General features: G+C 58.2%; 49 protein-coding genes. 39 read left to right on the top strand and 10 right to left on the bottom strand.

From position 1 onward, the window contains the following. Positions 1-5,007, bottom strand: a 5,007-nt coding sequence (locus CKW18_RS31105) for a retention module-containing protein (protein ID WP_256587022.1), incomplete at its 3' end; no start/stop codon positions are given. A gap of 358 nt (positions 5,008-5,365) precedes the next feature. On the opposite strand from CKW18_RS31105, the gene CKW18_RS19920 reads away from it, so the two are divergent. The 31 genes from CKW18_RS19920 to CKW18_RS30635 all read left to right on the top strand — a co-directional run bounded on the left by CKW18_RS19920 (position 5,366) and on the right by CKW18_RS30635 (position 39,965). Continuing rightward, positions 5,366-6,718 (top strand): TolC family outer membrane protein, encoded by a 1,353-nt coding sequence (locus CKW18_RS19920; protein WP_095190368.1) that lies wholly within the window; start codon positions 5,366-5,368, stop codon positions 6,716-6,718. A 34-nt stretch (positions 6,719-6,752) separates the two neighbouring features. Next, positions 6,753-8,909 (top strand): type I secretion system permease/ATPase, encoded by a 2,157-nt coding sequence (locus CKW18_RS19925; RefSeq protein WP_095190369.1) that lies wholly within the window; start codon positions 6,753-6,755, stop codon positions 8,907-8,909. Continuing rightward, a complete protein-coding gene (locus CKW18_RS19930; RefSeq protein WP_095190370.1) occupies positions 8,899-10,266 on the top strand; it encodes an HlyD family type I secretion periplasmic adaptor subunit in 1,368 nt (455 codons plus the stop codon). The genes CKW18_RS19925 and CKW18_RS19930 overlap by 11 nt, the downstream gene beginning before the upstream one ends. A 374-nt stretch (positions 10,267-10,640) precedes the next feature. Then, complete coding sequence (locus tag CKW18_RS19935; RefSeq protein ID WP_095190371.1) at positions 10,641-11,537, top strand: TauD/TfdA family dioxygenase; 897 nt, start codon at positions 10,641-10,643, stop codon at positions 11,535-11,537. Between the two features lie 18 nt (positions 11,538-11,555). Next, positions 11,556-12,581 (top strand): ABC transporter substrate-binding protein, encoded by a 1,026-nt coding sequence (locus CKW18_RS19940; RefSeq protein ID WP_095190372.1) that lies wholly within the window; start codon positions 11,556-11,558, stop codon positions 12,579-12,581. Positions 12,582-12,586: 5 nt separating this feature from the next. Next, the gene (locus tag CKW18_RS19945; RefSeq protein ID WP_095190373.1) at positions 12,587-13,447 is read left to right on the top strand and encodes an ABC transporter ATP-binding protein; all 861 of its coding nucleotides are present in this window, start codon (positions 12,587-12,589) and stop codon (positions 13,445-13,447) included. Between the two features lie 20 nt (positions 13,448-13,467). Beyond that, positions 13,468-14,334, top strand: a complete 867-nt coding sequence (locus tag CKW18_RS19950; RefSeq protein WP_095190374.1) for an ABC transporter permease — start codon at positions 13,468-13,470, stop codon at positions 14,332-14,334. Between the two features lie 173 nt (positions 14,335-14,507). Beyond that, positions 14,508-15,425 carry a LysR family transcriptional regulator gene (locus tag CKW18_RS19955; protein ID WP_095190375.1) on the top strand — a complete coding sequence of 306 codons (918 nt, stop codon included), beginning with the start codon at positions 14,508-14,510 and terminating at the stop codon, positions 15,423-15,425. Positions 15,426-15,644: 219 nt separating this feature from the next. Then, positions 15,645-17,183 carry an MFS transporter gene (locus CKW18_RS19960; protein WP_095190376.1) on the top strand — a complete coding sequence of 513 codons (1,539 nt, stop codon included), beginning with the start codon at positions 15,645-15,647 and terminating at the stop codon, positions 17,181-17,183. A gap of 27 nt (positions 17,184-17,210) precedes the next feature. Continuing rightward, entirely contained in the window at positions 17,211-18,281 is a 1,071-nt protein-coding gene (locus CKW18_RS19965) for an HlyD family secretion protein (RefSeq protein WP_095190377.1), read from the top strand. Further along, a complete protein-coding gene (locus tag CKW18_RS19970; RefSeq protein WP_170947289.1) occupies positions 18,278-19,831 on the top strand; it encodes an efflux transporter outer membrane subunit in 1,554 nt (517 codons plus the stop codon). Before CKW18_RS19965 ends, CKW18_RS19970 begins: the two co-directional genes overlap by 4 nt. Positions 19,832-19,991: 160 nt before the next feature. Next, positions 19,992-20,453: an aminoacyl-tRNA deacylase gene (locus CKW18_RS19975; RefSeq protein WP_095190378.1), complete on the top strand. Its 462-nt coding sequence runs from the start codon at positions 19,992-19,994 to the stop codon at positions 20,451-20,453. A gap of 126 nt (positions 20,454-20,579) precedes the next feature. Further along, positions 20,580-20,825: a DUF2789 domain-containing protein gene (locus CKW18_RS19980; RefSeq protein ID WP_095190379.1), complete on the top strand. Its 246-nt coding sequence runs from the start codon at positions 20,580-20,582 to the stop codon at positions 20,823-20,825. Between the two features lie 90 nt (positions 20,826-20,915). After that, the gene (locus CKW18_RS19985) at positions 20,916-21,161 is read left to right on the top strand and encodes a type II toxin-antitoxin system Phd/YefM family antitoxin (protein ID WP_095190380.1); all 246 of its coding nucleotides are present in this window, start codon (positions 20,916-20,918) and stop codon (positions 21,159-21,161) included. After that, complete coding sequence (locus CKW18_RS19990) at positions 21,151-21,432, top strand: type II toxin-antitoxin system RelE/ParE family toxin (protein WP_095190381.1); 282 nt, start codon at positions 21,151-21,153, stop codon at positions 21,430-21,432. Before CKW18_RS19985 ends, CKW18_RS19990 begins: the two co-directional genes overlap by 11 nt. 143 nt (positions 21,433-21,575) lie before the next feature. Beyond that, positions 21,576-22,004: a MarR family winged helix-turn-helix transcriptional regulator gene (locus CKW18_RS19995; RefSeq protein ID WP_095190382.1), complete on the top strand. Its 429-nt coding sequence runs from the start codon at positions 21,576-21,578 to the stop codon at positions 22,002-22,004. After that, positions 22,001-24,064, top strand: coding sequence for an FUSC family protein (locus CKW18_RS20000; protein WP_095190383.1), 2,064 nt, complete (start codon positions 22,001-22,003; stop codon positions 24,062-24,064). The genes CKW18_RS19995 and CKW18_RS20000 overlap by 4 nt, the downstream gene beginning before the upstream one ends. After that, positions 24,061-24,270: a DUF1656 domain-containing protein gene (locus CKW18_RS20005; protein WP_027611129.1), complete on the top strand. Its 210-nt coding sequence runs from the start codon at positions 24,061-24,063 to the stop codon at positions 24,268-24,270. The genes CKW18_RS20000 and CKW18_RS20005 overlap by 4 nt, the downstream gene beginning before the upstream one ends. Next, complete coding sequence (locus CKW18_RS20010) at positions 24,267-25,154, top strand: HlyD family secretion protein (protein WP_095190384.1); 888 nt, start codon at positions 24,267-24,269, stop codon at positions 25,152-25,154. Before CKW18_RS20005 ends, CKW18_RS20010 begins: the two co-directional genes overlap by 4 nt. Next, positions 25,151-26,593: an efflux transporter outer membrane subunit gene (locus tag CKW18_RS20015; RefSeq protein ID WP_095190385.1), complete on the top strand. Its 1,443-nt coding sequence runs from the start codon at positions 25,151-25,153 to the stop codon at positions 26,591-26,593. Before CKW18_RS20010 ends, CKW18_RS20015 begins: the two co-directional genes overlap by 4 nt. Before the next feature lie 93 nt (positions 26,594-26,686). Next, entirely contained in the window at positions 26,687-27,322 is a 636-nt protein-coding gene (locus CKW18_RS20020) for an NADH:ubiquinone oxidoreductase subunit N (RefSeq protein WP_095190386.1), read from the top strand. 292 nt (positions 27,323-27,614) lie between these two features. Then, positions 27,615-29,120 carry a YdgA family protein gene (locus CKW18_RS20025; protein ID WP_095190387.1) on the top strand — a complete coding sequence of 502 codons (1,506 nt, stop codon included), beginning with the start codon at positions 27,615-27,617 and terminating at the stop codon, positions 29,118-29,120. A 254-nt stretch (positions 29,121-29,374) separates the two neighbouring features. After that, positions 29,375-31,855 (top strand): poly-beta-1,6 N-acetyl-D-glucosamine export porin PgaA, encoded by a 2,481-nt coding sequence (gene pgaA, locus CKW18_RS20030; protein WP_095190388.1) that lies wholly within the window; start codon positions 29,375-29,377, stop codon positions 31,853-31,855. 12 nt (positions 31,856-31,867) lie between these two features. After that, entirely contained in the window at positions 31,868-33,865 is a 1,998-nt protein-coding gene (gene pgaB, locus CKW18_RS20035) for a poly-beta-1,6-N-acetyl-D-glucosamine N-deacetylase PgaB (RefSeq protein ID WP_095190389.1), read from the top strand. A 1-nt stretch (position 33,866) separates the two neighbouring features. Then, a complete protein-coding gene (gene pgaC / locus CKW18_RS20040; RefSeq protein ID WP_095190390.1) occupies positions 33,867-35,222 on the top strand; it encodes a poly-beta-1,6-N-acetyl-D-glucosamine synthase in 1,356 nt (451 codons plus the stop codon). Beyond that, entirely contained in the window at positions 35,219-35,746 is a 528-nt protein-coding gene (gene pgaD / locus CKW18_RS20045) for a poly-beta-1,6-N-acetyl-D-glucosamine biosynthesis protein PgaD (protein ID WP_095190391.1), read from the top strand. The genes pgaC and pgaD overlap by 4 nt, the downstream gene beginning before the upstream one ends. A 404-nt stretch (positions 35,747-36,150) precedes the next feature. Continuing rightward, positions 36,151-36,711, top strand: coding sequence for a YbhB/YbcL family Raf kinase inhibitor-like protein (locus CKW18_RS20050; RefSeq protein ID WP_095190392.1), 561 nt, complete (start codon positions 36,151-36,153; stop codon positions 36,709-36,711). An 86-nt stretch (positions 36,712-36,797) separates the two neighbouring features. Further along, positions 36,798-38,477 carry a VWA domain-containing protein gene (locus tag CKW18_RS20055; RefSeq protein ID WP_095190393.1) on the top strand — a complete coding sequence of 560 codons (1,680 nt, stop codon included), beginning with the start codon at positions 36,798-36,800 and terminating at the stop codon, positions 38,475-38,477. A gap of 29 nt (positions 38,478-38,506) precedes the next feature. Continuing rightward, positions 38,507-39,088: an RNA polymerase sigma factor gene (locus CKW18_RS20060; protein ID WP_238156163.1), complete on the top strand. Its 582-nt coding sequence runs from the start codon at positions 38,507-38,509 to the stop codon at positions 39,086-39,088. Next, on the top strand, positions 39,085-39,675 hold the full coding sequence (locus CKW18_RS20065; RefSeq protein WP_095190395.1) for a hypothetical protein: 591 nt from the start codon (positions 39,085-39,087) through the stop codon (positions 39,673-39,675). The genes CKW18_RS20060 and CKW18_RS20065 overlap by 4 nt, the downstream gene beginning before the upstream one ends. 20 nt (positions 39,676-39,695) lie before the next feature. After that, entirely contained in the window at positions 39,696-39,965 is a 270-nt protein-coding gene (locus CKW18_RS30635; RefSeq protein ID WP_095190396.1) for a hypothetical protein, read from the top strand. Between the two features lie 251 nt (positions 39,966-40,216). Here CKW18_RS30635 and CKW18_RS20075 read toward each other — a convergent pair whose 3' ends face one another. After that, positions 40,217-41,218, bottom strand: coding sequence for a restriction endonuclease (locus CKW18_RS20075; RefSeq protein ID WP_095190397.1), 1,002 nt, complete (start codon positions 41,216-41,218; stop codon positions 40,217-40,219). 914 nt (positions 41,219-42,132) lie between these two features. On the opposite strand from CKW18_RS20075, the gene CKW18_RS20080 reads away from it, so the two are divergent. Genes CKW18_RS20080 through CKW18_RS20090 form a run of 3 tightly spaced genes read left to right on the top strand, consistent with a single transcriptional unit; the run spans position 42,133 to position 44,691 of the window. Continuing rightward, positions 42,133-42,768 (top strand): hypothetical protein, encoded by a 636-nt coding sequence (locus tag CKW18_RS20080; RefSeq protein ID WP_256587026.1) that lies wholly within the window; start codon positions 42,133-42,135, stop codon positions 42,766-42,768. Further along, positions 42,768-43,634: an ImmA/IrrE family metallo-endopeptidase gene (locus tag CKW18_RS20085; RefSeq protein ID WP_095190399.1), complete on the top strand. Its 867-nt coding sequence runs from the start codon at positions 42,768-42,770 to the stop codon at positions 43,632-43,634. The genes CKW18_RS20080 and CKW18_RS20085 overlap by 1 nt, the downstream gene beginning before the upstream one ends. Next, on the top strand, positions 43,627-44,691 hold the full coding sequence (locus CKW18_RS20090) for a beta family protein (RefSeq protein WP_095190400.1): 1,065 nt from the start codon (positions 43,627-43,629) through the stop codon (positions 44,689-44,691). Before CKW18_RS20085 ends, CKW18_RS20090 begins: the two co-directional genes overlap by 8 nt. Here the strand turns inward: CKW18_RS20090 and CKW18_RS20095 are convergent. After that, complete coding sequence (locus CKW18_RS20095) at positions 44,684-45,241, bottom strand: sce7726 family protein (protein ID WP_141233124.1); 558 nt, start codon at positions 45,239-45,241, stop codon at positions 44,684-44,686. The two genes, CKW18_RS20090 and CKW18_RS20095, sit on opposite strands and share 8 nt — an antisense overlap. A 323-nt stretch (positions 45,242-45,564) precedes the next feature. Next, complete coding sequence (locus CKW18_RS20100) at positions 45,565-45,813, bottom strand: helix-turn-helix domain-containing protein (protein WP_095190401.1); 249 nt, start codon at positions 45,811-45,813, stop codon at positions 45,565-45,567. Between the two features lie 100 nt (positions 45,814-45,913). Between CKW18_RS20100 and CKW18_RS20105 the strand changes: the two genes are divergently transcribed. The 4 genes from CKW18_RS20105 to CKW18_RS20120 all read left to right on the top strand — a co-directional run bounded on the left by CKW18_RS20105 (position 45,914) and on the right by CKW18_RS20120 (position 47,841). Continuing rightward, positions 45,914-46,453, top strand: coding sequence for a hypothetical protein (locus CKW18_RS20105; RefSeq protein WP_095190402.1), 540 nt, complete (start codon positions 45,914-45,916; stop codon positions 46,451-46,453). A 40-nt stretch (positions 46,454-46,493) separates the two neighbouring features. Beyond that, positions 46,494-46,742, top strand: coding sequence for a hypothetical protein (locus CKW18_RS20110; RefSeq protein WP_095190403.1), 249 nt, complete (start codon positions 46,494-46,496; stop codon positions 46,740-46,742). Continuing rightward, positions 46,732-47,040, top strand: a complete 309-nt coding sequence (locus tag CKW18_RS20115) for a hypothetical protein (protein WP_095190404.1) — start codon at positions 46,732-46,734, stop codon at positions 47,038-47,040. Before CKW18_RS20110 ends, CKW18_RS20115 begins: the two co-directional genes overlap by 11 nt. A 609-nt stretch (positions 47,041-47,649) precedes the next feature. Next, positions 47,650-47,841, top strand: coding sequence for a hypothetical protein (locus CKW18_RS20120; RefSeq protein WP_095190405.1), 192 nt, complete (start codon positions 47,650-47,652; stop codon positions 47,839-47,841). An 86-nt stretch (positions 47,842-47,927) separates the two neighbouring features. Here the strand turns inward: CKW18_RS20120 and CKW18_RS20125 are convergent, their stop codons facing one another. The 3 genes from CKW18_RS20125 to CKW18_RS20135 all read right to left on the bottom strand — a co-directional run bounded on the left by CKW18_RS20125 (position 47,928) and on the right by CKW18_RS20135 (position 49,331). Further along, positions 47,928-48,200, bottom strand: a complete 273-nt coding sequence (locus CKW18_RS20125) for a hypothetical protein (RefSeq protein WP_095190406.1) — start codon at positions 48,198-48,200, stop codon at positions 47,928-47,930. A gap of 214 nt (positions 48,201-48,414) precedes the next feature. After that, a complete protein-coding gene (locus CKW18_RS20130) occupies positions 48,415-49,035 on the bottom strand; it encodes a helix-turn-helix domain-containing protein (RefSeq protein ID WP_095190407.1) in 621 nt (206 codons plus the stop codon). Then, a complete protein-coding gene (locus CKW18_RS20135; RefSeq protein WP_095190408.1) occupies positions 49,032-49,331 on the bottom strand; it encodes an AlpA family transcriptional regulator in 300 nt (99 codons plus the stop codon). Before CKW18_RS20135 ends, CKW18_RS20130 begins: the two co-directional genes overlap by 4 nt. Before the next feature lie 109 nt (positions 49,332-49,440). On the opposite strand from CKW18_RS20135, the gene CKW18_RS20140 reads away from it, so the two are divergent. After that, on the top strand, positions 49,441-50,013 hold the full coding sequence (locus CKW18_RS20140; protein ID WP_095190409.1) for a hypothetical protein: 573 nt from the start codon (positions 49,441-49,443) through the stop codon (positions 50,011-50,013). A 352-nt stretch (positions 50,014-50,365) separates the two neighbouring features. Here CKW18_RS20140 and CKW18_RS30130 read toward each other — a convergent pair whose 3' ends face one another. From CKW18_RS30130 to CKW18_RS20150, 3 genes are all read right to left on the bottom strand, one after another. Continuing rightward, positions 50,366-50,803: a hypothetical protein gene (locus CKW18_RS30130; protein WP_141233125.1), complete on the bottom strand. Its 438-nt coding sequence runs from the start codon at positions 50,801-50,803 to the stop codon at positions 50,366-50,368. 47 nt (positions 50,804-50,850) lie between these two features. Next, positions 50,851-51,585 carry a hypothetical protein gene (locus tag CKW18_RS20145; protein WP_141233126.1) on the bottom strand — a complete coding sequence of 245 codons (735 nt, stop codon included), beginning with the start codon at positions 51,583-51,585 and terminating at the stop codon, positions 50,851-50,853. A 146-nt stretch (positions 51,586-51,731) separates the two neighbouring features. Further along, the coding region (locus tag CKW18_RS20150; protein WP_141233127.1) for an integrase core domain-containing protein at positions 51,732-51,904 on the bottom strand (173 nt) is incomplete at its 5' end.

Consider the following 51,904-nt stretch of genomic DNA (forward strand, 5'->3'; position numbering starts at 1 on the left):
GGTGACTTCAGTCACTGCCGGGACCGTGCTCGGCACCAGGTTTTCGAAATTGCCGCCCGTGGCAGTCGAAATGGTTGCTTCGACTTTGCCCGCGTCTTTATAGACGTCATCGGCAGGTGCCGGAACCGTCACGGTGCCAGTGGTTTTACCCGCTTCGATGGTGATGACCGCGCCGTTGCTCAGGGTCACGGTCACCGGCGAACCGGCAGCGTTGGTCAACGTCGCGGTGTAAACAATCGAACCGCCCTCGGCGACCGAATTGGTGGCGCTGAGCGACAGATTGGTGGTGTCGACGGTATCGGTGACGTTAGTTGAAACAGGCGTCTTGTCCGCCACCAGATTTTCGTAATTGCCGCCGCTCACGTCGGTGATCGAGTTGCTCAACGGCGCGTGACCGGTCAGCGCATCGTTCGGTGCGGTGAAGGTCACGGTGCCCGTGGTTTTACCCACTTCGATGGTGATGCTTTGGCCGTTGGCCAAGGTCACCACAACAGGCGAACCGGTCACTGGCGCGCCAACAGTGGCGGTATAGGTGACGGTGCCACCTTCAGCCACGGACGTGTCGGCAGTCAGTTTCACCGTCGAGGTGTCGATGGTGTCAGTGACTTCAGTCACTGCCGGGACCGTGCTCGGCACCAGGTTTTCGAAATTGCCGCCCGTGGCAGTCGAAATGGTTGCTTCGACTTTGCCCGCGTCTTTATAGACGTCATCGGCAGGTGCCGGAACCGTCACGGTGCCAGTGGTTTTACCCGCTTCGATGGTGATGACCGCGCCGTTGCTCAGGGTCACGGTCACCGGCGAACCGGCAGCGTTGGTCAACGTCGCGGTGTAAACAATCGAACCGCCCTCGGCGACCGAATTGGTGGCGCTGAGCGACAGATTGGTGGTGTCGACGGTATCGGTGACGTTAGTTGAAACAGGCGTCTTGTCCGCCACCAGATTTTCGTAATTGCCGCCGCTCACGTCGGTGATCGAGTTGCTCAACGGCGCGTGACCGGTCAGCGCATCGTTCGGTGCGGTGAAGGTCACGGTGCCCGTGGTTTTACCCACTTCGATGGTGATGCTTTGGCCGTTGGCCAAGGTCACCACAACAGGCGAACCGGTCACTGGCGCGCCAACAGTGGCGGTATAGGTGACGGTGCCACCTTCAGCCACGGACGTGTCGGCAGTCAGTTTCACCGTCGAGGTGTCGATGGTGTCAGTGACATCGGTCACCGCTGGGACGGTGCTCGGAACGAGGTTCTCGAAGTTGCCGCCGGTAGCGTCCTTGATGGTCACTTCGACTTTGCCGGCGTCCTTGTAGACGTCATCGGCAGGTGCCGGAACCGTCACGGTGCCGGTGGTTTTGCCTGCTTCGATGGTGATCACCGAGCCGTTGCTCAGGTTCACGGTGACCGGCGAGCCCGCTGCGTTGGTCAGGGTCGCGGTGTAAGTGATCTGGCCACCCTCGGCCACGGAACCGGTCGCGCTGAGCGACAGGTTGGTGGTGTCGGTGGTGTCGGTCACGGTGGTGCTGACCGGGGTTTTGTCCGCTACGAGATTTTCGTAGTTGCCACCCGTCACGTTGGTGATCGAGTTGGTGACCGGAGCCTGGCCGACCAATGCATCGTTTGGCGCGGTAAAGGTCACGGTGCCGGTGGTTTTACCCACTTCGATGGTGATGTTCTGGCCGTTGGCCAACGTCACGACTACTGGCGAACCGGTCACCGGCGCGCCGACGGTAGCGGTGTAAGTGACGGTGCCACCCTCAGCCACGGAAGTGTCAGCCGTCAGTTTCACCGTCGAGGTGTCGATGGTGTCAGTGACATCGGTCACCGCTGGGACGGTGCTCGGAACGAGGTTCTCGAAGTTGCCGCCGGTAGCGTCCTTGATGGTCACTTCGACTTTGCCGGCGTCCTTGTAGACGTCATCGGCAGGTGCCGGAACCGTCACGGTGCCGGTGGTTTTGCCTGCTTCGATGGTGATCACCGAGCCGTTGCTCAGGTTCACGGTGACCGGCGAGCCCGCTGCGTTGGTCAGCGTGGCGGTGTAGGTAATCTGGCCACCCTCGGCCACGGAACCGGTCGCGCTGAGCGACAGGTTGGTGGTGTCGGTGGTATCAGTCACGGTGGTGCTGACGGGCGTCTTGTCGGCAACGAGGTTCTCGTAGTTGCCGCCGCTGACGTTGGTGATCGAGTTGGTCACAGGGGCCTGGCCAACCAGCGCATCGTTCGGCGCAGTGGTGGTCACGGTGCCGGTGGTTTGCCCCACTTCGATGGTGATGCTCTGGCCGTTGGCCAAGGACACCACAACGGGCGAGCCGGTCACCGGAGCGCCAACGGTGGCGGTGTAGGTGACAGTGCCGCCTTCGGCGACCGAAGTATCAGCCGTCAGTTTGACGGTCGAAGTATCAATGGTGTCGGTGACGTCGGTAACCGCCGGAACAGTGCTCGGCACCAGGTTCTCGAAGTTGCCGCCAGTAGCGTCCTTGATGGTCACTTCGACTTTGCCGGCGTCTTTATAGACGTCATCGGCAGGCGCCGGAACGGTTACTGTGCCGGTGGTTTTGCCGGCTTCGATGGTGATCACCGAGCCGTTGCTCAGGGTCACGGTCACCGGCGAACCGGCAGCATTGGTCAGCGTCGCGGTGTAAACGATCGAACCGCCTTCAGCCACGGACCCCGTGGCACTCAGGGACAGATTGGTGGTGTCGACGGTATCGGTGACGGTAGTCGAAACCGGGGTCTTGTCGGCCACGAGATCTTCGTAGTTGCCGCCAGTCACGCCAGTGATCGAGTTGGTCAGCGGTGCGTTACCGGTCAAAGCATCGTTCGGTGCGGTGAAGGTCACGCTGCCGGTGGTTTTACCCACTTCGATGGTGATGTTCTGACCATTGGCCAGCGTTACCACAACCGGCGAGCCAGTCACTGGCGCGCCAACGGTGGCGGTGTAGGTGACGGTGCCGCCTTCAGCCACCGAGGTATCGGCGCTCAGTTTGACGGTCGAAGTGTCGATGGTGTCGGTCACTTCGGTCACGGCTGGCGTGGTGCTCGGAACGAGGTTCTCGAAGTTGCCGCCGGTGGCGTCCTTGATGGAGACTTCAACTTTGCCGGCGTCTTTATAGACGTCATCGGCAGGCGCCGGAACGGTCACGGTGCCCGTGGTCTTGCCCGCGTCGATGGTGATCACCGAGCCGTTGCTCAGGGTCACGGTCACCGGGGTTTGTGCGGCGTTGGTCAGGGTTGCGGTGTAAACAATCGAGCCACCTTCGGCCACCGAGCCAGTGGCACTCAGCGACAGATTGGTGGTGTCGACCGAGTCGGTAATGGTGGTGGTCGCTGGCGTCGGGTTTGGCACCAGGTTTTCGAAATTACCGCCGGTAGCGTCAGTGATCGTGGTGCTGACGGTGCTGCCGTTGTTATAGACGTCGTTGGCCGCCGTCGGCACGTTGACGGTGCCAGTGGTCTGGCCGGCTTCAATAGTGATGGTCGAACCGTTCGACAGGGTGACGGTCACCGGGGTTTGCGCCGGGTTGGTCAGGGTCGCGGTGTAAGTGATCTGCCCGCCTTCGACAACAGTGCCGGTGGCGGTGAGGCTCACGCTGGTGGTGTCGATCGAATCGGTAACGGTAGTGGTCGCTGGCGTGGTGTTCGGCACCAGGTTTTCGAAGTTGCCACCGGTAGCGCCAGTGATCTTGGTGCTGACGGTGCCGCCATTGTTGTAGACGTCGTTTGGCGCGGTCGGCACGTTGACGGTGCCGCTGGTCTGGCCGGCTTCAATGGTGATGGTCGAACCGTTCGACAGGGTGACGGTGACCGGCGTCTGCGCCGGGTTGGTCAGAGTCGCGGTGTAGGTGATCTGACCACCCTCGACGACGGTGCCGGTGGCGGTCAGGGTCAGGCCGGTGTTATCGATCGAATCGGTGATGGTGGTCACCGCCGGTGTCGGGTTCGGCACCAGGTTTTCGAAGTTGCCGCCGGTGGCACCGGTGATGGTGGTGGTGACGGTGCTGCCGTTGTTATAGACGTCGTTGGCCGGGGTTGGCACGTTGACGGTGCCGGTGGTCTGGCCCGCGCCGATGGTGATGGTCGAGCCGTTCGACAGGGTGACGGTGACCGGCGTTTGCGCCGGGTTGGTCAGGGTCGCGGTGTAAGTGATCTGACCGCCTTCGGTCACGCTCGGCCCCGCCGTCAGAGTGACGGTGGTGGTGTCGATGGTGTCCGTGACCTGAGTTGTCGCCGGGGTGGTTGGCGGGGTCACGGTGATGCCGTTGCCGCCGGTGGTGCCGGTGACGGTCACGTCAATCTGGGTCGGGTCGTTATAAACGGTGTCGTTGGGGGCCATCGGCACGTTGACGGTGCCGGTGGTCGAACCGGCCGGAATCACGATCACCGCGCCGTTGGACAGGGTGATGGTCAGGTCAGTCAGTGGCGCCTGGGTCAGGGTCGCGGTGTACACCAGCACGCCGCCTGCTTCGGTGATGGTCGGCGTGGCGCTGAGGCTCAAGGTCGACTCACGCAGGGCGTTGCTGGTCGTATCGGTGTTCTGGCCACCAGTGATGTTCTGTGCGGCTTGCGCACCGGAGTTGATCCCGGCAGTCGGGAAGCCAATGGTCGGATCAACGCGGCCAGCCGTGGCATCGAGCATCACGAAGCTGTGACCGCCGCCCGCCGCGCCGCCAGTACCTGCGGCGGTTGCGCCGGCAGCGGTGGCTTCAAGTGCGGTGGTCGGGTCGACGCCCGCAGCGATGGCTTGCTGCAGTTCTGCTACCGACGGCGCAGCCTGCGCGGTGGCTTCGGCCAGGTCAGTGCTGGAGTCGGGCGCGTTGGCGCTCCACTGGGTTTCGCGGCCCAGGTCCAGGGTGCGGCCATCAGCCAGTTCAAGCGACACGGCGCCGGACAGACCGGTGTCGATCTGGTCGCCGACAAACAGGCGATCGCCCTCAACGAGTACGCGGCGTACGCCCTCTGGGGACACCACGAATACCTGACCGACAATGCTTTTGACGATGGCAACAACACTGCTCATTGAAGACTCTCCGGGGTGTCACGTTCAATTGACTTCCATAAACCTGACGGCATGGATGCCAATTCAGTCTGGACGTACTTTAAAAATTTGCGAAACAAGTTTGACGCGTCTTTTCGTCAATAATTTGGCTAGATGCTTTCGCGATTAACTTTATGCCAAACTATTGACCTTCTGGGTGCCATCCTAAACAATCGCCCCACTAATGTCACATTGATATTTCCGCGGCGACCTGTCCTTTAGCGTGTGATCCGGTTCCTGTTTTGAACTTTCCGACATACGGTCATTCCGGTTGCCATCATCCGCCGCAGCACCACTCTTTGCTGTGATTCAAGACAAGTAGTTCTGGGAAATCGTTACCATGCGTTCGCATTTGTTCAAGGCTCTACCCTTCGCACTCGCCGCCTCTTTTGCCCAAGCACAATCCTTACCAGAAGCCATGCAACAGGCACTGGATGTCCATCCGGAAATCCAGGCAGGGGTCAACAGTCGTCTGGCTGCGGATTATCAATTAAAGGCAGCTAAAGGTGGATACCTGCCCAAGGTCGATCTGCTGGGCGGTTATGGTCGTGAAGGCACCGACAGCGTGACCACCCGGGCCAATGGCGGCGGCAATCACTGGGAAACCCTTAACCGCAGCGAGTCAAGTTTACGTCTGTCGCAAATGGTCTTTGACGGTTTTGCGACGTCCAGCGAAGTCGGGCGTCAACAAGCCACCGTCAACTCCCGCGCCTACTCGCTGCTGGGGACTTCCGAGCGCACCGCGCTGACCGTCGCCCAGGTTTATCTGGATGTGCTGACCCGCCGTGAATTCGTGCGTCTGGCTGAAGAAAACCTCAAGAGCCACCAGCGCATCTACGACCAGATCCAGCTGCGCACCCAGCGCGGCGTGGGCAGCGGTGCCGACCTCGATCAGGCCGAAGCGCGGATGGCCCAGGCCCGCAACAACCTGATCACCGAGCAGACCAATCTGGCTGACTCCGAAACCAACTTCCTCAGCGCTGTCGGCCAGATGCCCGATCAGCTGGAGCGTCCGGCTCCTTTCATGGCGATGATGCCGGCCAACCTTAATGAAGCGCGTCAGCAAATGCTGGAAAACAGCCCGATCCTGCGTTCGGCCGAATCCGACATCGCCGCCGCCGAGAAACAGTACCAAACCGCCAAGTCGACCTTTTACCCACGCTTTGATGCCGAACTGGGCCGCACTGCCGACAACGATCTCGACGGTCAGAATGGTCACAACAACGAATGGCAGGCCATGCTGCGCATGCGCTTCAACCTGTATTCGGGCGGCAGCAACAAGGCGGATCTGGAATCCAAGTCGTACCTGTCGAACCAGGCGCTGGACATCCGCAACAACGCCCTGCGTCAGTTGAATGAAGAGCTGGGCCTGGCCTGGAACGCCCTGAACAACGCTAACGCGCAAGTGCCGATTGCTCAGCAGTACGTCGATCACAGCACCTCGGTGCGCACCGCTTACCAGCGTCAGTTCAGCCTTGGCGAACGTACCCTGCTCGACTTGCTCGACAGCGAAAACGAGTTGTTCACCGCTTCGCGGCGTCTGGCTGAAATCAAAAACATTCAGTTATTTACTCAGTATCGAATCAAGGCGACCATGGGCGAGTTGCTCAGAAGCCAGGGAGTGGTTGCACCGTTGGCATCCGTTGTGCAGAACGACGTGAAGCCCAAGGTCCAGTTGCCTGGGATGAATTGAGTTATCCCTTTTCAATTGCCAAAGAGTGTCGAGCGTGGAATCAGAAGTCAGTCGAGTTCATCTCAGTCATGATCCACGCGCGTTGCACGACGATCCGTTGCTGGACGGTCTGCTCGCCCTTTGCATGCTGCACCAGAAGCCCGCCAGCGCGGCGATGCTGACCACCGGCCTGCCGCTGCCCAAACAACGTCTGAGTGTCGAGTTGCTGCCCCGCGCGGCGGCTCGCGCCGGCCTGCAAGGTCGGGTGCTGCAGCGCAAGCTGGAAGAAATTCCGGCAATCGCCATGCCGGCTTTGTTGCTGCTCAAGGACGGCCGCAGTGCCATCCTGCTTGGCTGGCAAGGTGAAAACGAAGCACGGGTGCTGCTCAGCGAAAGCGACGGCGGCGAATCCGTGGTCGGCCGCGAGCTGCTGGCCGACGACTACACCGGCAAAGTCTTTTTCGCCCAACCCCAACACAAATTCGACGTCAACCACGGCACGCTGATCCCGCGCGCGCGTTCGTGGTTCCGCGACACCCTCAAGCGCTCGCGCTGGCTGTACGCCGATGCCATCGCCGCCAGTTTCCTGATCAACATCATCGCCATGGCCGCGCCGCTGTTCGTGATGAACGTCTACGACCGCGTGGTGCCGAACCAGGCCGAAGCGACCCTGTGGGTGCTCGCCTTGGGCATCACCGGCGCCTACATCTTCGACCTGATCCTCAAGAGCCTGCGCAGTCTGTGCCTGGATCTGGCCGGGAAGAAAACCGACCTGATCATCTCCGCGACGCTGTTTGAGCGCATCGTCGGCATGGCCATGAAATACCGCCCGGCGCGTGTCGGCAGTTTCGCGCAGAACATCCACGAGTTTCAGAGCCTGCGCGACTTCCTCGCCTCGCTGACCCTGACCAGCCTGATCGACCTGCCGTTCACCATTCTGATCTTCATCGTCATCGCCATTCTCGGCGGGCATCTGGTGTGGATTCCGGTGCTGGCGTTTCCGATTGCCCTGCTGATCGGTTACGCGCTGCAGAAACCGCTGGTGGCAACCATGGAACGGACCATGGCCCTCGGCGCCGAGCGCCAGTCGAGCCTGATCGAAACCCTCGCCGGCCTCGACGCGGTCAAGGTCAACAACGCCGAAAGCGAACGTCAATACCAGTGGGAACAGACCATCGGCACCCTCAGCCGCCTCGAACTGCGGGTGAAAATGCTCTCCGGTCTGGCGATGAACATCACCCTGCTGATCCAGCAACTGGCCGGGGTGATCATGATCGTCTTCGGCGTGTACCAGATCATCGATGGCCACTTGAGCATGGGCGGTCTGATTGCCTGCTACATGCTCAGTGGCCGCGCGCTGAGCCCGCTGGCCTCGCTGTCCGGTCTGCTGACCCGTTATCAGCAGGCGCGGGTGACCATGACCTCGGTCGACCAGATGATGGAGCTGCCGCAAGAGCGCAATTTCGAAGAGCGTCCGCTGAGCCGCAAGGTTCTGCAAGGCGCCATCGAATGCCGTCAACTGAATTTCACCTACCCGGAGCAACAGAACCCGGCGCTGAAGAACATCAACCTGGTGATTCGTCCCGGCGAGAAAATCGGCATCATTGGCCGCAGCGGCTCGGGCAAGAGCTCGCTCGCCAAACTGCTGGTTGGCCTCTATCAGCCGGACGACGGCGCGTTGCTGGTGGACGGCGTTGATATCCGCCAGATCGACGTCAGCGAGTTGCGCCACAACATCGGCTACGTGCCGCAGGACATCCAGCTCTTGGCCGGCACCCTGCGTGACAACCTGGTTTCCGGCGCGCGTTATGTCGAAGACGAGCTGGTGCTGCAAGCCGCCGAACTGGCCGGTGTCCACGAATTCGCCCGCCTGCACCCGCAAGGCTACGAACTGCAAGTGGGCGAGCGCGGGCAGAATCTCTCCGGCGGCCAACGCCAGAACGTCGCCCTGGCCCGGGCATTGTTGCTCAACCCGCCGATTCTGTTGATGGATGAGCCGACCAGCGCCATGGACAACACCGGTGAAGAACGCCTCAAGCAACGCCTCGCGGCGGTGATTGAAAACAAGACCGTGGTGCTGGTGACGCACCGGGCATCCCTGCTGTCGTTAGTGGATCGTCTGCTAGTGATTGATCGCGGGCAGATTCTCGCCGACGGCCCGAAAGCCGCCGTGATGGAAGCGTTGAAGAAGGGGCAGATCAGTGTTGCTTAAGTCGGGTTTCAAGGATTCGATCCGTCGCTACTTCAAAGGCTCTGCTTCACTGCAGGGCCAGCCGCTGCCGGAGGTCAACAAGGCGCTGATCGAGGACGCCCCGCGCGTCGTGCGCCTGACGATCTGGGCGATCATCGGCTTCTTCGTGTTTCTGATGCTCTGGGCCAACTTCGCCGTGATCGACGAAGTGACCAAGGGTGATGGCAAGGCAATACCCTCGTCGAAGATCCAGAAAATCCAGAACCTTGAGGGCGGGATCGTCGCCGAACTGTTCGTCAAGGAAGGTCAGATCGTCGAAGCCGGCGCACCGCTGATTCGTCTCGACGACACGCGATTTGCCTCCAACGTCGGCGAAACCGAAGCTGATCGGCAGTCGATGCTGCTGCGGGTCGAGCGTCTGAGCGCCGAGGTCGATGACCGTCCGCTGAATTTCCCGGAAGACGTGGTCAAAGCGGTACCGGGTCAGGCCAAGAGCGAAGAATCCCTGTACATCAGCCGCCGCCAGCAGTTGCATGACGAGATCGGTGGTTTGCAGGAACAGTTGATCCAGCGTCAGCAGGAGTTGCGCGAATTCACCTCGAAACAGGCGCAATACCGCCAGCAACTCGGGCTGCAACGCCAGGAAATCAACATGTCCGAGCCGCTGGTGGCGCAGGGCGCAGTCTCTCCGGTGGAAGTCTTGCGGCTCAAGCGTGCCGAAGTGGAAACCCGCGGCCAGCTTGATGCGACGACCTTGGCGATCCCGCGCGCCGAATCGGCGATCAAGGAAGTACAGCGCAAGATCGACGAGACCCGCGGCAAATTCCGCAGCGAAGCCCTGACCCAGCTCAACGAAGCCCGCACCGACCTGAACAAGGCCCAAGCCACCGGCAAGGCCCTGGAAGACCGGGTCAGCCGCACGCTGGTCACCTCGCCAGTACGCGGTATCGTCAACAAACTGCTGGTCAACACCATCGGTGGCGTGATCCAGCCGGGCAGCGACATGGTCGAAATCGTGCCGCTGGATGACACCTTGCTGGTCGAAGCCAAGATCCGCCCGCAGGACATCGCGTTCCTGCATCCGGGGCAGGAAGCGATCGTGAAATTCACCGCGTATGACTACACCATCTACGGCGGGCTGAAGGCTCAGCTTGAGCAGATCGGCGCCGACACCATCACCGACGAAGACAAGAAAACCACCTACTACATCATCAAGGTGCGCACCGAGCGCAGCCACCTGGGCACCGATGAGAAGCCGTTGCTGATCATTCCGGGGATGGTCGCGTCGGTGGACATCATCACCGGCAAGAAGTCGGTGTTGAGTTATCTGCTCAAGCCGATCATTCGCGCGCGGGCCGAGGCGTTGCACGAGCGCTAGATCTTCAGCGCGGCTGATGGCCTCTTCGCGAGCAAGCCCGCTCCCACATTTGATCTTCATTGGACACGAATTTCGTGTTCGACAGGGATCCACTGTGGGAGCGGGCTTGCTCGCGAAGGCGTCGGCAAAATAACCGCAACTCCGTCAGTAAGTGACACAAATCGTCACTCACCAACCAGTCCATTCCTCACCAACCGCCATATCGTTATTCATTAACGGTATTTAATTTCCAGTTCTTATAGCTTTAAAGTCAATCTCCTGCGTACCTGCCGACCAATCGGCGCGCCGCACGACCTGAACCAACACGCAATCCAGCGTGAGTTTCTGATCGACGCGCGCGCCCTTGAGCGCGCCGTGCGTGGGAGATTGAAAAGATGTCCGCAGCCACTGCCACCCCAAGCGCCGCGATCGCCGCGCCGCAAACCTTCGAGATTCGCCCGTTCAGCGGTGCCGTCGGCGCCGAGATCATTGGTCTGGACCTAACCCGCCCGGTCAACGACCAGGACTTCGCGCGCATCCACCGCGCGCATCTGGATCACCACGTCGTGGTGTTCCGCGACCAGCGCATCACCCCGCAACAGCAGATCGATTTCAGCCGCCGCTTCGGCGTGTTGCAGATCCACGTGCTCAAGCAGTTCCTGCTGGCCAATCACCCGGAAATCCTCATCGTTTCCAACATCGTCGAAAACGGCCAGAACATCGGCCTGGGCGATGCCGGCAAATTCTGGCACTCCGACCTTTCCTATAAAGAGCTGCCGAGCCTCGGCTCGATGTTGCATGCGCAGGAACTGCCGTCCGAGGGCGGCGACACCCTGTTCGCCGACATGCACAAAGCCTGGGACAACCTGCCTGAAGCGCTGCGTAAAGCGGTCGAAGGTCGCTCCGCCGCGCATTCCTACACCGCGCGTTACAGCGAAACCAAATTCGAAGGCAACTGGCGCCCGACCCTGACCCCCGAGCAACTGGCTCAGGTCGCCGAAGTGGTGCACCCGATCGTGCGTACCCATCCGGAAAACGGCCGCAAGGCCTTGTTCGTCAGTGAAGGCTTCACCACGCGCATCGTCGGCCTGCCGGAAGACGAGAGCCAACAGCTGCTCACCGAGCTCCATACCCATAGCGTGCTGCCGCAAAACATCTACCGCCACCAATGGCAGCCCCACGACATGGTGTTCTGGGACAACCGTTCGCTGATCCATCTCGCCGCCGGTTGCCCCGCGCACCTGCGCCGCAAGCTGTTTCGCACGACCATTCAGGGCGACACGCCTTTCTGATTTGCCGGAGATTCGATCATGTCCAAACGTCTTTCTTTTGCACCGCTGGCCGCCGCTATTGGCCTGGGTTTCAGCCTGCTCGCCGGCAGTCTGGTGGCGCCGGCAGTGGCCCACGCCGAAGGTGAAATCCGCATTGCCGAACAGTTCGGCATTGTCTATTTATTGCTCAACGTGGTGCGCGATCAGGGCCTGATCGAGAAGTACGGCAAGCAGGAAGGCCTCGACATCAAGGTCGACTGGACGCAGTTGTCCGGTGGCGCAGCGGTCAACGATGCGCTGTTGTCCGGCTCCATCGACATTGCTGGAGCCGGCGTCGGGCCGTTGCTGACCATCTGGGATCGTACCCACGGCAAACAGAACGTCAAAGCCGTGGCCTCGTTGGGCAACTTTCCTTACTACTTGGTGAGCAACAATCCGAAGGTCAAAACCATTGCTGACTTCACCGAGAAGGATCGCATCGCGGTGCCGGCGGTGGGTGTTTCCGTGCAGTCGCGTTTCCTGCAATACGCGGCCGCCAAGCAATGGGGCGACAAGGAGTTCAATCGCCTCGACAAGTACACCATCGCCGTTCCACACCCGGACGCGACCGCTGCGCTGATCGCTGGCGGCACCGAGTTGACCGGGCATTTCTCCAATCCACCGTTCCAGGATCAGGCGCTGGAAAATCCGAACGTGCATGTCGTGCTTAACACCTACGACCTGCTCGGGCCGAACTCGCCGACCGTGCTGTTCGCCACCGAGAAATTCCGTAACGAAAACCCGAAGACCTACAAAGCCTTCGTCGAAGCACTGACCGAAGCCGCGCAATTCGCCCAGAACGATAAGGGTGCGGCAGCCGACACTTACATCCGCGTGACCAAAGCCAAGATCGACCGCGCCGCCTTGCTGAAAATCATCGACAACCCGCAATTCGAATTCAGCGTCACGCCAAAAAATACCTACCCACTGGCGGAATTCCTCTACCGCGTTGGCGCCATCAAGAACAAGCCTGAATCGTGGAAGGACTACTTCTTCCAGGATGCCAAGCCGTTGCAAGGGAGCTGACAGAGATGAACGCCCCTTTGCAAGGCCACGCGGCCAGCAACCTGGTCGCCAGCACGCAAGCGCTGCTGGCGGTGGATCAAGTCAGCCTCGAATACCGCACGCCGCAACGGGTGGTACGTGCCACCCACCAAGTCAGTTTCGAAGTCGATCAGCAGGATCGCTTTGTACTGCTCGGCCCGTCCGGTTGCGGTAAATCGACCTTGTTAAAAGCCGTCGCCGGCTTCATTGCACCTTGCGAAGGCGAGATCCGCCTGCAAGGCCGGCGCGTCGATGCGCCGGGGCCAGACCGGATCGTGGTGTTTCAGGAATTCGATCAACTGCCGCCGTGGAAAACCGTCAAACAAAATGTGATGTTTCCACTGCTCGCTTCGCGCACGCTGAAGAAAAAGGAAGCTGAAGAACGTGCGCTGCAGTATCTGGAAAAGGTCGGGCTGGCAGCGTTTGCCGATGCCTATCCGCACACGCTTTCCGGCGGCATGAAAGCGCGGGTGGCGATTGCCCGGGCGCTGGCGATGCAGCCGAAAATCCTCCTGATGGACGAGCCGTTCGCCGCGCTGGACGCGTTGACCCGGCGCAAGATGCAGGAGGAATTGCTGCTGCTCTGGGAGGAGGTGCGCTTCACCCTGTTGTTCGTTACGCATTCGATTGAAGAGGCGCTGGTGGTCGGCAATCGCATCTTGTTGCTGTCGCCGCATCCGGGGCGGGTGAGGGCGGAGGTGCACAGCCATCAATACAACCTGCAAAGCCTTGGCGGAGTGGCGTTTCAGGAATCGGCGCGGCGCATTCATCGGCTGTTGTTCGATGAAGGTCAGTCGCCGGAAACCGAGCGCGACCACGACTTCAACGACATTCGCATCGCTTATTGAGCGGCCTGGAGAATTGCCCGATGAGCCATTCATCATCTGTACGACAAGAATTCGAAACCGTGCTGGAGCCGCTGACCAGCGTGCCGGTCGAGCGAGAATTACCCCTCGGCCAACGGCTGTGGCAACAGGGCTGGCTGCGCAAAAGCCTGATCCTGATTTTGCTCGCGGTGCTGTGGGAAATCGTTGCCCGGGTGCAGAACAACGATCTGCTGCTACCGAGTTTTGTCCAGACCAGTCATGCGCTGTACGACGGGCTGCTCAGTGGCGAGTTGCTGGGCAAGGTGTGGATATCGCTGGTGGTGCTGCTCAAGGGTTACCTGATCGGCATCGTCCTGGCTTTCGCCCTGACTACGCTGGCGGTATCGACCCAGTTTGGTCGCGATCTGTTAAGCACGCTGACGTCGATGTTCAACCCGCTGCCGGCAATCGCCCTGTTGCCGCTGGCCTTGCTGTGGTTCGGGCTGGGGCAGAACAGCCTGATTTTCGTGCTGGTGCATTCGGTGCTGTGGGCGCTGGCGCTGAACACCTATGCCGGTTTTCTCGGTGTGTCGGAAACCCTGCGCATGGCCGGGCGCAACTATGGGCTCAAGGGCATGCGTTTTGTGCTGTTCATCCTGATTCCTGCGGCGTTGCCGTCGATTCTTGCCGGTTTGAAGATTGGCTGGGCGTTTGCCTGGCGCACGTTGATCGCGGCTGAGTTGGTGTTCGGCGCGACCAGTGGCAAGGGTGGTTTGGGGTGGTACATCTTTCAAAATCGCAATGAGCTGTATACCGACAAGGTGTTTGCCGGATTGGCGATGGTGATTCTGATTGGCTTGCTGGTGGAGAATCTGGTGTTTGACACGCTGGAGCGGGTGACGGTGAAGCGCTGGGGTATGCAGCGCTGATTTGTGGCGCTCCGACCGGCCCCTTCGCGAGCAGGCTCGCTCCCACATTTGAAATGCATTCCCATGTGGGAGCGAGCCTGCTCGCGAAAGCGTCGGTCCGGCCACCGCCTCATTAGCTGAATGTTTGCTAGCATTGCGCACAGATCAATCCAGATCAGCCAAGAGTGCTCGGCATGCAACTTCCGGACATGAACCTTCTGGTCGCCCTCGACGCCTTGCTCGATGAGGGCAGCGTGGTTGGCGCGGCGCGGCGGATGAACCTCAGCCCAGCGGCCATGAGCCGGACCCTGACGCGGATCCGCGAAGCCATCGGTGATCCGATTCTGGTGCGCGCCGGTCGGGGGCTGGTGCCGACCCCCAAGGCATTGGAATTGCGCGAACAGGTGCGCGATGTGGTCGAACAGGCTGCGCTTTTGTTCCGCTCGGCGGACACCGTGGAGTTGAGCAGTTTGCGCCGCCGCTTCAGCATCCGCGCCAACGATTTTTTCATCGGTGTGTACGGCGGCAAACTGTTCGACACTCTTGACCAGCAGGCGCCGCACTGTGAACTGCGTTTCGTCCCGGAAGGCGATGGCGACGATGAAGCGCTACGCGAAGGGCGGATCGACCTGAGCGTCAGCAACACCCGCCCGGTGACCCCGGAAGTCAAAGTCCAGAACCTGTTTTCCACGCATTTTGTTGGTCTGGTGCGCGAGGATCATCCACTGCTCGACGGCGAAATCACCGCTGAGCGCTACGCCGGGTTCTCCCATATCAGCATGTCGCGCCGTGGCATCGCCCGCGGGCCCATCGACACGGCGTTGAACGCCTTGGGTCTGGAGCGGCGGGTGGCGGTGATTGCGCCGAGTTTCCATGCGGCGATGTTTGCCTTGCCGGATTCCGACCTGATCCTGCCGGTGCCCAAGGAAGCGCTGCTGAGTGTGCGGCGACTGGGCTTGAAACTGCGTTCGTTCGATCTGCCGATTCCGCTGCCGACGTTGATGCTGACTCAGGCCTGGCATCCGCGTTTCGACAAGGATCCGGCGCACCGCTGGCTGCGTGAAACCCTCAAGACTTGCTGCGATGAGACCTGGCTCGCCGCGCAACCCTGAAGCTACACCGAATCCTTGTGGGAGGGGGCTTGCTCCCGAAGGTGTTGTGTCAGGCAATGCACAGGTTGAATGACCCACCGCTTTCGCGAGCAAGCCCGCTCCCACAGGAGATCCTCATTGCTGCTTCAGGCGCACTTATAACCTGCCAATAAGTCAATTTTCGTCAGCACTAAGCCCGACTAATATGCTCCGGTATTTTTCCCTCCGGAGTTTGCATTCATGACCTCCCTGACGGTCCCGGCGCCAACGGTCGCGACCAGCCCGGCGACGGCGGCCACGCCACCGGTGTTCGGGGCACGGATCATCATCGGTCTGGTCGGCGTGCTGATCGCGGTGCTGGTCTCGGGCCTGAACGAGATGGTGACCAAGGTCGCCCTGGCCGACATCCGCGGCGCGCTGAACATCGGTTACGACGAAGGCACCTGGCTGGTGGCCAGCTACACCGCCACCTCGGTCGCAGCCATGGCGTTCGCGCCGTGGTGCTCGGTAACCTTCTCGCTGCGCCGCTTCACCCTCTGCGCGATCAGTCTGTTCACCTTGCTCGGTGTGCTTAGTCCATTCGCCCCGAACTACGAAAGCCTGCTGCTGATGCGTACCCTGCAAGGTCTGGCTGGCGGCGCGTTGCCGCCGATGCTGATGACCGTCGCCCTGCGATTTCTGCCGCCGAATTTCAAGCTTTATGGACTGGCCGGTTACGCGCTGACAGCCACCTTCGGCCCGGGCCTCGGTACGCCGCTGGCCGGTTTGTGGACCGAATACATCGGCTGGCAATGGACGTTCTGGCAAATCATCGGGCCGTGCCTGATTGCCATGCTCATGGTGGCTTACGGCATCCCGCAGGATCCGCTGCGCCTTGAGCGCCTCAAGGCGTTCAACTGGAAAGGCCTGCTGCTGGGTTTTCCGGCAATCTGCATGCTGGTGATCGGCCTGTTGCAGGGCAATCGGCTGGACTGGTTCGAGTCGAATCTGATCTGCGCGCTGCTCGGCTCCGGATCGTTGCTGCTGGTGGCGTTTCTGATCAACGAGTGGTCGCAGCCGATTCCGTTCTTCAAGTTGCAGATGCTCGGTATCCGCAACCTGGCGTTCGCGCTGATGACCCTGGCCGGCGTGTTGGTGGTGCTGCAAGCGGTGGTGTTGATTCCGTCGAGCTATCTGGCGCAAGTGCAGGGTTATCGCCCGCTGCAGACCGCGCCGATCATGCTCATCGCAGCGTTGCCGCAGTTGATTGCGCTGCCGTTGGTGGCGGCGCTGTGCAACCTGCGCTGGGTCGATTGCCGCTGGGTGCTCGGGATTGGCTTGAGCATGCTGGTGCTGTCCTGCCTCGGTGGCTCGCTGCTGACTTCGGAGTGGATTCGCGACAATTTCTACGTCCTGCAATGGCTGCAGATTTTCGGTCAGCCGATGTCGGTGCTGCCGCTGTTGATGCTCTCCACCGGCAGCATCCAGCCAATGGACGGGCCGTTTGCCTCGGCCTGGTTCAACACTGTGAAAGGTCTGGCGGCGGTGGTCGCCACCGGAATGCTCGAGGCGCTGACCACGGCGCGTCTGCATTTTCACTCGACCATGCTGGTCGACAGCCTCGGCAATTCGCCGTTGGCCGACCGCAGCGATCCGGGCCTTGCCCATCGTCTGCACGAACAGGCCGTGGTGCTGACGTCTTCTGATCTCTATGTGTGCATGGCTGGCGTTGCGGTAGCGCTGATCCTGCTGATTTTCTGGCTGCCGACGCGGATTTTCCCGCCGCGCGCACCGACCTGATTGCGGTACTGAACAATGAAGGTTTTTATGACGACTCAAGCAAAGCAAAAACTCGCGGTGGCTATCGCTGCAGCGTTGGCTGTAGGCGTGCTGTTGTATCTGGCAGTGCCCGGCCTGTTTGGCAAACGTACTCAGCAGAGCACCAACGACGCGTTCGTCTCCGCCGATTTCACCTTGGTGGTGCCGCGCGTGGCCGGGTTCATCAAGGAAGTGCTGGTGGAAGACAACCAGCGGGTGAAGGCCGGGCAGTTGCTGGCGCTGATCGATGATCGCGATTTGCGTGCTGCCGCCGAAGCGGCTGATGCGCAAACCCTCGTCGCCCGTGCGCAGTTGCAGAACGCGAAAGCCACGCTGGAACGCCAGACCTCGGTGATCGCTCAGGCACAGGCGTCGGTGGTATCGGCCAAGGCTGAAATGGCCTTCGCCCAGCAGGAATTGAATCGCTACAACCACCTCGCTGGCGTCGGCGCCGGCACCGTGCAGAACGCGCAACAGGCCCGTACCCGTATCGATCAGGCCTCCGCGCGGCTGGACACCGCAAGCGCAAAACTGGCCGCCGAGCGCAAGCAGGTCGAAGTCCTCACCGCGCAGCGTGATGCCGCCGAAGGCACGTTGAAGCACGCACAAGCGGCGCTGGAAATCGCCAGTTTCGAACTCTCCTACACGCGTATCACCGCGCCGCAGGACGGCATGGTCGGCGAGCGCGCCGTGCGCGTCGGCGCCTATGTGACACCGGGCAGCAAGCTGCTGGCGGTGGTGCCGTTGCAGCAGGCTTATGTGGTGGCCAACTTTCAGGAGACGCAACTGACGGATGTGCAGCCCGGGCAGCAAGTGCAAGTACGTGTCGACAGTCTCGGTGGAGAAGCCCTGAACGGTAGCGTCGAAAGCATCGCGCCGGCCACTGGCGTGACCTTTGCGGCAGTGAAACCGGATAACGCCACCGGTAACTTCACCAAGGTGGTGCAGCGGATTCCGGTGAAGATTGTGCTGGCACCGGGGCAGCCACTGGCCGAGCGACTGCGGGTGGGGATGTCGGTGGAGGCGAGTATCGATACGCGTAGCTCGGCGACGTCGGTGCGTGAGGTGACTCAGCGATGAGCTTCTTTGAACGAACTGACGCCTTCGCGAGCAGGCTCGCTCCCACAGGAGAAACGCATTCCCAAATGTGGGAGCGAGCCTGCTCGCGAAGAGGCCGCTGGCAGCAACTCGCTTTGGGTGCCCTACTCACGGTAAGTCTCAGCGCCTGCACAGTGGGGCCTGACTTCCAGAAACCCGAAACCACACACATCGCCGATTGGGCAAAACCCGCCAAATCCGCCCCCAGCCGAGCCGTCAGCGAACCGCTGAACGAACGCTGGTGGGAGGTCTTTAACGATCCGCAGCTCTCGGCCCTCACTCAGCGTGCGATGAAGAGCAACCTCGACCTGCAACTGGCCAGCAGCCGCCTGCAACAAAGCCGCGCGGCGCGTCAGGTGATCAGTGCTGATCGTTACCCGAACACCGCTGCTACCGGCAGCTATGCACGCAAACGCAACAGCGGCGAAGGCCTCAACGATCCTGCCGGAAACAACGGTGACTCCGCGTTCAATCTGTGGGACGCCGGTTTTTCTGCCGCGTGGGAGCTGGATTTCTGGGGCCGCGTGCGCCGCGCAACCGAAGCGGCTGACGCGAACCTTGAAGTCGCCGAAAACGACCGTCGCAGTGTCTTGCTGGCCGTCCTTGCCGACACCGCACAAAACTACATCCAGTTGCGCGGCGTGCAGAACACCCGCGCCGTTACCGAGCAAAACCTCGACGTCGCTCGCCACAGCCTGAATCTCTCGCAACTGCGGTTGAACGATGGTGTGGCCACCGACCTGGACGTTGCCGAAGCCGCTGCGCAAGTTGCGGCCATCGAATCGCGATTGCCGGCGCTGGAACAACGCCAATCGCAACTGATCAACGCGATCAGCCTGTTGATGGGCGAGCCACCGCAAGCCCTGGCCAAGGCGTTATCCACAGACGCAGGGGTGCCGCAGTCGCCGCTCAAAGTCGCCATCGGCCTGCCGTCACAACTGGCCGAACGCCGTCCGGACATCCGTCAGGCCGAGGCGCGACTGCACGCCGCCACCGCCAACATCGGCGTGGCCAAGGGTGACTTCTACCCGCGTATTACCCTGTCCGGCAACCTGAGTTCGCAAGCCATGCAACTCAGTGATTTCGGCTCGTGGGGCTCGCGCGCCTTTGGTATCGGCCCGCAGTTCAGCTTGCCGCTGTTCGACGGCGGACGCTTGCGCGGCATGTTGCAACTGCGCGAAGCCCAGCAACAGGAAGCCGCGATCAGCTACCAGCAAACTGTGCTGCGCGCCTGGCACGAAATTGACGATCAACTGACCGCCTACAACGCCAGCCAACGTCGCGCAGGCAGCCTCGCCGAAGCCGTGCGCCAGAACCAGATCGCCCTGCGCACCGCGCAACAGCAATATGTCGAAGGCGTGGTCGATTTCGTCAACGTCCTCACCGTGCAAGGCGCCTTGCTGGCGACGCAGGAACAGTGGGTGGAAAGCTCCACCGGGGTTTCACTGGCGACAGTCGGGTTGTACCGGGCGCTGGGCGGGGGATGGCAATCGGTGTATCCGGCAGAAGTCGTGACCAATAATCCGGCTTGATTGCGGCCCCCGCTGTCGTGGACTCATATGAGTCTCACGCAAGGCTGAATGTTGATCAATGTGCGGATGTGTCCAGCGGGCGGATTTCCCTGCGCCAGCGGTGTGCCGAACTAGAATCAAAGACACGGCAACAACGTTCAGCGCAACACCGAGGTGCATCATGCGAATGGCCAAAAAAGTGCAAAGCAGCCTGACCCGGGCGCATTGCGAATATGACATCGTCGCTCACCGACACTCTTCCAGCAGCCTTGAAACCGCGCGGGTTTCGGGGGTTCCCGCCGAACGGGTGGCGAAATCGGTGATCCTCGACGATCACCATGGGCATTACTTGATGGCCGTGCTACCTGCCAGTCATCATCTGGACTTGAGCAAGGTGCGCAGCAGTGGCGAATGGCAACTGACCCGCGAAAGTAATCTGGCGCACATCTTCGACGACTGCGAACGCGGCGCGGTACCGCCACTGGGGGATTCCTACGGGCTGGACATGGTCATCGACCCGCTGCTGACCCGGCAGAAGGATATTTATCTGGAGGCGGGCAACCACAATTACCTGCTGCACATGAGCATGCCCGAGTTTCTGAAAATGGTGCCGCATGCCGAGGTGCGGGAGTTGATTCATTAATTTTGCGGCGCTGCCACTGAGGCCATCGCGAGCAGGCTCGCTCCCACAGGGGATCGCATCAATCTGTGGGAGCGAGCCTGCTCGCGAATAATTTTCCAGACACCACTCTTTCCAAGGAATCGCGCGATGGAAAATCCTACTCACAGCCTTCCCTCCCTGTTCAAACAACTCGGCCTGGACAACGACGCCACCAGCATCGACCAATTCATCGCCACCCACTCTCCGCTCAAACCCGAACTGCATCTGGCCGATGCGTTTTTCTGGACGAAGAGCCAAGCGGATTTTTTGCGCGATGAGATTCTCGATGATGCCGATTGGGCGGAGGTTGTGGATCAGTTGGATGTGTTGTTGCGTAAAGGGCGGGCGGGGTAGCCAACAGGCACCCGCTTGGCGCCTGACTGTTTACGGTTGTCGATACGCTAAAAATGGACCAGTATTACGACCTCAATTGAGGTCTTTATTATGCAAAGTGTTCTGGCCGATATGGCCGTCAGTGTTTCCGAGTTAAAGAAAAACCCTTCAGCAGTGCTTAGCGGCGCACATGGCGGAGCTGTTGCTGTTTTGAACCATAATCGCGTCATGGGCTACATGGTGCCTGCCGATGTTTACGAAGCGATGATGGAGCGGCTTGATGATTTGGAGCTGGCTGAAATTGTTCGTTCGCGCAGCCATGAAACGCCCGTTTCGGTAAGCCTGGATGACCTATAAGCTGGAATTTCTGCCATCTGCTCATAAAGAGTGGAACAAGCTGGGTCACACGCTCCGGGATCAATTCAAGAAAAAGCTCGCGGAAAGATTGGCGCTACCGAGAGTGTCAGCGGATGCACTCCATGGCATGCCGGACTGTTACAAAATCAAACTCAAGGCCTCTGGTTACAGATTGGTCTATCAAGTAATCGATGTGCGAGTCGTCGTTTCTGTAGTCGCGGTAGGAAAACGCGAGCGCAGCAGCGTGTACGCGAATGCAAAAAAGCGCTGAGTACACCCCGGCGTGTTCCTTCCTTTCGGCGAACAGCCAATTTGTTTCAAAACTTGACTGAATTTCCCCACCAATGCGATATTGATAGTTAGCAAACTAACAGTGTGCATTTTCCCGTGTCCGATTCCCTCGACGCTCTCCAGATGAACATCAGCAGTGCCATGGTGGTGGCCGCCAGGCATTGGCGGAAGATCTGCCAGACCACACTGGTCAATTACGGAATTTCCGAAGCCTGCGCCGTGCCGCTGTTGATGATCGGCCGCTTGGGCGAGGGCGTGCGCCAGGTGCAGGTGGCGCAGGCGGCCGGGATGGAGAGTCCGTCGCTGGTGCGGCTACTCGATCAGTTGTGCCATTCGGGCTACGTCTGCCGCACTGAAGATGCGCAGGATCGTCGCGCCAAATGCCTGAGCCTGACCGATACCGGCCGGGAACTGGTGCAAGCGGTGGAAATCGAACTGGTGCGCTTGCGTCACGAAGTGCTCGAAGGGATAGATCAGAGTGATCTGGAGGCTACGCTTCGCGTACTCCGGGCTTTTGAGGCGGCCAATCCGCCGTTGGTGGTCAATTCTTGAACGGTTTTTTCACTGGCATTCCGCCGGCCCGGGACTGGTTCTACGGGGTCCGCACTTTTGCCGCGTCGATGCTCGCGCTGTACATCGCCATGCTCATGCAGATGCCGCGTCCCTATTGGGCGATGGCCACGGTGTACATCGTCTCCAGCCCGTTTCTCGGGCCGACCAGCTCCAAAGCCTTGTACCGCGCCATTGGCACCTTTCTCGGTGCGGCGGCGGCGGTGTTTTTTGTGCCGATGTTTGTCCAGAGCCCGTATGTGCTGGTGGTGGTTATCGCCTTGTGGACGGGGATTTTGCTGTTCCTGTCCCTGCACCTGCGTACCGCCAACAGCTATGCGTTGATGCTCGCCGGCTACACGCTGCCGCTGATTGCCTTGCCCGTGGTGGATAACCCGCTGGCCGTGTGGGACGTCGCGGAAGCGCGCACCGAAGAGATTTTCCTCGGCATCGCCGTCGCCGCCGTGGTCGGTGCGATGTTCTGGCCGCGACGCCTGGCGCCGGTGTTCAACGACGCCGTGGGCAAATGGTTCGCCGACGCTTCGAGCTACAGCCTGAAATTCCTCAGCCGCGACGTGCAGCCCGAAGAAGTGACCGCGCTGCGCATGGCCATGGTCGCGAGTTTCAACAGCCTCGAATTGATGATTGGCCAGTTGCCGCACGAAGGCTCGCGGCCGCAAACCGTGCGCAATACCAAGGAGCTGCGCGGACGGATGATCCACCTGCTGCCGGTGATCGATGCGCTGGAGGATTCGCTCTACGCCCTCGAACGACGCACGCCGGAACTGGTGGAAAAGTTCGCGCCGCTGCTGGCTGCGACACGTGAATGGCTGGGCCACAAAGACGCCGATCTCGATCGCTGGCAAGCCCTGAAAGATCAGCTCGAAGCCCTGCAACCGAGCGCTGAAGCGTTGGAGGATCGCAAGCAATTGCTGTTCTCCAATGCCTTGTACCGTCTCGGCGAGTTCATCGATCTGTGGCAAGACTGCCGCAGTCTGCAGGATGCGATTCTGTGCGAACGCCAGGACAGCTGGCGCGCGGTCTACCGCCACTGGCGTCTCGGTCGCCTGACGCCGTTTATCGACCGTGGGCTGATGCTGTATTCGGTGGCCTCAACCATTCTGGCGATCATCGTCGCCTCGGTGCTGTGGATTCTGCTCGGCTGGCCGGACGGCGGCAGTGCGGTGATTCTGGCGGCGGTGGCGTGCAGCTTCTTCGCCTCGATGGACGACCCGGCGCCGCAGATCTACCGGTTCTTTTTCTGGACAGGTATGTCGGTGCTGTTCGCCAGCCTCTATCTGTTTCTGATTCTGCCGAACCTGCACGACTTCCCGATGCTGGTTCTGGCGTTTGCCATCCCGTTTATCTGCGTCGGCACACTGACGGTGCAGCCGCGCTTCTACCTCGGCATGCTCCTGACGCTGGTCAACACCTCATCGTTCATCAGCATTCAGGGTGCCTACGACGCGGACTTTTTCGCCTTCGTGAACTCCAACCTGGCGGGGCCGATGGGGCTGTTGTTCGCGTTCATCTGGACGCTGGTGGCGCGCCCGTTCGGTGCCGAACTGGCGGCCAAGCGCCTGACCCGGTTCAGTTGGAAAGACATCGTCGACATGACCGAACCGGCCAACCTCGCCGAACACCGCAAGCTGGGCGTGCAGTTGCTTGATCGTCTGATGCAGCATTTGCCGCGATTGGCCCTGACCGGCCAGGACACCGGCATCGCCATGCGTGAAGTGCGGGTGGGCCTGAACTTGCTCGATTTGCTGGCTTATACCCCACGCGTGACCGGCGTGCCGAAGACGCTGCTGCAGCAAGTGGTCGTTGAAGTCGGCGAATATTTCCGCGCTTGCCTCAAGTCCGGTGAACGCCTGCCGGCGTCGAGCGGTTTGTTGATGACCATGGACCGCACCCGCCGTGCGCTCAATGGCCATGGCGATGAAGAAACCCGTCTACACCTGTTGCACGCCTTGAGCGGCTTGCGTCTGGCGTTGCTGCCCGGCGTCGAATTCGTCTCCAGCGCCGAGCCCGAAGAACCGCTGCCCGATGGAGCGCCCCTATGATCGGTGATCTGGACATCAGCGGCATTTTCCTGCCGACCCTGCTGGTGTTGATGGGCATCACTTATGTGCTGTTTTTGCTGGTGCATGGCGTGCTGACACGTCTGCACTTTTACCGTCTGGTCTGGCACCGGGCATTGTTCAACGTGGCCCTCTACGCCGTGCTGCTGTACGGCGTGGACTCACTCAGTCGATACCTGATGACATGAAAAAACCGTTTTTGACCATCGGTCGCGTGGTACTGACCCTGCTGATCGTGACTTTTGCCGTTGTCCTCGTCTGGCGCATGGTGATGTATTACATGTTCGCGCCGTGGACCCGTGACGGCCACATTCGTGCTGACATCATCCAGATCGCCCCGGACGTGTCCGGGCTGATCCAGCAGGTCGAGGTGAAGGACAACCAGTTGATCAAGCGTGGTCAGGTGCTGTTCAGCATCGACCAGGACCGTTTCAAACTGGCCCTGCGTCAAGCCAAAGCGGCGGTTGCGGATCGTGAAGAAACCCTCGCCCAGGCGCAGCGCGAAGCCAAGCGTAACCGTGGCCTGGGCAATCTGGTGCCGGCTGAGCAGTTGGAAGAAAGCCAATCGAAAGTCGCCCGTGCGCAATCGGCGCTGGCCGAAGCCATGGTCACGGTGGACAGCGCCCAGCTCAACCTCGACCGCTCGGTCATCCGCAGCCCGGTGGACGGCTACGTCAACGACCGCGCGCCGCGTCCTCAGGAATTCGTCACTGCCGGGCGCCCGGTGTTGTCGGTGGTCGACAGCAACTCGTTCCACATCGATGGTTATTTCGAAGAAACCAAACTCGACGGCATTCATGTCGGCCAGTCGGTGGATATCCGCGTGATCGGCGACCGCGCCAAGTTGCGCGGGCATGTCGAAAGCATCGTCGCCGGCATCGAAGACCGCGACCGCAGCAGCGGCAGCAATCTGCTGCCGAACGTCAACCCGGCATTCAGTTGGGTACGGCTGGCGCAGCGGATTCCGGTGCGCATCGCTTTCGATGATGTACCGGCAGACTTCCGCATGATTGCCGGCCGCACCGCCACGGTGTCGATCATTGATGAGCAAAAGCAGGAGCCTGCGCAATGAACAAGGCCCTGGTGATCGCCGGGCTGGGCGCGCTGCTCTCGGCCTGTCAGATGGTCGGGCCGGACTATCACGTGCCCGATGATGCGGCGATCCAGCGCAAGGACTTTCAGGGCGAACTGGCCGTGGCCGGCAAACCGGTGGTGTCGGCGCCGGTGCCGGCGGACTGGTGGCGGTTGTACAAGGATCCGCGACTGGATCAACTGGTGCAGCAGGCCATGGCCTCCAACACGGATCTGCGTGTAGCCGCCGCGAACCTGTCGCGCGCTCGCGCGCAAGTCGACGAAGCCGAAGCGGCGGGCGGCTGGAGCGCAGGCGTGAAGATGGGCGCGCAGCGTTTGCAGGAATCCGGTCAGGCGTTCTTGCTGCCGGAAAAAGTCCCGGTCGACAACGTCGGCGATATTGGCATCAGTGCTTCTTATCAGTTCGATTTGTGGGGCACCTTGCAGCGCGGCATCGAAGGCGCGAAGGCCAATGCCGACGCCACCCAAGCGGCGGCTGACACCGCACGCATCACTTTGGTGGCCGACGTGGTTCGCGCCTACACCCAGGTGTGCGCGGCCAATGAAGAGCGGGAAATCGCCGAGCATTCCCTCGATCTGCAATCGCAAAGCACCACGCTGATCCAGCGCCTGCGCGATGCTGGACGTGGTGATGAAACCCAGGTCACCCGCTCGCAAACCCAATTCAAATCCCTGCGCGCCGAGCTGCCGCGTTATGAAGCGGCGCGCCAGGCTGGGCTGTTCCGTTTGTCGATGTTGCTGGCCAAACCGGTCGATCAGTTGCCGGCCGGCACCGCGACCTGTGCCGAGTTGCCGAAAATCGCCCAATTGGTGCCGGTGGGTGACGGCGCTGCGCTGCTCAAGCGCCGTCCCGATATCCGTCAGGCCGAGCGCCGACTGGCTGCTTCGACCGCCGGAATCGGCGTTGCCACCGGCGAGTTGTACCCGGACATCAGCATCGGCGCGACCATCGGCACCGTCGGGCTCATCGATGACTTGGGTGACCCATCGACCAACCGTTGGGGGTTCGGTCCGTCGCTGAGCTGGAAAGTGCCGACCAACGGCGCCCGCGCGCGAATTCGCGAAGCCGAAGCATCGACCCAAGGCGCATTGGCGCATTTCGACGGCGTGGTGCTCAACGCCATCCGCGAAACCCAGACCGGTCTGGCCCAGTACAGCGCGTTGCTGCAGCGCCGTGACGCGCTGGCCGATGCCGAGCAGTCAGCGAAACTGGCCGCCGACCAGACGCACCGCTTCTTCCAGGCCGGCCGCGAGTCGTTCCTCGCCGACTTGCAGGCGACCCGCACTTACACCGATGTCACCGCGCAACTGGCCGCCGCCAACACGCAAGTCGCCATGAGCCAGATCGATTTGTTCCTCGCCCTCGGCGGCGGTTGGGAAAGCGGACGAACGCAAGCCTCAAGCCCGAGCAAACCCTGAGGCCATAGCTATGCTTTGAAGTGTTGAAGGGGCGCCCCGTGCAAAGCGCCCCTTCAGCGCACATTGCTAGCGCTGGTCTAGGGGAAACCAATAATGAAAAACCCTTACGCTCTCGGCTTCTGGTGCGCCCTCGTAGCCCTGGTGCTGCTCTCGGCCACCTATTTCTACGGCATCATGCTGGCCCACCAGATCGACAAGGCCATGGTGTTCCTCGACAGCGCCGTCGCGCTGATCGCGGTCATGGCAATCGTGGTGGTGGCCTGGGCGTCGCTGCAGGTTCAGCGGGTGAAGAAGCGACAACTCGAACAAGGCAAAACCCTGGTGCTGATCTGGGACACCAAAGTCGCCCTGCGCAAGGTCGAAACCGTGTTCGACCGGTATTTCTGGGGCAGCTACTGGCAACCCGGCCGCACCTTCGCCGAAGTCATGGGCGAACTCACCGGCACGCCGCTGGAAAAAAGCCTCGAAGCGCTGAAGAAGCAATGCCTGGAACTCGACAAGCAAATCGACAGCGAGAGCTGGCAATGGCTGAACAATGCCCGTGAATTGTCCGACGTCGCCACAGCCATGGCCCGTGAGCGTTATCAACTGGATTTCTGCGACCCGCGCGCCGATGGGCCGGGCGGGGCGGTGATCGATCGGGATTTTGAAGTGCTGGTGTATACCTGGACGGCGCGGCTGAAGAGCTTTGATCATCAACTCGATGAGATCGAGGTTCAGTATTCCTGATTTTTGGCTGAATCATCTGGCCCCTTCGCGAGCAGGCTCGCTCCCACAGGTACAGTGTTGTCCTTGTGGGAGCGAGCCTGCTCGCGAAGGCGGACTGAAAAACACCGAAACTCTTCCCGCCTGTCGACTGTCCACACTCCCCATAGACACTCTTTCACCTTTAAACATTGGGCCGTCTCCCGCGCCCGGTGCTAATCTCCACCGCTAATTCAAGCGGAGTCGAGCCGTAACCCGGTCACGGGTTCAGGGAAGACGACCAACTATTCAGCCACGGAAATCGATCAGGTCATTCATGAATAAATCAGCAGGCGTGCTTCTCGGAATTGTCGTTGCCATCGGCGCGATCAGTGCAGGCGGGGCCTGGTACACCGGGACCAAGATCGAGGGCGTACTGAACAACGCCGTCAGCAATGCCAATAAAGAGCTGCAAACCGCGATGGCCGGTTCCAACGGCACCGCGTCGCTGGAGCTGGTGTCGCTGGAGCGTCACACCTTCACCAGCACCGCGCACTATCGCCTCAAAGGTGAAGGCGAGATGTTCGGCGATGCACCGGTCGAGCTGCTGTTTGTCGACCATATCGAGCATGGCCCGCTGCCGTTCTCGCGTCTGGTGTCGCTGAAATGGCTACCGGTCATGGCCACCAGCAACTACGAGCTGGAAAAGAGCCCGGCCACCGAAAAATGGTTCGCCGCCACCAAGGGTGCCGCGCCGCTCAAAGGCGTGACCAACATCGGTTACGACGAATCCACCACCAGCACCCTCGACCTGTTGCCGTTCGAAACCGCGCTGGATGAGCAGTCGAGCCTGAAATTCTCCGGCCTGACCCTGAACATCTCCGCCAGCGCCCAGGCGCAAAAGGTCAAGGCTGACGGCTACATGGACAGCCTGAAACTGGTGACCGTGGCTGAAGATCAGGCGCCGGTACAGATCGAACTCAACGGTCTGACCGTGGCCAGCAACCTCGCCAAGAGCAGCTACGGCTACTACACCGGCAGCAACACCTTGGAACTGACCACAAGCAAAACCACCTTCGGCACCAAGCAATCGGTGCTCGGCGTGAAGAACTTCGAAATGAAGAACCTCACCGAAGAGAACGGCAGCAATGCGTCCGGCCGTGCTGACTATCAGGTGGGTGAAGTCACCCTCAACGACAAGAAAATCGGTTCGGCCAGCATGGCCATGAGCCTGAAGAACCTCGACATTCCGTCGACGATGTCGCTGATGCAGATTTACCAGACCAAATTGCAGCCGTACGAAAAAGCCGCCGCCGAAGCCACCGCCGCCGGCTTGCCGGCACCGGAACTGAACCTCACCGAAGCCGAATCGGCCCAGGTCAAAGCCGATCTGCAAAAACTGCTGGCCGCAGGCCCGCAAGTGGCGCTGGAAAATCTCTCGCTGAAAACCGCCAACGGTGAAAGCCGCGCCAATCTGGTGGTCGACCTGACCAAACCGCAATCGATGGATCTGCCGCCGGATCAACTGGGCAAACAGCTGATCGCGTTGCTCGACCTCAACATCACCGTGTCCAAGCCGATGCTGATTGATCTGCTCAGCGTGCAGGCGCAGCTCGATGGTCAGACCGATGCCAAAGCCATCGTCGATGGGGCTACCGGCGCGGCCGACATGTTCTCCGGCATGGCTGTTGGCTCGCAGTTGGCGACCGTGGAAGGCACCAACGTCGTGACCAAGCTGCATTACGCCGCCAATCAGGTGGAATTCAACGGCCAGAAGATGACCGTCGAGCAGTTCGTCGGCTTCCTGATGAGCAAGTTCGCGGGCGTCACGCAAGTGCAGTAATACTGCGCTCTTAATAGAAACGCCCGGCCTCTGCACCCGCAGACGCCGGGCGTTTTGCTGTCTGGCGTTCGGCTTTTCGGCATCCCGGCTCAGCCGGTACCACGATTCTGAACAATTATTGTGTTCTCGATACTGGCCCACGCTTGCATGCAAGACTGCCTGACTAAGCTTGGCTGAGCGTTCCTGGCTCGGCCCCGTTACGAATGGGCAAGGAGGGCATTGCGACCCGGCTGGCCATGTAAGGATGCTGACGAATGCCGCGTATTGATGTTCCCGTATTGCATCGTGGTTTACGCCCTTTGTTTCGAGTCGCACTGTGCAGCCAACTGCTTTGGCCAGCCTTGGCGTTTGCCGACACACCCTACGATCAGATGGTGCGGGATGCCCGTGCCGGGCAAACCACGCCTGCGCTGACTGTGCTGCGCCAGGTGCCGCCGGCTCAGGCGACCACCGGGCAGATCAGCGATCACCTGCAAATCGCCAGTTGGGCCGGGCTCGACGCCGAAGTGGTGCAGGTCTATGAAACCCAGGGCCGTGACCGCGTGCTGCCGATTCAGGCCCTGACCGCCACCGCTCGCGCGTATCGCAACCTCAAGCGTTGGGATCAGGCGACCCAGGTCTACAACAAGGCCCTGGCGCTGGAACCGGACAACGCTGACCTGCAACTGGGCCTGGCCCTGACTCAGGCTGACGCCGGCAAGCCCGACGAAGCAGTCACTCGGGCCAAAGCGCTGGTGGCGGCCAAACCCGATGATCCTTCCCGTCGTCTGGCCCTTGGCTACGCGCTCAACCGTGCCGGCAAGCAATATGACGCCCTGTTCGAATACGATCAGGCGTTCATCCGCGCCGGGAGCAAACCGGAAGTTGCCCGCGAATACGTGGTCGCCCTGCAAAAAGCGCGTCTGCCGGAACCGGCGCTGCGCCTGGCCAATCAGCGTCCGGGCCTGATCGATCCGGTCACTTTGCGCCGCCTCGAAGGCGACCTGGCCGCCGAGCGCGTGCGCCTTGCCGAACTCGCCACCCGCAGCGAAAAAGAACGTTATGTGATTGCCGACCGCGCGTTGGCCGACTACGACAAATTGCTCGCGACCTGGACGCCCGACGCCAGCGCTCACGACGACGTGATCCGCTGGCGCATCGACCGCATGGGCGCGCTTAAGGCTCGCGCGCGCACCGCCGACGTCATCAGCGAATACCAGAAGCTGCAAGGCGAAGGCGTGAAGATTCCGACCTACGCCTTGCGTTGGGTGGCGGCGTCTTATCTCGATCAACGTCAGCCGGAAATCGCCACTGACCTCTATCGCCAGGTGCTGGCGGCGCCGGACGCGGATGTCGGTGATCGCCTCGAAGACACCACTGCACTGTATTACGCGCTGCTGGAAAGCGACCGCGCCGATGAAGCGCGCAAAGTCGCCGAGGATGCAGCCAAGGCCCAGCGCCCACGCATCGAACTCAAAGGCTTGCCGATCGGCAACCCCAATGACGAATGGATGGACGCGCAACAACTCGCAGCGCAGGCCGGGACCTACGGTTCCGACCTGCCCCACGGCGAGGAGCGCTTGCAGACGTTGGTCGATCAGGCGCCGGGCAATATCGGCTTGCGGCTGGCCCAGGCCGATCTGTACCTGGCCCGCAACTGGCCGCGCCGCGCCGAGATGCAGCTCAAGGAAACCGAGAGCATGACGCCGCGCGACATGGGCCTGGAAATCGCTCAGGCACGCACCACCATGGAGCTGCAAGAATGGCGGAAGATGGACGCGCTGACCGACGACGTGGTGGCGCGCTATCCGGACAACCGTCAGGTGCAACGTCTGGCCCGCGAGCGTGAAGTCCATGACATGTCCGAATTGCGCGTCGAAGCCTACGGCGGCAAGGCCAACGGCGGCGGCAGTGGTAACGCCGGAGCGGTTAGCGGCAGCCGCGATTTCGGTATCCAGACCACCCTGTACAGTCCACCGATCAATGAAGACTGGCGCGTGTTCGCCGACGCGGGATATGCCACCGGCGACTTCGCCGAAGGCACCGGCCATCACCGTTTTCAGCGTGTCGGTCTGGAGCGTCGCACTCGTGACATGACGCTTGAAGCCGAAGTGTCCAATCACAATTACGGCTTCGGCGACAAACAGGGCGCACGTTTGGCGATCGCCCGCGACATCAACGACCACTGGCAGTACGGCGGCAGCCTCGAATACCTGTCGGCCGAGACGCCGTTGCGTGCGCTCAACAGCGACATCAAGGCCAACGGCGGCAGCGGGTTCATCCGCTGGCGCGCCAACGAAAGCCGCGAGTGGCGGCTGTCGGTGAGTCCGTCGCACTTCAGTGACGGCAACAATCGCGTCGAAGCCTTGCTCACCGGTCGCGAGGGCGTTTACAGCGCGCCGAACGTGCAGGTCGACGCGGGGCTGGAAGTCGGCACCAGTCACAACTCCAAATCCGATGACGTGCCGTACTTCAATCCCAAATCCGACTTCAGCGTGATGCCGCTGGTCAACGTCAATCACGTCCTCTACCACCGCTACGAAACGTCCTGGAGCCAGCAATTCCAGGCCGGTGCGGGAACGTACAGCCAGCGTGATCACGGTACCGGCGGCATGGCGTTGCTCGGCTACGGCCAGCGTTATGCCTGGAACGACGTGTTCGAGGTGGGCGGTTTGCTCAGTGTGATCAACCGGCCCTACGACGGTGATCGGGAGACCGATCTGCGTCTGCTCGTCGACCTCACTTTCCGCTTCTAGAAGAGTTTGAAGATGCCCTTTATTTCGCGTTTCATCCTTCTGCTGGGAGCGCTGCTGGTCAGCGCCTGCGCCCAGCAAGCCCCGGCCTTCGCCCCTCCGTCCGAGCGCCCGGTGGCGGCCAGCGAAAAACCGTGGCCGAAAAACCATGTGTTGGGCATCGCCTATCACGATGTCGAGGATCGTGACCCCGATCAGGCCGTGGTGGCGGTGCGCACCGAGCGCATGATCGAGCAGCTCGCCTGGCTGCGGGAAAACGGCTACAAACCGGTGACGGTCGATCAGATCATGGCCGCGCGCAAGGGTGGCCCGGAGCTGCCGGCGAAGGCGATTCTGCTCAGCTTCGACGATGGCTATTCGAGTTTCTACACCCGTGTGCTGCCGGTGCTGCGCGCTTACAACTGGCACGCACTGCTGGCGCCGGTCGGCACCTGGGTCGACACACCGCTGAATCAGCCGGTGGATTTTGCCGGTGCCCCGCGAGCGCGCTCCGACTTCCTGACCTGGGATCAGGTGCGCGAGATCTCCAAGTCCGGACTGGTGGAAATCGCCGCCCACACCGACGCCAACCACAAAGGCATTCTTGCCAACCCGCAGGGCAACCTGCAGCCCGCCGCCGCGACCCGCCGTTACGATCCGGTGAGCAAACGCTATGAATCCGAGGCCGATTTCCAGGCGCGGATTCGCACCGACGTAAACAACATCTCGGAAAAAATCCGCAAAGCCACCGGTTACAAACCGCGGGTATGGGTCTGGCCGTACGGGGCGGCGGACGGCACTTCGCTGACCGTGGTGGGCGAGGAGGGCTACGAAATGGCCCTGACCCTCGACGACGGTCTCGATGCCCTCGACAACCTGATGAGCAGCCCGCGCTTCCTCGTCGCCTCCGATCCTGACGGCACGCATTTCGCCAACAGCATTGTGTCGGCGCAGGCGGATTTCGCCATGCGCGTGGTGCATGTCGATCTGGACAATGTCTACGACCCGGACCCGGCGCAGCAGGACATCAACCTCGGCAAACTGGTGCAGCGCATGGCTGACATGGGCGCCAACACAGTGTTCCTGCAAGCCTTCGCCGATCCGAAGGGCGACGGTCTGGTGCACTCGCTGTACTTCCCCAACCGTCACTTACCGGTCCGTGCGGATATTTTCGACCGCGTCGCCTGGCAACTGCGCACCCGTGCTCATGTGAAGGTTTTTGCGTGGATGCCGGTGCTGAGTTTCGGCCTCGACTCGAAGCTGCCGCGCGTCACCCGCTGGGACCCGGAAACCGGTATCACCTCGGTGGCTCCTGATCAGTACAAACGGCTGTCGCCGTTCGATCCGGAGGTCCGGCGGATCATCGGCGAAATCTACGAAGACGTGGCGCGCCTGACCTCGGTCGACGGCATCCTTTACCACGATGATGCAGTGCTCTCGGACTTCGAAGATGCCGGCCCGCAAGCCCTGAAGGTATACGCCGCCAACGGCCTGCCGGCTTCGATCGCGGCACTGCGTGATGACCCGGCGGCGATGCAGCGCTGGACGCGGTTCAAGAGCCGCTACCTGATCGATTTCACCAACGAGCTCACTGCCAAAGTCCGCGCCATTCGTGGCCCGCAGGTGCAGACCGCGCGCAACATCTTCGCCGAGCCGATGCTCAATCCACACAGCGAAGAATGGTACGCACAGAACCTCGACGACTTCCTCGCCACCTATGACTGGACGGCGCCGATGGCCATGCCACTGATGGAAAAACAGACGCAGGAACAGTCCGGTCCATGGCTGGAAACGCTGGTGCAAACCGTCAGCAAACGCCCCGGAGCCCTGAATCGCACCGTGTTCGAATTGCAGGCCCGTGACTGGACGAAAAAGGATCAGGCCGACATCGATGGCGCGCATCTGGCCGACTGGATGGGTCGCCTCAAGCGTCAGGGCGCGACCAGTTTTGGTTACTACCCGGACAACTTTCTCGACAACTTGCCGGACCTGAAAACCGTTCGGCCTGCGCTCTCCAATAAATGGAACCCATGACATGCTGGATAGACTGTTAGCCCTGCTTGTTCTGGCGCTCGTCCTCGGCGTGCCGCTGGGACTGATTTTCCTCGTTACCGGTCAGTTCCTGATGGACTTCGTGTTCTTCTACCCGTTGTTCATGTCCGGGTTGTGGATTGCCGGTGGCCTGTATTTCTGGCTGCACTGGGAACGCCACTGGCCATGGAAGGACGACACCCTGCCGCCGCCGTTGGCGGGTGAGCCGCTGATCTCGATCCTGATCCCTTGCTACAACGAAGGCGACAACGCTGCCGACACCATCCATGCGGCGCTGGCGCAGCATTACCCGAACATCGAAGTCATCGCGATCAACGACGGCTCCAAGGACAACACCGCCGAAGTGCTCGACAGGCTGGCCAAGGAAGACCCACGCCTGCGGGTGCTGCACCTGGCGGAAAACCAGGGCAAGGCAGTCGCCCTGCGCATGGGCGCCATCGCGGCACGCAGTGAGTATCTGGTGTGTATCGACGGTGATGCGCTGCTGGCGCCGAACACCGCGGCCTATCTGGTCGCGCCGATGCTCGACAATGCACGATTGGGCGCGGTGACCGGTAACCCACGGATTCGTACGCGCTCGACACTGGTCGGGCGGGTGCAGGTCGGTGAGTTCTCGTCGATCATCGGTCTGATCAAACGCACGCAACGGGTGTTCGGGCGGATCTTCACGGTGTCGGGCGTGATCGTCGCATTCCGTCGCACGGCACTGCACCGGGTCGGCTATTGGAGCCCGGACATGATCACCGAAGACATCGACATCAGCTGGAAGCTGCAACTCGATCACTGGAGCATCTTCTACGAGCCGCGCGCGCTGTGCTGGATCCTCATGCCGGAAACCCTCGGTGGGCTGTGGAAGCAGCGCCTGCGCTGGGCGCAGGGCGGCGCCGAGGTGCTGTTCAAAAACATTCGCGGGATCTGGCAGTACCGCCATCGATACCTGTGGCCGCTGCTGTTCGAGTATTGCCTGTCGACCGGTTGGGCCTTCACTTTCCTGTTGTCGGTGATCTTCTGGGGCGTCGGCAAGTTTGTGGTCATGCCGGAAGCCATCGCGGTGGATCACCTGATGCCGCCGGCGTTTACCGGGTTGTTGCTGGCGTTTGTCTGCCTGGTGCAGTTTGCCGTCAGCATCATCATTGACCGGCGCTACGAGCCGGGGTTGGGCAAGACCATGTTCTGGGTGGTCTGGTATCCGATTGCGTTCTGGTTCGTCAGCCTGCTGACCACGCTGGTCAGTTTTCCCAAGGTGCTGTTTGGCCAACATCAGAAGCGTGCGCGCTGGGTCAGCCCTGACCGTGGCATCAAGCCGATCGGGGACGACGAAGAGGAGGTCATCAAATGAGAATCATCAGGACTCGCCAACGGCCGTTTCTGGTCGTGATCGATGTGATCTTCACCGTTATCGCCTGGGTTGGTCTGCTGTATCTGTTGGTGCGAGGTTTGTGGCCACTGATCGAACCCCTTGAGGGTGTAGCGCGGATCGATCGCGCAGCGTTTGATGCGCTTGGCACCTTGCAGATTTATCTGTGGGTGGCGGTGGTCAATGCGGTGATCCTCATCGCCTGGGCGCGTTACCAGCACCGCAAAAGCCGCAGCTTCGCCCAGCGCCGACTGCCGGCGCCGGTGGTCGATGATGAGGGCCTGAGCAAGAGTTTCAAACTCTGCGATGACCGCTTGCAGAAGCTACGCACCCCGGGGGTGATGACCATTCACAACGATCAGGAAGGCGACATCAGTAATGTGGTGACGCATTTCTGGCCGGTGCAGCAGGGTGAATTGCCGCCACCCCTGGCACCGCTGGAGCACCCGCGAGTGATCTTCTTGCATGCCGAAGACGACGATAATCGTGAGCCGCTGACCCGATAAATGAACTGAAGATCGCGCATCCCCTTTGATCGTTCCCACGCTCTGCGTGGGAATGCCTCTAGGGACGCTCTGCGTCCAGTGACGCGAAGCGTCACTGGCTGCGTTCCCACGCAGGAGCGTGGGAACGATCAGGTAACCGTGAGCCGGTCAACCGGATGACCTGAATTCGCGAATCAACTGTCAGGTCCCTGTGATCGGTAGCGGCTGTTTCATTCGCTCGGCCAGTATCGCCATGGCCCGCTCTTCTTCGCAGGCCACGGCGGCGACCCCCACACCGTTTCTGCCAAACAGACCGATGTTGGCGCAACAGTGCGAGGTTCAGCCAATTGCCACTGCCAAGGCACGAACGGTACAGCTATAGTTTGCAAGCCGACGACGGCCTCACTGCACAAGGTGCTCCCGGAATGACCCGATTGACCTCTCTCAACCCTTGGCTGGCGGCCGCTGCCGTTACCCTTTGCGTGCAGTTTCCGGCGCAGGCCCAGGAGCGTTTCACCCTCAGCATTCCTGGCGTGTCCGATAACCGTCTGTTCACCTCGGCAGCGGCCAGCGATGCGGCCGGTTGCGGCGGCAAGAACCAGTCGCCGGCCCTGAGCTGGAACGCCGGCCCAACCGGTACCCAGAGCTACGCAATCGTCATGCACGACCCGGATGGGCAGAAAGGCCTGGGCGTCGATCACTGGATTCACTACGGCATCAAAGCCACGACTCACCAGATTGCGGCCGGTGTCGGCGCCAAATCCGCCTTCGAAGGCGTTGGCGGCACCAACAGCAAGGGCAACACCCATTACATGGGCCCGTGCCCACCGGTGGGTGACAGCGCGCACCACTACATCATCCAGATCTACGCACTGGATCTGGCGCCGGACGCATTGCCGGCTGGCCTGACGCGTGCCGAGCTGATGGAAAAAATCAAAGGTCATGTGCTGCGCAACAGCAGTGCGGTGCGACGTTATCACCGCTGAAATTTTTTTCAGCGCGTTTAACCCGATCTGAAAGGGCTGCCCGTCTCAGTGGATGAATGATCAATTTCATCCCGAGGTCAGCCCCCATGTACCGTTCCCTGCCTTTTCTGCGACCTGCTGCGGTCGGCGTGCTGTTGGCCATCGCCGGTTGCGGTGTTTCGTCCAATCCGGAATCCGTGGCTGTCCCCGCGCCGGCCCAGACTACGGTTCAACATGAGGCGGTTCTGGCCGACAGTGCGATGGCCAAGCGCAGTGTTCGCCCGGCTCTGCTTGCCAGTTACGCAGCGATGCCCGCGGGTGAAAGTTATCCACAAGGCTATCGCGACGAGCAGCGCGAGCAATATCAAGCACTGGTCGACAACCCCATCCACAGCGTCGCCGAAACGCCGGTTTCGACCTTCAGCGCCGACGTCGACACCGGCGCTTACGCCAATGTCCGCCGCCTGCTGAATCAGGGACGCCTGCCGCCGGAAGGTGCGGTGCGGCTGGAGGAAATGGTCAATTACTTCCCCTATGACTACGCATTGCCCAGCGACGGCTCGCCGTTTGGCGTGACCACCGAACTGGCGGCTTCACCGTGGAATCCGCATACGCGGCTGCTGCGCATCGGCATCAAGGCTTCCGACCGCGCCGTGGCCGAACTGGCTCCGGCCAATCTGGTGTTTCTGGTGGACGTATCCGGCTCGATGGATCGCCGCGATGGGCTGCCGATGGTCAAAAGCACACTGAAGTTGTTGGTTGATCAGTTGCGTGATCAGGATCGCGTGTCGCTGGTGGCGTATGCGGGCGAATCCCGCGTGGTGCTGGAGCCGACTTCCGGACGGGAAAAAGCCAGGATTCGTACCGCCATCGAGCAATTGACCGCAGGCGGCTCGACCGCTGGCGCCTCGGGCATCGAACTGGCCTATCAAATGGCCCAACAGGCGTTTATCCCCAAAGGCATCAACCGTATCCTCCTGGCCACCGACGGCGACTTCAACGTCGGCGTCAGCGACTTCGACAGCCTTAAACAAATGGCTGTGGATAAACGTAAAACCGGTATTTCCCTGACCACCCTGGGTTTTGGTGTGGATAACTACAATGAACACTTGATGGAACAACTGGCCGATGCCGGCGATGGCAATTACGCCTACATCGACAACCTGCGCGAGGCGCGCAAAGTCTTGGTCGATCAACTCGGCTCGACCCTCACCGTGGTGGCGAAAAACGTCAAATTGCAGGTGGAATTCAACCCGGCGCAGGTCAGCGAATATCGCCTGCTCGGCTACGAAAACCGTGCGCTCAAGCGTGAGGACTTCAGCAATGACAAAGTCGATGCCGGCGAAATCGGCGCAGGACACACGGTGACCGCACTGTATGAAATTGTTCCGGCAGGCGAGAAGGGCTGGCTGGAACCGCTGCGCTACGGCAAATCGAGTGCGGCTGTTGCCGAAAAGAACGGGGAATTGGCGATGCTGCGTGTGCGTTATCAACAGCCCGAAGGTGGGAAAAGTCTGCTGATCGAGCGGCCGATTGCCAATCAAGTCGCAACGGCCAGCGAGGATTTGCGCTTTGCCGCCGCCGTCGCTGCGTTTTCCCAGCAACTCAAGGACGCTCGCTATACCGGCGACTTCAGCTTGAAAGACACCGAAGCGCTGGCCCGTGGCGCGCGGGGCGATGATCGTTTTGGCCTGCGTAACGAGTTTGTGCAACTGGTCGAACTGGCGCAGAGCCTGCGCACTTCAACCGCATCGAATGCACTGGCCACTGAGCGACGGATTGAATAGTGAGTCGTCTGAAAGGCTTCATCAGTCAGCTGTTTGCGTCGCCCGACAGCCCGGCCGCCAGCAGCGATGAATCGCTGCTGGCGCGTTATCGCGAGGGCGACGGCGCGGCGTTCGAGACCTTGTACGCCCGTCATCGTCAGGGCCTTTATCGATTTCTGCTCGGTTTGAGCGGCAAAGCGGAAATGGCCGACGAAGTCTTCCAGGAAACCTGGCTGAGCCTGATCCGCAGCGCCAGTCAGCCACAAGGCCGGGCGACCTTTCGTACATGGCTGTTCCAGATTGCCCGCAACCGCCTGATCGACCACTGGCGCAAGCACGGCGCCCATCAACCGCTGCACGACAGTTACGACGAACAAGCGCACGCTGTCAGCGACGAGGCGACCGATCCCGAACAGTTGCTGAGCCTCAGCCGCAACAGTCAGCGCCTGGAAACCGCCCTGCAAACCCTGCCCGCCGACCAGCGCGAAGTGTTCCTGCTGCGCGCCCACGGCGACCTCGACCTGGCACAAATCGCCAGCCTTACCGACACGCCGCTGGAAACCGTCAAAAGCCGCTTGCGCTACGCCCAGCAAAAACTGCGTCGGCTGCTGGCAGAGGAGGTACTGACATGACTGACGCCCGCCAGACACCCGAAGATCCTGTGATCAAACATGTGCGCGAACAGCACAATGCTGAACCGCCGGCGCACCTTGATGCGTTCATCCTCAACGCTGCTCACCGCGAAGCGCATGTGCGCAAATCAAGCCTGTGGCAACGCTGGCTCGACACCTGCCGCAAACCGCGCTGGCAAGTCGCCTTCGCCAGCCTCGTCGGCGTCGCACTGATGCTCTCGCTGGTGCAACGCGCCCCCGAGCCGCAGCCGCAATTCGACTATGCCCCGGCTGCGAAACCCGCCGCACCCATGGCGCGCGAACAAGCACCGGAAGCATTCGCTGCTCCTGCTGGCGCCTTTTCCGGCCCCGCGCCGATAGTGGACATGACCGCGCCAATGCAGAGCAAAGCCATCCTCGTCGACGAAGCCCAATCCAGCCAACGCGCTGCCGCCCCGGCCAACGGCCTCGACGCCCAACTGCGCGAAGTCCTGCGCCTGCGCGAGTCCGGCCAGTCACAAGCGGCCGATGCACTGTTCAACAACCTGCACAAACGCTACCCGAACGCAGACCTTGATGCCCTACTGGAAAAAATCCAGAAGAACTGACCGCCTGTTCGCCCAGCCATTTGGCATTGCCCCGCAAAAACGCGCACTATCGGGCCATAGCTGAATCGCTGGAGAACACCGTGGCACCAAAAATCGACCGCATCGCCCAACTCCTCAATTGCCCGCAAAAGGGTGAGGACATGCGGCGCGCGATTACTGAAGCGCGTAAGGAATTTCTGCTGAGCCAGCAGGAAGAGGATGTGCTTGAGGAAGAGGACGTCTTTGAGGAGGATGAGGGGGAAGACGCGGAGGATGAGGATTACGACGAGTTTGACTGGACGACGGAGTGACGGTTAACCGTGGAGCTCCACCACCGTCAAACTACTGAGTGCTGGGGGTGGTCGGACAGTGATGCTAGAAAAACAACTGTCGAGTTTCTTGGGGCTACCCAAGAAACTACCCAAGAAACCACCTCAGAAACTTCCCAAGAAGCTACCTGACCCGACTCAAGTACCAGGCTCGAACCGTCAAGTTTTACTTGATGGTTGCCCAGTTTGGAAACTCTGGTCGGGTATCGTTCGAGAGTTAGAACATCAGCGTGTCAGACAGCAACAGGCAGGTACGTCATCTTTAGCGGTATCAACCGCTTGGTCTCCGAATCCGTCTGCCCGTAATGTTCAATCAACGCGCGCACCAGGTTATCCAGCGTCCAAAGCGTCAGCGGCACGTTGGCTCGCTCAGCTTCGTAGTAAGCGTCCTTGCTGAAACCACCAGTACTGACATAGAGCCCCCGATCATCCTTATGCCGTCCACCAAGAAAGCTGCGGATCTGCTGACTGCCCATCTGCTCTTTGCGGTGCTTAACTTCCACGATGATTCGTGGATTCTCGAATCCGAAACCATCCGGCGAAGCGATGATGTCTTTGCCGCGATCAGGGCCGGCTGGAGAAACCTGTGTCTTGTAACCCATCGCTCGCAAAATCCCGGCGACAAGGTCCTGCATATCGTCCCACGGCAGGGCGCTGATCAAATCCTTGATACGTTCAAGCGCCAGACTTTCCATACCTGCCAGCGGATCGCTATCCGGATATTCTTCTTCAACTGGCGGTAGCGCAGGAGGCTTGTTTCCAGCTGCCATCGCTTTTAGTTCTTGCAGTGCGAAGTCTGGAACGACGAATACCGTAAGTGTTGAGCCGAGACTGTTTTTGCTCGCCGAGGTGAGACTGTCGCGGTCGACTTCTTGATCGATCCACTGCACTGGTCGTGTCAGTGACATGCCGAGGTCGGCCAAATCAGGGTTATGTTTGAAATCACCGGTGATCTTGCCGACGAGATAGGTGCGGTTGGCGGGAGAGTAAGTAACGACCCAATCGCCGGGCTGAATTTCATTGATAAAGCGCCAAACCTGCGATGCACCTGATATGGCTGTGCCGGGTTTGATGTTGGGCTCAATGTCTTGATAGAGGCGAGTGACTTCCTTGCGCGACATGCCGGGCTTCGCCAGCGGTGCGAGCTGTGACCATCCGATTGCGACCACGCCGCGCTCACGGAAATCATCGTACAGGCGACCAGACTCGCCACGGATCATCCACATTTTGGTCATATCACCTCCTTGGTTTTTGAGTTTCGTATGCGATTGCTAGTTTTTCCCGACCGGCATCTCGTAGCGCAATCGCAAGAATCGCAGAGTAAGGTAGAAGCTTCAGTCATGGGCGGCAAATGCCGAAGATTCCATAGATGACGTTTAATCCGTCGACTGGGGCAGTTGTCAACTCTAAGTTGACAACTGCCCCATCTGTCCAAGCCTTGCGTAATCATTTGCCAGAAAAAACCAACGCCCACAAAAAAGCCCCGGACCATCACAGTCCGGGGCTTTTTCATTTCTATTCGTGGTGCACCAGGCGGGATTCGAACCCATGACCCCTGCCTTCGGAGTCCTAAAAGTCGACGTTTAGAATCAATACGTTAGCGGGGATTAGCTGGGAAATCAATGGGTTGTGTTAGCTGATGTTAGCGGGTTTTCGCCCCGGTTAGCGGGGTGAGTGTGGCAAATTTGTGGCGTCTAATCAAAATCTGCGACTCATCGCATCAGCTTCCATCTACCTCGTATGAAGGACTGTATTACAGCGGGTGGACATTCCCAATAAGGCTGCTGACCGAATTCATTTGCCCAGCCTTAAATTCGTTGAGGCTCATCCTGCAAAGCAATCCTCTCTCTTATTTTTTCCTGTCTCATCATCAACCGCATCATATGGCGCGAAAGCAAATAGCTGGCAATAAAATTCTCAACGAAATCATATGGATAGAGTCAGTCATGACTTAGGTGTCTTTATGGTGATCCCATTCTTGGCGTGTGTGCGGAGCTATGCTGGATGCGCTATAATCACCAGCGCAGAATAGCTGGCTAGGTAGGGAACTCAAGCTTTAGTAATATTCTCATCGCGTATTTCATACCATTTTATAGATGGTTTTGATAATTTCGCTATGTAATTAAACGGAATTAATATAGGCAATGAGATGTCGGCAAAAACTATTCTTTGCAATCACACAGGCATGCAGGTCGAGTACGAAATTACATCGGGGTTCCAGCTGGGAGCAATTATAAAAATGCAGGCCGACTGGCAGGCAGAAAAATCAATTGTGCTTAAAGAGATCATAGCCAAATATGGCGCTCAGTTGGATGATGAACATTTTGCTCAGGAAACGCTTTTGCGCTATAACTTGGCGGACTTGAACTGGGATTGGACAGCAAAAGCTTTTCACTGCAAATCTGACGACTATATTTGGTTTTTATTTATGGCCGAGGGGCATGTTCAAGGTGCCTGTGTTGTATACCACCCTAAGCAAAGTCGATTTGATGGAGATAATATTTTCTATATCGATTATATCGCCGCATCGTATAGCAATAGAGATCGTCCTGGCTACACCCGAAGGTTTTCAGGGGTGGGGAGCCGTTTAATCTCTTTTGTCTCGAAATTCGCTCTAGACACGCTAAGTTATAGGCATGGATTTTGTCTCCATTCGCTTCCGACCGCTGAGCGTTATTATCGCGGCTTAGGTATGACGGAGTTTCCAGCTGATCCAGACAAAGAGAACCTAGTGTACTTTGAAGCCTGCCCTGCTACTGCTGCCAAAATAGCGGGGGCTGCATAATGTCCGATGACAAAGAAATGGCTCAAGAGCAAGATTTTGCGGTATTGCATGGCCTTAGTAGATCTGCATCGAGCGTGTTCAAGGTTTTTTCAGAGCTTAAAAATCGGTGTAAACCTTCTGTGCTCAGGGGGCGGACCCTCCCGAATGAAAGTCTTGATGATTTCCTCTTACGAGTCGCAATTTCATCTACTTCAGGCAGTAGTACCCTGTATAGGAAAGCGGAAACTGCAAATGACGCACTAGCATTAGTGTGGTTAGCACTTGTAAAGGATAGGGCGACCAGTCTGTGCTTGAATCGAGACATCGCATTTCCGGCTGCTTTTACCGAGAAAGATCTGCGAGATGTTACTCGGCTCAGCCAAGATCCAAGCATGATAACCAAACTACCTGAGATATTGGCTGAGCGCTACGGCATAATATTAGTGGTAGAGAAGTATTTGCCCGCTATGAAGCTTGATGGCTGCGTTTTCAAGCTAATAAATGGTGTGCCAGTAATAGGGATAAGTGCTAGATATAACAGATATGATAATTTTTGGTTCACGTTGAGTCATGAGTTAGCGCATATTGTCCTGCATTATGAAAGTTTAGATTCTCCTATTGTTGATGACTTTGATCAAGTGTCAGACAGTGAAGTCGAAGTCGAAGCAAATCGTTTGGCTACTGATTCGCTTATTCCGCGTAATGTTCTTAGAAAAATAATGCTTAACCAGGGAAGTTTAAAGAGAGTCGTTGAGCTGAGCAATGAGGCTGAATGTCACCCAGCAATCGCCGCTGGTATGATTCGGCATAGGACGGGGCAGTGGACCCTGTACTCTGAGCTTGTAAATTTCATGGACGTGAGAAGCGAGCTAGGATTAAATGATTAAGTATTCCCCGTTTTTGAAGCTAAAGCTAAATGAGGCGAAAGCGTTAGAAGAGCTTCCTAGTCATATAGCTGGGCAAATTCGCCCTTTATTTGATATACCTCGAACAACAAAAATACAGTCAGAGGCAGGTATCATAAAGCGAATTGATATGGGGTTGAAATGCTTAAAAAATTTATATGAAGAAAAACATGCAATTGAATTTTACATAGATAACCATGATATCGATGATGACGTGCACTTGAACGGAATGCATCAGTATGAATACATCCTGTCAAGATTTTTTAATTTCAATCCCATCCCGGTTTTAGCGCTTGATCGAAACGCAAATCACAATACTGCGGCATTTTCATATTTAGCAAAGAAAGGTGGGAAGGTTGCTATCCGCCTTCAAAGAGAGGACATTGAAAGCTACAAGCTAACCAAGTCAGACGTTGTAAGTCTATATGGCGAGATCGCTAAGTACAACGTTACTGAGGTGCATCTGCTTTTGGATCTGCGTGTAATATCTGACGTAAATAGCGATTTTGCTATTGTTAATAGCTTTTTAGATGGATTCACTAAAGATTTCAGTTACGGGAATCTTATAGTTTCTGGATCAATAATCCCTTCAAACATAGCAGGGCTTATAGGGACGAGTAAGCAGTTGCATGTGCACCGGAATGAAAAGCTTCTCTGGAATAGAGTTGTGTCGCAGTTTCCAGTGCAGTTCGGTGATTATGGAGTCGTTAGTCCCGACTATTCGGATGCCGATTTAGATCCTAAGCTGCTTAGGCTAGTGTCTACCCCTAAAGTTTTTTATCCTTATGCAGATAGTTTTTTTATCTTGCGAGGTAGCTCGTTACACACCAATCCTAAAGGGAACAACCAGTTTTTTGATATAGCCGATATGATAGTGCCAGAGGCTTTCTACCGTACTATGACGTACTCGTACGGGGACAAGTATATTCATGATCGGAGTTATTTGTCGGCTAAAAAGCCTGCTAAGGCGGGGTCGCAAGGCTCTTGGATAAAAGGAATGCTTTGCGCTCACATTACGTATATCGTCAATACTATATAGCCTGTCTGGACAAGATGGCGTCTCTTACTAAGTCTAGGGTGAGGTCTTTCCTTAATAATGGACTTATAATTGATGCCAGTTCTTGCCTGGTATGTGACGTCTTTACTTTAAGGTTTGTTGAGTTCTTGGCTATGTTTACTAATTCGTCCTTCCAGAGAGTCATGAGTGCCATCTCTTTGTCAAATTGGGGATTAAGCTTCGCTCCTCGCTGATACTTCAGTATCACGTCTGGTCCATGCTCACTGGCAAGAATTATTCCCCAATATGGCGGAAGATTATTTTCTGCCCACTTTAGATGGTTTTTGGTTATTACCGCTGTTAATTTTGGGAATACTAGGTTGTAGAATCCAGACTGTCTTGTTAAGCGGCTTACGTTATCGGTTTCACCTTTAATCTCATAGCAGTGCATTTCTTTATAAAAAGCAACAACGTCAGCTATCGCGTTTCCATTCTGAATGCGTAACTCCTCAAGAATCTTCGATGCCGCAGGCCGTCGTTTTAACAGATGTTGCTTCAAAGCGAAGCGAATATGTTTGTCTTTTAAGCTCATAATAAAAGTTCTAGCTGAAGTATCAACATCGGTAAACGCCTCGTCGAAACACAAACCGGCTCTGCATCCGCCGCCACTATACGCCACTGAGCACCTATTCTCTAAAGCGGATGTTAGGTGCGCAGAGCTGACTTGTCGCGGTCGAGTACTTTCTCAATCTCTCTGGCGTCGAGTCACTGGGCTTTGCATGCGCTGAGCTCAATGCCTGAGTCCGGATCACTCACTCTACCTGCTCGGAACAAGCAATGCTCTGATCGTCGCCCGACACGCTGAGAATGTACGATGCTTTTAACAAGACGACCAACGGGCAGGACCGCGGCGGCTTATTTTTCTCTCAAAGCATGCTCGTAGACGGCAGAGAAGCTTGTAAGATCACTTCGTAAAACTAGGCATAGATCACGTAATTGGACAGTGTCCAACCGCCGCACCCCTCTCTCCACATCACTCATGAACGATTGCGGCCTTCCCAGCGCGGCAGAGCACTGGGCTTGGGTCATGCCTGATTCAACCCTCATGCGCTTTAACACCTGCAAAAAGATCACGTGCTCGCGTCGATAAATAGCCTTGGTCATAGCCGTGTCCTGGCAACGTTCGGCTGATCACGCTATATCTGCTTTTGGGATATCTGATTTTCAGTTATTTTATCTGTGCACGTTTGGTTTAGGAGGCTGCATGAGACTTATCTGGGAGTTGTTTCGCGTAGCATGGGCCGTCGGGTGTTTGCCTGTGGGTGCGCTTTTGCTGGTCGTGGTGGTTTTTTCTGGCTTCAACCTGCCTTTCTTTCTAGGTTTGACCAGTAGCGAAGACCCGGCCATTCGTTGGCTGTTCTGGGTCTTGGGTCTCTACTTCGTCGGGGGCGGATGGCTGTTCTCCCGTGTCAACCTGAGCTATGCCGCAAAGCTGAGGAGAATGGTCGCCGGCTATCAGGCTGAAGGGTTCCATCCGCAGGTAGAAGTGTTCGCGAAGATCAATGACGCCTACGTTGGTGTCGACCTGCAATCGAAAATGTTGCTGGCCTACCCCGTAGGTCAGGATGGTCATCTCTTCCGTTTGGATGAGATTCGATCCTGGCGCATCCTTCCAGTCGGCAAGAGCAACCATCGATTGGAGCTGTTGACCAGCGATTTGACTATTCCGACGTTCAGCCTCGCGCTTAAAACGGCGGACGTGACCAATACGGAGGCACGGCTGCATTCAATCTTCAGTACTTAGCTGGATGATGGAGCCTTCATTTAGCATTCGGAGTGGCCCGATGACCGACGTAACCGCAGGCAGTGTTTGGCAGGTAGATATCGCTCAACTGAAGCTAGCTAACGCCACCATGCGTTTGGCCAATCAAGCGCTGGCTTCTGACGAGGTTGCCGTCCTATCCGCTCTCGGTTTTTCGCTCGCTCACATTCGAGAGCTAAGGCGCAAAGGCGGCTTCAGAACCTCTTCCATTGCGCAGAACACACGAATGATCAATTGCCTAAGACAAAGGGAATCTGCCCATGCTGATTAACCACACGCCATTGAGAATCGCGTCTGGCGTCCTGGCGGCTACGACCATCGAGTCTGTCCGCCAATCCACTTCGTATCATGCATACGGTTGGCAGATTCTCGACCGCTGGGCGTTTAACTCTCCGGAGCAGCTTCGCGCACTCGAAGCGCAGGGAGTGCTGCTACTTTTAGGGCGGTTGCTTGAACAGCAAATAGTCGAGCATGAGGCACTCATTTCGCCCTTCGGATTGGCGCAGCGGAGGCTAGGGCTTGCAGAGCATGAGGTTCTTGCGCTGCAGGCCATCTCTACCGAGTTGTAAGCCATCGACGGGAGCGGATTCCACCAAAATTTTCCGGCCATTGGCCGCAGTGGGGTCTCGGGGCTTGCCCTGAGCAGGTAAGGTAGGCAAAGCAAGGGAGTGAAACGACTGCCGCGTTGCCGGTTGTACGTACGCGATTCATGGCGGGAGTACAAACCCTACCCTGTCCCAGTTCTTATCCACCAAATGGTTGCAGCCGTTGTGGACGATTTTGGTCAGAAAAGTTGTCTGCACGTAGGTGCTGGATTTCTTAGTCGTTGATCAATAAAAGCATCCTTGGGGAGGGGGCAGGGGAATCGTCCAATGACTCGATAAACACAAGAATCAGACGCCATCGGCCTCACAAAATTGATTATCAAAATATTTTGCGAAGTGAGCGCGGCAATTTTCAGAAAATACCGCAACACTACTCTGTACAAAGCAGGGCGTTGGCTGTGATGGTGTCGGTATTGTGAAGTGCGCGCAGTTGCCGTTGGTGACTGGGCCTGGATCACTCGGGTAAAGAAGAGAAAAACATCTGGTAGCACAGGGAAAGGTAGATCTGGTGATGCTGAGGGAGGCATTCGGTAGGCAAATCTGGATACGTCATCCATACCTGGAGTAAACGCTATGAGTGAAAGCTGGCTGAAGAAAATGTGGTCGCTTGCACTGCGACGGAAATCTGTAGATGCGATGAACGGTGGTAAGCCGTTCACCAGGTGCGGAACCCTCATGGTCTATGCGGGGGAGCTCAAGCTGATACCTGAGCTCATTCCCGAGTCAAAGCCTGCAAGACCCTGCACGCTGCCCGATTCAGATTGAGTGCAGCATCTCAGGGCGGCTAAACGCATGTCAGTAAAAGTGGAACGCCTTAACTGATACGCACTTTGGGTCGCAGGTGCGCAGGGCTAGCTGCTGAGACTACCTTCCTGATCAAACAGAGCTCTGGCAGAGGGGCCATAGGTCGCGATGACATTCTCGATGGTATCCCGGTCGTTACAGTTAAAACTGCGGGTCAGGTCGAAGAGGGTGTTCCGCTCTGCTTTCCACTGGCTGATGATTTCAGCATTCGGCTGGGCTTTCTTCCGCTCGTAGAAAATCGACTCGGAACGGAGCGCTATTAAGCAACCCAAGACGTCCTGGGCGATTTCCAGTCTATGAGCATCTGATGGTTGGATCATCGTTGAGACCTCCTGCTGATCGTTATCATGGCTTGCCGCGTTCCTAGATCTTGTTGGGTCGCGAGCGGTAATGGCGTTCCAACTGATATGGTTTTTTCTCTTCTTGTATGAGTGACTCTGTGTCACCTCAAATCAGGTTACACATGTCACACAGTCACCTGAAGTGAGCGCATGCATGCCACCCTGTCACGTGACTGGCGGTCCTGTGTATAACTCATGTTTTGGTCGCCTTGCGCTCCCGGATCGAGTTCCGGATAGACAGCAGCTTGGTGTAGATGTCCGGATTGCTCTCGGCCAAATGGTCCAAGTCAGCTTGGCTGATCTGGAAGCCAATGTTGGTCTGGTTCTCGATGATCTGTAGGTTTTCGATGTGAATACCTTGGCCGACTGCCTCCCTGTTGAAGAGCATACGTTTCAGCTCCTCAACCGTGCTTTTGATCTGGGCTGGGCGGTACTCCCACTGTGCTTGGCCTCTGGGTCTGCCTTGCGAGTCGCTGATCGCTATTTTTTCCGTGAGCTTATATTCGTTATGTTTACGGGATCGCGTCCTGCTGATGTAGCCTCGGGCTTCAAGCGTTTTGATCTCACGCATAGCCTGGCGCGAACTGATCCCAGCTTTGCGAGCGATGGTTGGGATTGAAGGAATCGACAGTCCCGTTCTGAGATCGCAGTGGGACTTGATCACACAGTAAACCGCAAATGCATACGGTCCCAGCTTTGCCAGTTCGTGATCCACCATGGCCTGGAAAATGTGAAACCAGTAGGTATTGGATTTCAATTGATCCTGTGGTTCCTGCCCGGTGGCTGCATCAACCGATAATTCCAGCTCACTCATTTCCGAGCCTCCACCTGCGCCTTCTTGGTAGGACGCCCGACTTTATGTAGTCCTTCGGTCGGGGCTTGCTTGAGTAGAGGAGCCGATGTAACTGCCCCGGTACGCATCCACTGTCTGAGGTCACCTAGCCGCCATCGCAAGCGTGATAGGCCTGGAACTGGCTCAAGCCCCGGCAATTTGCGCTGACGCACGGTCAGAGCGCTGAAGCCTGTCAATGCAGCCACCTCGGCAACGCCGATCAGTACGTCATCTGCTAGCTTCTGAATCTTTTGAATGGTTTCGTAATCGATGCTCATCGTGACTGTCACTCGGCTGCTATGGAATGCCTCCAGCTTTCGCCATGCGACTGCTGATTCACTAGGACACCTTTTTGACAGATGCGCGAATTAGCCAAAGAATGGCTCCATGCAACCACACATTCCCGATGCAGATGTCGACCCGGATGAAGCTTTCCAGCTTGTTTTTCGTGAACTGAAACGTCATGAGGAAACGGGCCGGAGGAACTTTGTTGTCCGCGTCCCCGTGGATCTGCTTGAGTACCTGTTCTCAGCCATTTTGCGCAAGTCGGGGATGTCGCGGGTGGCCCTTGAGCTTCTGCTGACGGAGCTGGGAATTTACGGATTCAAAGACGCGGACGGCCGGATTCTCCGACGGTATTTGAGCGGCCATACACGTATGGCGTGGTCGACCTACCAGCGTTTGATGTTATGGGCGTTATCAAGCGGTTGGATCAGCATGTGGGTTTTCCGCGATTTGGCTTTCCGGTCGTATGAGCGAGAAGCTGCTCAGCTTTGCGCACGGAAAATAGTGAACACCCTCAAGCGCCGGACAACGCTTCCTGATCTGACCAAGGAGCAGGTTGTCGCGTGCTTCTATGAGGTTTATCAGCTTGGGCAGCGTGAGCGCGATCAGGCTACGGCTACTCGCTTGCGAACCGACTCAGGTACTAGAGAGCTTGTTCTGTCCCTAGATGAGTAATTGCATGGACTTGACCGTCCGTTTGCATTTGACTTGAACAGCATATGGGGTGTCGTTGACCGACTGAATTCGGCCAACAGCGGACGCTCGCCCGACAGAAAGTTAATAAAAATAGGCGGGAGCCAAAAATAAAGTTAACATATTTAACGAGCTAGAACAGTTGCTTATCCAAACGCGATCAAGTCAAAGTCTTCAAAGTTAAATTTCGGATAGCGGTGGTAATTTTTCACTTATGCTCAGAGTGCGAAGCTATTCGGTTAAATACAACAAGTCAATAGAATTGGATCGCAGTTAATTGCGTTTACGACCCCTATTTTCCCTCTATTTAAAATGTGAGTTATCCACGACCTATTTAGACTAAAAACTCGCCACTGGAAAACGCTTTTTCTCCAATACGACCCACTTTGGCGAGTGAGTCCTGTGCCACGTCATAATGATAAATATCTATATGTTTTAGGAAAGGAGCATTGCCAAATCGCCTCAAAAGCCATGTCGCGAGAGGCATATCAGTGAGTATATGGACGCACGACTCGCGTCCGGGCCACAGTGAGAGCCATAATAACTCTGCACATGCTCGATCTCGGGCCCCCGTGTTTGTTTTGCCAAAAGACGTGTTGTATGTACCCGTACTGACCCCGCCAATCACCACCCCCTCGGCATAAATATCAAATTCATGCAGCGGTCCATTGACTCCAACGACTAGCTTTTCAGATAACAACTCACAGGATATCTTAGTTGAATAGGCGCTGCGTGCACGGCATTCAATGTCGAGTCTTTCACGCTTAATCATCACTACCAAACCTTGCGCCTAGATTATTCCATTTATGTATTACGACCCTATTGACCAGCAGCTTGCTGCAATAAATAGATGTAGTCAAGCAACAGAAATAAACCTACGAAAAACGCCAGAACGTAAACCAGAAACTTAAGCCTATCCGAAAGCTTTAGTGCATCCATGTGACGCTTACGGAAGCTTTGCAACTCAGGATTGGTAAGCACGTCGTAGGAAAATGCTTCAGCATTCTCCCCAAAACACCGGTTAATTTTTTCAATGTTTGAAACCTCGTGCGACTCAAGAATACTCTTGTCAGCGTCTCGCATCAAAATATAGTTCTTTACGTCGCTAGGCGAAAAATATAAAAACCTCTCATTCCCGGCCACTAAATACTTATAAACGATATTTGACATCAACCGCTGCTCACCCTTCAAACTCCTGGAAAACACGCGAAATGCCCTTTTCTTTCCTAGCCAAACAAATAACGCAATGATCACAACATCCTTGAGCAACGATGGAAATTTAAAGGGTAGCCAAGCTGTAAAGAAGTCAAACACTGGATATAAGAAGTCGCGCCAATAGACCGATACCGAATGAATCACCAACAGCGAAAATGAAACGACACCTTCCAACCCAATGAGCTCGGCCTTCTCAATGAGAAGCTTTCCAAATCGCCCCCAGGAGGCCAAATCATCCAGCACATTAATCAGCCCTAATATGGATAAAAATCCACTCACCACGCCGACTACTGTCCCCAACACCGACTTAAACTTATTAATTTTTTTGTTATCACTCATCATTTTTCTGGTTCTGTAATCGAATAATTTTCTAGCGCCTAGTGAAGAAACTGACGTTAGTACGCTACGCCTAGCAGCCAATCTACCGCCGGCACCCAAGGACAATCGCTGGACTTGCCCCTACAAAACCGGACACCAACTCTCCGTTAAATTGATGCAGCTGCCAAGCGCCTGAACTCCCTCGGTGAACGGTAGTTCAAGGCGCTGTGCGGATGCTGCTCGTTGTAGTGTTCGAAGGCAATCGCCAGGTTACGCAGCGCCGTTTCCCGATCCGGCTTGGGCATGTGCGCCACGTAGTCACGCTTGATCGTCTTCACGA

Origin of the sequence: Pseudomonas sp. Irchel 3E19, from assembly GCF_900187585.1 — a bacterium.
GTDB lineage: Bacteria > Pseudomonadota > Gammaproteobacteria > Pseudomonadales > Pseudomonadaceae > Aquipseudomonas > Aquipseudomonas baetica.

Coding starts and splice junctions, on each gene's coding strand:
- pgaA (WP_095190388.1), top strand. CDS start 29,375: ATGCCGCGTATTGATGTTCCCGTATTGCATCGTGGTTTACGCCCTTTG.
- CKW18_RS20015 (WP_095190385.1), top strand. CDS start 25,151: ATGAACAAGGCCCTGGTGATCGCCGGGCTGGGCGCGCTGCTCTCGGCC.
- CKW18_RS20080 (WP_256587026.1), top strand. CDS start 42,133: ATGTCGGCAAAAACTATTCTTTGCAATCACACAGGCATGCAGGTCGAG.
- CKW18_RS19945 (WP_095190373.1), top strand. CDS start 12,587: ATGAACGCCCCTTTGCAAGGCCACGCGGCCAGCAACCTGGTCGCCAGC.
- CKW18_RS20020 (WP_095190386.1), top strand. CDS start 26,687: ATGAAAAACCCTTACGCTCTCGGCTTCTGGTGCGCCCTCGTAGCCCTG.
- CKW18_RS20005 (WP_027611129.1), top strand. CDS start 24,061: ATGATCGGTGATCTGGACATCAGCGGCATTTTCCTGCCGACCCTGCTG.
- pgaB (WP_095190389.1), top strand. CDS start 31,868: ATGCCCTTTATTTCGCGTTTCATCCTTCTGCTGGGAGCGCTGCTGGTC.
- pgaC (WP_095190390.1), top strand. CDS start 33,867: ATGCTGGATAGACTGTTAGCCCTGCTTGTTCTGGCGCTCGTCCTCGGC.
- CKW18_RS19955 (WP_095190375.1), top strand. CDS start 14,508: ATGCAACTTCCGGACATGAACCTTCTGGTCGCCCTCGACGCCTTGCTC.
- CKW18_RS19985 (WP_095190380.1), top strand. CDS start 20,916: ATGCAAAGTGTTCTGGCCGATATGGCCGTCAGTGTTTCCGAGTTAAAG.
- CKW18_RS20120 (WP_095190405.1), top strand. CDS start 47,650: ATGAGTGAAAGCTGGCTGAAGAAAATGTGGTCGCTTGCACTGCGACGG.
- CKW18_RS20105 (WP_095190402.1), top strand. CDS start 45,914: ATGAGACTTATCTGGGAGTTGTTTCGCGTAGCATGGGCCGTCGGGTGT.
- CKW18_RS19980 (WP_095190379.1), top strand. CDS start 20,580: ATGGAAAATCCTACTCACAGCCTTCCCTCCCTGTTCAAACAACTCGGC.
- CKW18_RS20090 (WP_095190400.1), top strand. CDS start 43,627: ATGATTAAGTATTCCCCGTTTTTGAAGCTAAAGCTAAATGAGGCGAAA.
- CKW18_RS19975 (WP_095190378.1), top strand. CDS start 19,992: ATGCGAATGGCCAAAAAAGTGCAAAGCAGCCTGACCCGGGCGCATTGC.
- CKW18_RS20050 (WP_095190392.1), top strand. CDS start 36,151: ATGACCCGATTGACCTCTCTCAACCCTTGGCTGGCGGCCGCTGCCGTT.
- CKW18_RS19940 (WP_095190372.1), top strand. CDS start 11,556: ATGTCCAAACGTCTTTCTTTTGCACCGCTGGCCGCCGCTATTGGCCTG.
- CKW18_RS20125 (WP_095190406.1), bottom strand. CDS start 48,200: ATGATCCAACCATCAGATGCTCATAGACTGGAAATCGCCCAGGACGTC.
- CKW18_RS20100 (WP_095190401.1), bottom strand. CDS start 45,813: ATGACCAAGGCTATTTATCGACGCGAGCACGTGATCTTTTTGCAGGTG.
- CKW18_RS20085 (WP_095190399.1), top strand. CDS start 42,768: ATGTCCGATGACAAAGAAATGGCTCAAGAGCAAGATTTTGCGGTATTG.
- pgaD (WP_095190391.1), top strand. CDS start 35,219: ATGAGAATCATCAGGACTCGCCAACGGCCGTTTCTGGTCGTGATCGAT.
- CKW18_RS20025 (WP_095190387.1), top strand. CDS start 27,615: ATGAATAAATCAGCAGGCGTGCTTCTCGGAATTGTCGTTGCCATCGGC.
- CKW18_RS30130 (WP_141233125.1), bottom strand. CDS start 50,803: ATGATTAAGCGTGAAAGACTCGACATTGAATGCCGTGCACGCAGCGCC.
- CKW18_RS19920 (WP_095190368.1), top strand. CDS start 5,366: ATGCGTTCGCATTTGTTCAAGGCTCTACCCTTCGCACTCGCCGCCTCT.
- CKW18_RS20010 (WP_095190384.1), top strand. CDS start 24,267: ATGAAAAAACCGTTTTTGACCATCGGTCGCGTGGTACTGACCCTGCTG.
- CKW18_RS20130 (WP_095190407.1), bottom strand. CDS start 49,035: ATGAGTGAGCTGGAATTATCGGTTGATGCAGCCACCGGGCAGGAACCA.
- CKW18_RS19935 (WP_095190371.1), top strand. CDS start 10,641: ATGTCCGCAGCCACTGCCACCCCAAGCGCCGCGATCGCCGCGCCGCAA.
- CKW18_RS20110 (WP_095190403.1), top strand. CDS start 46,494: ATGACCGACGTAACCGCAGGCAGTGTTTGGCAGGTAGATATCGCTCAA.
- CKW18_RS20075 (WP_095190397.1), bottom strand. CDS start 41,218: ATGACCAAAATGTGGATGATCCGTGGCGAGTCTGGTCGCCTGTACGAT.
- CKW18_RS20115 (WP_095190404.1), top strand. CDS start 46,732: ATGCTGATTAACCACACGCCATTGAGAATCGCGTCTGGCGTCCTGGCG.
- CKW18_RS19950 (WP_095190374.1), top strand. CDS start 13,468: ATGAGCCATTCATCATCTGTACGACAAGAATTCGAAACCGTGCTGGAG.
- CKW18_RS19995 (WP_095190382.1), top strand. CDS start 21,576: ATGAACATCAGCAGTGCCATGGTGGTGGCCGCCAGGCATTGGCGGAAG.
- CKW18_RS20055 (WP_095190393.1), top strand. CDS start 36,798: ATGTACCGTTCCCTGCCTTTTCTGCGACCTGCTGCGGTCGGCGTGCTG.
- CKW18_RS20065 (WP_095190395.1), top strand. CDS start 39,085: ATGACTGACGCCCGCCAGACACCCGAAGATCCTGTGATCAAACATGTG.
- CKW18_RS19960 (WP_095190376.1), top strand. CDS start 15,645: ATGACCTCCCTGACGGTCCCGGCGCCAACGGTCGCGACCAGCCCGGCG.
- CKW18_RS20135 (WP_095190408.1), bottom strand. CDS start 49,331: ATGAGCATCGATTACGAAACCATTCAAAAGATTCAGAAGCTAGCAGAT.
- CKW18_RS20145 (WP_141233126.1), bottom strand. CDS start 51,585: ATGAGTGATAACAAAAAAATTAATAAGTTTAAGTCGGTGTTGGGGACA.
- CKW18_RS20140 (WP_095190409.1), top strand. CDS start 49,441: ATGCAACCACACATTCCCGATGCAGATGTCGACCCGGATGAAGCTTTC.
- CKW18_RS19970 (WP_170947289.1), top strand. CDS start 18,278: ATGAGCTTCTTTGAACGAACTGACGCCTTCGCGAGCAGGCTCGCTCCC.
- CKW18_RS20095 (WP_141233124.1), bottom strand. CDS start 45,241: ATGAGCTTAAAAGACAAACATATTCGCTTCGCTTTGAAGCAACATCTG.
- CKW18_RS19990 (WP_095190381.1), top strand. CDS start 21,151: ATGACCTATAAGCTGGAATTTCTGCCATCTGCTCATAAAGAGTGGAAC.
- CKW18_RS19965 (WP_095190377.1), top strand. CDS start 17,211: ATGACGACTCAAGCAAAGCAAAAACTCGCGGTGGCTATCGCTGCAGCG.